This is a genomic window from Bacteroides propionicifaciens DSM 19291 = JCM 14649 (assembly GCF_000375405.1).
Taxonomy (GTDB): domain Bacteria; phylum Bacteroidota; class Bacteroidia; order Bacteroidales; family Bacteroidaceae; genus Bacteroides_E; species Bacteroides_E propionicifaciens.
The window spans coordinates 1-57,671 of sequence record NZ_AQWS01000018.1 but is presented as its reverse complement, the minus strand read 5'-3'; the positions used below and the strand labels follow the sequence as shown (position 1 = coordinate 57,671).

36 protein-coding genes, 1 tRNA gene and 2 pseudogenes (1 of these 39 running past the window's edge) are annotated in these 57,671 nt (G+C 42.0%); 14 read left to right on the top strand and 25 right to left on the bottom strand.

Features of this window, described 5'->3' with window-relative positions; genetic code table 11:
* Positions 1-1,707, bottom strand: partial view of a dynamin family protein gene (locus tag B091_RS0107070; RefSeq protein ID WP_018109313.1) — the 5' portion only. It extends 273 nt beyond the left edge of the window; only the first 1,707 of its 1,980 coding nucleotides appear in the window; its start codon is at positions 1,705-1,707; the stop codon falls past the left edge of the window.
* A gap of 110 nt (positions 1,708-1,817) precedes the next feature.
* Positions 1,818-2,027, bottom strand: coding sequence for a helix-turn-helix domain-containing protein (locus B091_RS0107065; protein WP_018109312.1), 210 nt, complete (start codon positions 2,025-2,027; stop codon positions 1,818-1,820).
* 224 nt (positions 2,028-2,251) lie between these two features.
* On the opposite strand from B091_RS0107065, the gene B091_RS0107060 reads away from it, so the two are divergent.
* The 3 genes from B091_RS0107060 (at position 2,252) to B091_RS0107050 (ending at position 12,023) form a co-directional block, all read left to right on the top strand.
* A complete protein-coding gene (locus tag B091_RS0107060; RefSeq protein WP_018109311.1) occupies positions 2,252-3,649 on the top strand; it encodes a DUF3945 domain-containing protein in 1,398 nt (465 codons plus the stop codon).
* A gap of 21 nt (positions 3,650-3,670) precedes the next feature.
* Complete coding sequence (locus tag B091_RS0107055; protein WP_018109310.1) at positions 3,671-5,752, top strand: type IA DNA topoisomerase; 2,082 nt, start codon at positions 3,671-3,673, stop codon at positions 5,750-5,752.
* 97 nt (positions 5,753-5,849) lie between these two features.
* The gene (locus B091_RS0107050) at positions 5,850-12,023 is read left to right on the top strand and encodes an N-6 DNA methylase (RefSeq protein WP_018109309.1); all 6,174 of its coding nucleotides are present in this window, start codon (positions 5,850-5,852) and stop codon (positions 12,021-12,023) included.
* A gap of 41 nt (positions 12,024-12,064) precedes the next feature.
* Here the strand turns inward: B091_RS0107050 and B091_RS0107045 are convergent, their stop codons facing one another.
* Positions 12,065-13,018 (bottom strand): Abi family protein, encoded by a 954-nt coding sequence (locus B091_RS0107045; protein ID WP_025069526.1) that lies wholly within the window; start codon positions 13,016-13,018, stop codon positions 12,065-12,067.
* A gap of 415 nt (positions 13,019-13,433) precedes the next feature.
* Here B091_RS0107045 and B091_RS0107040 point away from each other — a divergent pair, with 415 nt between their 5' ends.
* Positions 13,434-14,966, top strand: coding sequence for an IS5 family transposase (locus B091_RS0107040; RefSeq protein ID WP_025069527.1), 1,533 nt, complete (start codon positions 13,434-13,436; stop codon positions 14,964-14,966).
* Between the two features lie 25 nt (positions 14,967-14,991).
* On the opposite strand, the gene B091_RS0107035 is transcribed toward B091_RS0107040, so the two are convergent.
* The 4 genes from B091_RS0107035 to B091_RS0107020 are packed head-to-tail and all read right to left on the bottom strand — an operon-like array spanning position 14,992 to position 18,069.
* Positions 14,992-15,300 (bottom strand): helix-turn-helix domain-containing protein, encoded by a 309-nt coding sequence (locus B091_RS0107035; RefSeq protein WP_018109306.1) that lies wholly within the window; start codon positions 15,298-15,300, stop codon positions 14,992-14,994.
* Positions 15,288-17,354 (bottom strand): bifunctional DNA primase/helicase, encoded by a 2,067-nt coding sequence (locus B091_RS0107030; protein ID WP_018109305.1) that lies wholly within the window; start codon positions 17,352-17,354, stop codon positions 15,288-15,290. Before B091_RS0107030 ends, B091_RS0107035 begins: the two co-directional genes overlap by 13 nt.
* On the bottom strand, positions 17,351-17,731 hold the full coding sequence (locus B091_RS0107025) for a hypothetical protein (RefSeq protein WP_018109304.1): 381 nt from the start codon (positions 17,729-17,731) through the stop codon (positions 17,351-17,353). Before B091_RS0107025 ends, B091_RS0107030 begins: the two co-directional genes overlap by 4 nt.
* Positions 17,722-18,069, bottom strand: a complete 348-nt coding sequence (locus tag B091_RS0107020; RefSeq protein WP_018109303.1) for a helix-turn-helix domain-containing protein — start codon at positions 18,067-18,069, stop codon at positions 17,722-17,724. Before B091_RS0107020 ends, B091_RS0107025 begins: the two co-directional genes overlap by 10 nt.
* Positions 18,070-18,836: 767 nt before the next feature.
* Here B091_RS0107020 and B091_RS12985 point away from each other — a divergent pair.
* Positions 18,837-19,064: pseudogene (locus B091_RS12985) on the top strand (Arm DNA-binding domain-containing protein); the annotation flags it as partial.
* Between the two features lie 174 nt (positions 19,065-19,238).
* Here B091_RS12985 and B091_RS12605 read toward each other — a convergent pair.
* The 13 genes and pseudogenes from B091_RS12605 to recQ form a co-directional block, all read right to left on the bottom strand.
* Positions 19,239-20,672, bottom strand: a pseudogene (locus B091_RS12605) (toprim domain-containing protein); the annotation flags it as partial.
* Positions 20,635-20,994, bottom strand: coding sequence for a helix-turn-helix domain-containing protein (locus tag B091_RS0107010; RefSeq protein WP_025069528.1), 360 nt, complete (start codon positions 20,992-20,994; stop codon positions 20,635-20,637). The pseudogene B091_RS12605 and the gene B091_RS0107010, both read right to left, overlap by 38 nt.
* A gap of 120 nt (positions 20,995-21,114) precedes the next feature.
* Positions 21,115-21,483 (bottom strand): hypothetical protein, encoded by a 369-nt coding sequence (locus B091_RS0107005; RefSeq protein ID WP_034525100.1) that lies wholly within the window; start codon positions 21,481-21,483, stop codon positions 21,115-21,117.
* Positions 21,484-21,526: 43 nt separating this feature from the next.
* Positions 21,527-21,754 (bottom strand): hypothetical protein, encoded by a 228-nt coding sequence (locus B091_RS0107000; protein ID WP_025069529.1) that lies wholly within the window; start codon positions 21,752-21,754, stop codon positions 21,527-21,529.
* Positions 21,755-21,851: 97 nt separating this feature from the next.
* Entirely contained in the window at positions 21,852-23,897 is a 2,046-nt protein-coding gene (gene brxL, locus B091_RS0106995) for a BREX system Lon protease-like protein BrxL (RefSeq protein ID WP_018109298.1), read from the bottom strand.
* A 32-nt stretch (positions 23,898-23,929) separates the two neighbouring features.
* The gene (pglZ, locus tag B091_RS0106990; RefSeq protein ID WP_025069531.1) at positions 23,930-26,467 is read right to left on the bottom strand and encodes a BREX-1 system phosphatase PglZ type A; all 2,538 of its coding nucleotides are present in this window, start codon (positions 26,465-26,467) and stop codon (positions 23,930-23,932) included.
* Positions 26,468-26,519: 52 nt separating this feature from the next.
* On the bottom strand, positions 26,520-30,056 hold the full coding sequence (gene pglX, locus B091_RS0106985) for a BREX-1 system adenine-specific DNA-methyltransferase PglX (protein ID WP_018109296.1): 3,537 nt from the start codon (positions 30,054-30,056) through the stop codon (positions 26,520-26,522).
* Between the two features lie 8 nt (positions 30,057-30,064).
* Positions 30,065-33,673, bottom strand: coding sequence for a BREX system P-loop protein BrxC (gene brxC, locus B091_RS0106980; protein WP_018109295.1), 3,609 nt, complete (start codon positions 33,671-33,673; stop codon positions 30,065-30,067).
* Positions 33,674-33,675: 2 nt separating this feature from the next.
* Positions 33,676-34,287 (bottom strand): BREX protein BrxB domain-containing protein, encoded by a 612-nt coding sequence (locus B091_RS0106975; protein WP_018109294.1) that lies wholly within the window; start codon positions 34,285-34,287, stop codon positions 33,676-33,678.
* On the bottom strand, positions 34,284-34,913 hold the full coding sequence (locus tag B091_RS0106970; protein ID WP_018109293.1) for a BrxA family protein: 630 nt from the start codon (positions 34,911-34,913) through the stop codon (positions 34,284-34,286). Before B091_RS0106970 ends, B091_RS0106975 begins: the two co-directional genes overlap by 4 nt.
* A complete protein-coding gene (locus B091_RS0106965) occupies positions 34,910-35,128 on the bottom strand; it encodes a helix-turn-helix domain-containing protein (RefSeq protein ID WP_018109292.1) in 219 nt (72 codons plus the stop codon). Before B091_RS0106965 ends, B091_RS0106970 begins: the two co-directional genes overlap by 4 nt.
* A gap of 608 nt (positions 35,129-35,736) precedes the next feature.
* Positions 35,737-35,809: transfer RNA gene (locus tag B091_RS0106960), tRNA-Met, on the bottom strand.
* A 99-nt stretch (positions 35,810-35,908) separates the two neighbouring features.
* Complete coding sequence (gene recQ, locus B091_RS0106955; protein WP_025069532.1) at positions 35,909-37,708, bottom strand: DNA helicase RecQ; 1,800 nt, start codon at positions 37,706-37,708, stop codon at positions 35,909-35,911.
* A 249-nt stretch (positions 37,709-37,957) separates the two neighbouring features.
* On the opposite strand from recQ, the gene B091_RS0106950 reads away from it, so the two are divergent.
* The 9 genes from B091_RS0106950 to groL all read left to right on the top strand — a co-directional run bounded on the left by B091_RS0106950 (position 37,958) and on the right by groL (position 47,783).
* Entirely contained in the window at positions 37,958-38,404 is a 447-nt protein-coding gene (locus B091_RS0106950; RefSeq protein ID WP_025069533.1) for a helix-turn-helix domain-containing protein, read from the top strand.
* A 101-nt stretch (positions 38,405-38,505) separates the two neighbouring features.
* A complete protein-coding gene (locus tag B091_RS0106945; RefSeq protein ID WP_018109289.1) occupies positions 38,506-40,554 on the top strand; it encodes a dipeptidyl-peptidase 3 family protein in 2,049 nt (682 codons plus the stop codon).
* Positions 40,555-40,557: 3 nt separating this feature from the next.
* On the top strand, positions 40,558-41,223 hold the full coding sequence (locus B091_RS0106940; protein WP_018109288.1) for a DNA alkylation repair protein: 666 nt from the start codon (positions 40,558-40,560) through the stop codon (positions 41,221-41,223).
* Positions 41,224-41,299: 76 nt separating this feature from the next.
* Complete coding sequence (locus B091_RS0106935; protein ID WP_018109287.1) at positions 41,300-41,761, top strand: Fur family transcriptional regulator; 462 nt, start codon at positions 41,300-41,302, stop codon at positions 41,759-41,761.
* A 21-nt stretch (positions 41,762-41,782) separates the two neighbouring features.
* Complete coding sequence (locus B091_RS0106930; RefSeq protein WP_018109286.1) at positions 41,783-43,051, top strand: adenylosuccinate synthase; 1,269 nt, start codon at positions 41,783-41,785, stop codon at positions 43,049-43,051.
* Between the two features lie 289 nt (positions 43,052-43,340).
* Complete coding sequence (locus B091_RS0106925) at positions 43,341-44,021, top strand: zinc metallopeptidase (protein ID WP_018109285.1); 681 nt, start codon at positions 43,341-43,343, stop codon at positions 44,019-44,021.
* Positions 44,022-44,288: 267 nt separating this feature from the next.
* Positions 44,289-45,653 (top strand): histidine--tRNA ligase, encoded by a 1,365-nt coding sequence (hisS, locus tag B091_RS0106920; RefSeq protein ID WP_018109284.1) that lies wholly within the window; start codon positions 44,289-44,291, stop codon positions 45,651-45,653.
* A gap of 184 nt (positions 45,654-45,837) precedes the next feature.
* Positions 45,838-46,110, top strand: a complete 273-nt coding sequence (locus B091_RS0106915; protein ID WP_018109283.1) for a co-chaperone GroES — start codon at positions 45,838-45,840, stop codon at positions 46,108-46,110.
* 38 nt (positions 46,111-46,148) lie between these two features.
* Positions 46,149-47,783 carry a chaperonin GroEL gene (gene groL / locus B091_RS0106910; protein WP_018109282.1) on the top strand — a complete coding sequence of 545 codons (1,635 nt, stop codon included), beginning with the start codon at positions 46,149-46,151 and terminating at the stop codon, positions 47,781-47,783.
* 118 nt (positions 47,784-47,901) lie between these two features.
* Here groL and hemG read toward each other — a convergent pair whose 3' ends face one another.
* The 5 genes from hemG to B091_RS0106885 all read right to left on the bottom strand — a co-directional run bounded on the left by hemG (position 47,902) and on the right by B091_RS0106885 (position 56,979).
* A complete protein-coding gene (gene hemG / locus B091_RS0106905) occupies positions 47,902-49,275 on the bottom strand; it encodes a protoporphyrinogen oxidase (protein WP_018109281.1) in 1,374 nt (457 codons plus the stop codon).
* A gap of 2 nt (positions 49,276-49,277) precedes the next feature.
* Positions 49,278-50,645, bottom strand: coding sequence for an oxygen-independent coproporphyrinogen III oxidase (gene hemN, locus B091_RS0106900; protein WP_026166339.1), 1,368 nt, complete (start codon positions 50,643-50,645; stop codon positions 49,278-49,280).
* Positions 50,642-51,883, bottom strand: a complete 1,242-nt coding sequence (locus B091_RS0106895; protein ID WP_018109279.1) for an MFS transporter — start codon at positions 51,881-51,883, stop codon at positions 50,642-50,644. The genes hemN and B091_RS0106895 overlap by 4 nt, the downstream gene beginning before the upstream one ends.
* A 21-nt stretch (positions 51,884-51,904) precedes the next feature.
* On the bottom strand, positions 51,905-54,040 hold the full coding sequence (locus B091_RS0106890) for a TonB-dependent receptor (protein WP_018109278.1): 2,136 nt from the start codon (positions 54,038-54,040) through the stop codon (positions 51,905-51,907).
* 188 nt (positions 54,041-54,228) lie between these two features.
* Positions 54,229-56,979 carry an alpha/beta hydrolase family protein gene (locus B091_RS0106885; protein ID WP_238319447.1) on the bottom strand — a complete coding sequence of 917 codons (2,751 nt, stop codon included), beginning with the start codon at positions 56,977-56,979 and terminating at the stop codon, positions 54,229-54,231.
* Positions 56,980-57,671: the final 692 nt, after the last annotated feature.

Here is a 57,671-nt window from a genome sequence, read left to right as displayed (position 1 = left end):
TGGATAAGTTGTTTTGTATTTATCATCAGAAGACATACCACCTTTTTTTACTAACTCTTCTTTAGGACGACTATAGTCCGTAACCGATTTTTGACTTGCTTTCTCTGCACAATCTTCTAATGAAGAGAAGTCTATAGATTTTAATGTTAGATCTTCTTTGTTGAAGCCATTGCAATACTCAATAAACTCTTTTTCAATATTTGCAAAGAGTTGTTTTTCTGTATTCGTAACATCCTCAATAATCTGTAAGTAAGCAGAACGAACGCAGCTTATGGTAGTTTCCTTATCTAGAGCGGCGATTTTGGAATCGATAAACGCGAACTTTTCCCATGCACTTTCGATTGACACTTTTCGCTGAAGCTTTCCGACTATTATTTGATAGCCTGTTTTGTTTTTTTGAATCTCTGTTCTTTGTTTCTCGATTTCGTTTTTTCCGCCTTCTAGAATTTTAATCTGATTCTGAAGGTCCTTGGTAAAACCCACGAGGTCTTCCTCGATAAGACTCAAAATACGCTCTTTAAGATTCTCTTTTTCTGTCTTAACAAAACCATTAAGCAAAGATTTCAGATGAATAAAGTTTGCCCACTCATTCATCTTTGCTAGAAAATTGTCATTAGTTAGTTCCAATCCATCGGCTTTAAGGGCCTTTTTTAATGGAGTGTACAGATTAGTCATCGCGTCCAGTTCGTCCTTATTCCAACCATCAAGATCTCCTTCTTCCAGTTCATCCATGCTTTGTGCATCTTTGACATCTGCTTGGAATCTGTGCAAAAGACTATCTACATAAAGAATTCTTTCAGAAGGAATGTTAAAAGGGATGGCATACAAAGATTTTGCTTTATTTAAAATTTCATTTTTGTAAGTGCGGAATGTACCTTCTGATGCATGTGTTAAGACGAAGAATAAGCGTTTTTTTGCATCATTCGTAAGTTGCTGAATAGTCTCTTTGGCAAAACGCTTAGTTGTTTCATCCTCAATGTTATCAACTCCACTCTGTAGAAGAATGATAGCATCTACAAATTTATTTCCATTATCATCTACCTTAGAAAAAAGTACCTTGGTTTCATCCTGAATACCACCGATTGCACCAATCCCAGGAGTGTCGACAATTCTCCATCCATGGAATTCTTCTGCCATTGGAGTCTTGATGCGAACTTCTTTAGCTATGTCTTTTTTACTATGAGATTGAATATATTTTTTCCAAACTTCTGTATTAACTACAGGGCAATCTGTTCTGGCTTCTATTCCCTCTTTCTTCTTCAAGATTTCAGATACATTATCTCCACCAGATATAAGTCTATTGATATCATTAATTGGGAGGTCATTATACTCCTTAGGGATAGCAACAAGCTTCTTTAGAATATTGTTAATATCCTTTGTATATGTTACAGTATGACCATCTGCATAAACAACGGTCATCTCCAAACTTTCTCCGTGTTCTATATATGTTATTGCACTTGTAGTCTGAAAATGTCCAGTAGGCAAAATCTCTTGTCCTACTAATGCGTTGATAAAAGTAGATTTACCAGAACTCATCTTGCCGACAACAGCAAGTGTAAAGTTTCCGTACAAGAAAGGCTTCGCAAGACGGTTGATTGTGTTGCAATGCCATTGGTTTTTAATGTCGCATTTTTGGATGGCTTCATTATACTTGTCTACAGCTTCTTTAATAAGACGCTGCATTTTCATAAATTCATTTTCTGCCATATAATAGTATTTGACGTTACGAAATTAATATTAGGATAGGACAAAAAGTGTCCAATATTTAGATACATATATTGTAACAATATAGCATAATTAGTATATTAATGTACAACTCATTCTGTATTACTTATCAATAAATCTTTAACATCAACTTCAAGTGCATCTGCAATCGCATTTAGTGTTATGAGATCTGGTTGGACTCGTTGATTGAGATATTTCGATACCGTAGTATTACTCTTGCCTATCTTCTTGCTTAACCAAATGCCCGTTTTATCCTTTTGGGCTAAAACGACTTTGATTCGATTATATTTTCTATTCTCCATACTTCAAACATTTAAACCTACATGCAAAATTAAACAATAATAATTATATCTGTGCATGTTGAGGACAAAAAAAACTTTTCCTACATCACTTACTTGGCGTTAGGTCGTCAAAACTCCCAATATTTCCCGCCATATCCTGCATTATCTCAACCTCGTAAGATGCCTGTTTTATTCCTTTAATTTTGTTGATATACAATTATTTAATTTGTAAAACACAAGCAATTATGGAATCGAACAGCAATGACAACTATGTATTGGTCTTGGAAGACCGCACAGCAGTGAAGAACGAACAGGAGGCTGGTAAGCTCTCCGTCGTTTCCGGGATTGACGAGAAGGGCAATCTCAAAACCACCGAAGCCGAAGCGACAAATCAGGCTTCATTCTTGAAGTTCAACAGCAAGGACGGACTGCTGAAGAACTTCATGGACAACTTTCTCAAACAGTTCAATGACCCGACCCGCTTCGGGCTGTACAAGGTCTTGTCTAACAACGTGGAGCAAGGCGTGGACAATCTTCGCACCATGCTTCAAAGCCGTGAGAAGCCCGAAAGCAAGCAACAACTGGCAGAGATGGGCGTACCCTTTGAGGACTATCTGCCCCGACAGAAGAATGCCACCGCCATCGACCCCGAAAAGGTGGATTGGAAGATGCTCGACAGCCTCGGACTGTCCCGTGAGCGATTGGAACAGTGCGGAGAACTGGAGAAACTGCTCAACTGGCAGAAGAGTAACCTCGTGACGATTGCCGTACCCGTTGGTGACACCACCATCTACACCGAAGCACGTCTTGCTTTCCGCACGGACGAGAACGGAAACATCGGCTTGGCAGTCCACTCCATGCGCAAAGAGCCACAACTGGACTATCCCTATATGGGTTACAAGTTCTCTCCCGAAGAGAAGGAGACACTCCTTGCCACGGGCAACCTTGGCAAGACCATTGAGGTAACACCCAAGAACGGTGAGCCTTTTGCCGCCTATGTTTCCATTGACCCGCAGACCAACGAACTTATTGCCCTGCGTTCCGACCGAGTGAACATCCCCAAGGAAATCAAGGGCGTTACGCTTTCCGACCAGCAGTATAAGGACCTTGTGGAAGGCAAAGCCGTGAAAGTTGAGGGCATGACCGCCAAGAGCGGCAAGTCCTTCAATGCCACCCTGCAGGTCAATGCCGAACGAAAGGGCATTGAGTTCATCTTTGACAACAATCGTGGTTTCAAGGAACGCCGGCAGCAGACACAGCGGCAGGGCGTACCCCGCAAACTCTGTGGCTTGGAACTTTCCGAGAAACAACGCGAGGCACTCGACGGTGGCAAGACGCTCTACTTGAAGAACATGGTGGACAAGCAAGGGCAATCCTTCAATGCCTACGTACGCATGGACAAGGAGCAGAACCGTCCATTCTTTTATAGGTATAATCCCGACAAGAGTCAGAAGAACGGCAAGGTGGAAGCCGTGGCGGAGGAACACAAGACACAGGTAGCGGTCAATAACCACGGCAAGACCAACGAAGCCACGAAGAACGTGAAGGAGCCACTGAAGACAGGGCAGACACAGCCCACAGCTGCCCAAAAGCAGAAACAGGACGAGAACAAGCAGAAAAAATCCCGTGGACGCAAAATGTAACCCTTAATCCTTTTACCGACTATGACAACTTGTATTATCGCCGAGAAGCCCTCGGTAGCCAGAGACATTGCCCGCATCGTTGGGGCAAACAGCAAACAGGAAGGACGCTTGGAAGGAAACGGCTATCTTGTCACTTGGGCGATGGGACACCTCATCACCCTTGCCATGCCCGAAGCCTACGGTTTTTCCGCCTACAAAGCCGAAGATCTGCCCATCCGTCCCAATCCTTTCCGGCTTATCGTCCGCCAAGTGCGCAAGGATAAGGAATTTATGTCAGATCCTTCGGCACTCAAACAACTCAAGGTGATACGTTCCTGCTTTGACAAGGCAGACCGTATCATCGTAGCCACCGATGCAGGACGGGAGGGTGAACTCATCTTCCGCTATATCTACCAATATCTAAATTGTCGAAAGCCTTTTGACCGCCTTTGGATTTCATCGCTTACCGATAAGGCTATCCGTGAGGGCTTGGCAAATCTCAACCCCGGAAGCCATTACGACAATCTCTATTACTCCGCCAAGTCAAGGAGCGAAGCCGACTGGCTTGTGGGCATCAATGCCAGTCGTGCCCTGTCCATTGCCCGCAGGGGAGGCTATTCCTTGGGACGGGTACAGACCCCAACCCTTGCTATGGTCTGCCGTCGGTACATAGAGAACCGTGATTTTTCTTCCGTGCCTTATTGGAAACTCTCCGCTCTCATGGAGAAAGAGGGCGTGCCGCTGAAAGCCATTGGCAACACTGACTATGAGAATGAAGCATCGGCACAGACAGCCTTCGCTACGCTTCGCAGTCAGAACCGGCTTAAAGCAGAGTCGGTCGCAAGACAGGTGGGGCATACCGCACCACCACTCTTGTACGACCTTACTGCCCTGCAGAAGGAAGCCAACAGACACCACGGCTTTTCAGCGGACAAGACCCTCTCGATAGCCCAGAGCCTCTATGAGAAGAAAATCACGACCTATCCCCGCACAGGCAGCCGATACATCAGCGAGGATGTCTTTGAGGAAGTACCCGCCCTGCTCTGCAAGATAGGTAAAACGCTATCCAATCCGCTTAACCGCCATTCGGTGGACAACGCAAAGATAACCGACCACCACGCCATCATTCCCACGGGCGAAACACCGTCGGGCTTATCGGCAGACGAGGTGACTGTCTATCAGATGGTAGTAACCCGCTTTGTCGAAGCCTTTTCTCCCGATTCCGAGGAAGAACGTATGCAGGTGCGGTTCACAGACGGCACCAACGCCTTTACTTGGAAAGCGTGCCGACAAATCTCCCCGGGCTGGAAAGCCGTGCAGAAAGACAAGGCTACTGCTTCAGAGAAGAAAGAGGACGGAGACGAGCAGGTTTTGTCTTCGTTGCCCAACTTGGCAGAGGGAGAACACCTGCCTGTCCTCGATGCAGAGATCACTGAGCATAAGACCAAGCCTAAACCGCTCTATACGGAGGCAACCTTACTCTCGGCTATGGAGAACGCAGGGAAAGAGGTCGAAGATGCAGAAAGCAAGAAGGCTATGGCAGAGTGCGGTATCGGCACACCTGCCACCCGTGCTAACATCATCGAAACCCTTATCCTCCGTGACTATATCCGCAGGGACAGGAAATCTATCATCCCCACAGAGAAAGGCTTGGCAGTCTATGAGATTGTCAAGGACAAGCGAATCGCCAATGCGGAGATGACGGGAAGTTGGGAACTGACGCTTGCCGCCATAGAAGCAGGACAGATGCCGCCCGAAAAGTTCGCGCAAGGCATCAACTCCTACGTCGGCACCATCTGCGAGGAACTGCTTTCGCTTGCTCCCGAACAGAAGTCCTATCCCACCTACCGCTGTCCCAAGTGTGGCAATGAGAGCGTGGGCATTTATGCCAAGGTTGCTAAATGCAGACACGAGGGCTGCGATTTCCATGTCTTCCGTGAGGTCTGCGGCACGCTCCTCACAGAGGACAATATCCGGGACTTGCTGACCACGGGACGAACGACCATCCTCAAAGGCTTGACGAGCAAGGCAGGCAAGAAGTTCAACGCCAGTCTGGTGCTGAATGAAGACTACACCACTTCCTTTGAATTTGAAAACAGGAAAGGAAAACCAAGAGGGAGATAATCCCGACAGAAATAAAGAGGAACGGAATTGGTCGGGAGATAATATACTTTATATCTTCCGACCTTTTTTCCTCCTCCTTAATTAAAAAGAAAACATTATGGCATACAATAAGAAAGCAGTCTTGGCAGCCAACACGGAAGCCATCCGTGTGGTGCTGCGTCTGGAAAAGGAACGCCGCGAAGCCACCGAGGAGGAGAGAGCCGCACTGCGTGGCTATCAGGGCTTCGGTGGCTTGAAATGCGTACTGAACCGATGTGACAGCCCCGACGACCTCCGCTATTGGAGCCAGTCGGAGCAACAGATCTTCGAGCCGACCCAAAAGCTCAAACAGATGATATACCGTGAAGCCGTCGATGCCAATACCGCCAAACGCTATTGGGAGAGCATCAAGGCAAGCGTGCTCACGTCCTTCTATACCGATACCCGCATCGTCGCCGCCATATCCGATGCACTCACTTTTGTAGATGTACCCATACGTCGCTGCTTAGACCCTTCGGCAGGTATGGGAGCCTTTGCCGAGACATTTGCAAAGAAGGCAAGTACGGTCGATGCAATGGAGAAAGACCTGCTTACCGCCCGTATCTCACAAGCCCTGCATCCTTACGGGCAAGGCAACATCTTTGTCCGCCAAGATTCCTTTGAAGCCATCGGGGAGTTGGAGGATAAGGACAAGTACGACCTTGTAACCAGCAACATCCCCTTTGGCGATTTCATGGTCTATGACCGTGAGTACAGCAAGGGCAAGGACATTCTCAGACGGGAATCCACACGCGCCATTCATAACTATTTCTTCGTGAAGGGGCTGGACACGCTCAAGGAGGGCGGACTCCTCGCATTCATCACCTCGCAGGGCGTTTTGGACAGTCCCAAGAACGAAGCCATCCGCCGTTATCTGATGCAGAACAGCCGTCTTGTCTCCGTCATCCGCCTGCCGTCGGGTATGTTCTCCGAAAACGCAGGGACGGAAGTGGGCAGCGACCTCATTGTTCTTCAAAAACAGACGGGAAAGGAAATCGGTGAAGGCACCGAGCAGCAGTTTGTAGAAACCGCCTCCGTTTCCAAAGGCGATGGCTTCTCCATTGCCTTTAACCACAACTCGCTCTTTGAGGGCGAATGGAAAGACGTCGCCCACCGCACCATCGCCACGGAGCGCACGATGGGTACAGATCCATACGGCAAGCCTGCGTGGGAGTACAGCTTTGATGGGAACATGGACGATATGGCAGAGAGTCTTCGGATTCAACTCTCGCAAGATGTAGGAAAACACTTTGACCGCAAGCTCTACGAGACGGGCGTGCCAATGACGGAGGAGGAACGGCAGCAGGAAGCCGGGAAGCAGCTGCACAAGTTGGAGGTAACGGTTGATTTGCCCGAAGAAAAGCCAACGGAGGATAAGGAAACCGAGAATGCTTACAATCTGATGCCCGACAGCATCAGGAAGCAACTGCCCAAACTGTACAGCACGAAAAAGGGGCTGATAGGCGATAAGGTCGCCTACGCACGCTATTTCTTTCCGATGGGAGCTTACACGGCATATCTCTTGGAGTACGACCCGAAGATTCGTATCGGTTTCGGTGCCGTGACGATGGGCTATGGTTGGGAGCTGGGCAATATGTCGCTCGATGAGATGGAGGAAGTCAAGATACATGGGCTGGGCATTGAACGCGACCTGTACTTCACACCCAAGAAACTGCACGAGATTGCAGAACTGGAAGAAATCGTAAGGGGACAATATACCAAGGAACCGATTATCGGGGAAACCAAGGAAAAAGCCGAGCCGACAGTTCAGGCTCACCCAATGGAGGAGAATGTTTCCACGGAAGAGGTCAAGGAGGAAGTTCAAGTTGAAAAGGTCAGTGAACTGGTCAAGGATAAGACTGATGGGCAAACTGAGCAAGTAGCCGACCAAGTTCCCTATGAACCCGCCCCCGAAGGAGTGCCCACATTGACCCTTCACCGTCAGTATGAACAGGAAACGAAGGAAATCCGCACGGACGTGGAAGCCCCGCGGGAGATGAACGGACAGACGGTCTATTTCGATGATGACCACCATCCGATCATCAACGAGAACGAAACGGAAGCAAAGGGGATGCTCTTTGCCCCCGAGGAATACAGCCTGTGGACACAGGAAGTGTCAAGGGTGAACAAAGAAATTTCCGAGAACAAGACCGCTCAGCAAAAGACAACTTCGCCTCTGGCTCACAAAACTCCCGTCCGACGCACCCGCACGCCTCGTAAAAACACTTCTCCATCTCCGAGAGAGCCGTCGCTCTTCGATTTTATGGACGAAGCCGAGCAACGTACCCCACAGCCCATAGCGGAGGTAAAAAAGGAGTTTGATGCCTCACCCCGTCCCTTTCTCTCATCACCCGATGCCCATTTGAGGGACGGCTCCATCGTCGTGCAAAAGGGACAGGTCGGTTTTCTCTCCGACTTGAAACGACACCCCACCTTCAATCCGATGGACTTGCCCTATGCGCAAATCTCACGACTGAAAGCATACATAGAAATAAGGGAGAGCTACCACCGCCTATATGACTATGAGGCAAACAACCGGACAGAGGATAAGGAGGAACGTGAGAAGCTCAACCGCCTTTATGACAATTATGTGTTTCGCTGGGGCTATTTCAACCAGAAGGCAAACACCGATGTGATAAAAATGGATGCCACGGGCATGGAAATGCTGTTCTTGGAACGCTCCGAGAACGGCAGGTACATCAAGGCGGACATCTTTGACCATCCAACGGCATTTTCCACCACGGAACTGACCGTTGCCGCAGACCCGATGGAGGCACTGGGTGCATCGCTCAACAAGTATGGTACGGTGGAACTTGACTACATGAGTTCGCTTTTACCTGATATGGAAGAAAACGACATTATTTCTTCCTTGGAAGGTCGTATATATTTCAATCCCGAAGAGAATACTTACGAGGTAGCGGACAAGTTCATTTCGGGCAATGTAATAGAGAAGGCGGAGCGTATCGAGTCATGGCTCTTGGACCATCCCGACCACGAAGAGGCAAAACAGAGCCTTGCTGCCTTGCGTGCAGCCACGCCAACACCCATTCCCTTTGCAGACCTTGACTTCAATCTCGGTGAACGCTGGATACCTGCTAAAGTCTATGGCAGGTTCGCTTCGGAGTTTTTTGGGACGGATATTGGCGTATCCTACCATTCCAATATGGACGAGTACAGCATTGTCTGCGATCGAAAGAATGCCAATATCTGGCACAAGTATGCCGTACAGGGTGAGTTCCGCCGCTATGACGGCATCAATCTCTTGAAGCATGCCCTGCATAACACCATTCCCGACATCAACAAGAGTAAGGAGGTGACGGACAAGGTTACGGGAGAGACGAAAACTATCAAAGTAAGGGACGGACATGCTATCCAGATGGCAAATGCCAAGATTGAGGAAATCAGACAGGGCTTTGTCGATTGGCTCGGGCGCACACCTGATACCTTCAAGCAGCAGCTCTCCGACAGATACAACCGCCTTTTCAACTGTTTTGTGCGACCCAACTTTGACGGTACGCACCAGACGTTTCCCGATCTTGACCTCAGACGATTAGGCATTGCCGACCTCTACAAGAGTCAGAAGGATGCCGTATGGATGCTCAAAACCAACGGTGGCGGTATATGCGACCACGAGGTGGGAGCGGGTAAGACGCTCATCATGTGTACAGCTGCCTACGAGATGAAGCGATTGGGACTGGCAAACAAGCCGATGATTATCGGACTGAAGGCAAACGTCTTCGATATTGCCGACACTTTTAGGAAAGCTTATCCCAATGCTAAGGTACTCTATCCGGGTAAGAACGATTTTAATAAACAGAACCGCCAACGTATTTTTAACGATATCAAGAACAACGACTGGGACTGTATCATACTTACGCACGAACAGTTCGGCATGATACCGCAGGCATTAGAGATACAGGAAGCGATTATGCAAAAGGAACTGGACTCCGTGGAAGAAAATCTCGAAGTGCTGCGACAACAAGGAAGAGACATATCCCGTGGTATGCTCAAAGGATTGGAGAAGCGCAAGCAGACACTTGAAGCGAAGTTGCAGAGCATACAGGACAGCATCGCCGAAAGAAAGGACGATGCCGTGGATTTCAAGATGATGGGCATTGACCACCTCTTTGTCGATGAAAGCCACCAATTCAAGAACCTGATGTTCAACACCCGCCATGACAGGGTGTCGGGCTTGGGCAATCCCGACGGCTCACAGCGTGCTTTGAACATGCTCTTTGCCATCCGCACCATACAGGAGCGGTCGGGCAAGGACTTGGGGGCAACCTTCCTTTCGGGCACAACTATTTCCAACAGCTTGACCGAACTTTATCTGCTTTTCAAGTACCTCCGTCCGCAGGCGTTGGAGAGGCAGGGTATCAACAGCTTTGACGCATGGGCGGCGGTCTTTGCCAAGAAGTCTACCGACTATGAGTTCTCCATCACCAATGAGATTATCCAGAAGGAGCGTTTCAGAACGTTCATTAAGGTACCTGAGCTTGCCTCGTTCTACGCGGAGATATGCGATTTCCGTACGGCAAAGGACATCGGTATCGACCGCCCCGAGAAGAACGAGATACTGCACAACATACCGCCAACGCCGGAGCAGGAAGAGTTCATCGGCAAGCTGATGGAGTTCGCCAAGACGGGTAACGCCACGCTCTTGGGACGTGCGCCGCTCAGCGAGAGCGAGGAAAAAGCAAAGATGCTTATCGCCACAGACTACGCCCGCAAGATGAGCTTAGATTTACGCATGATAGATTTGGAGGGGTATTCGGATCATATCGACAATAAGGCGAGCCATTGTGCGAAGTTGCTCAACGACTATTACAGGAAATTCGATGCACAGAAAGGAACGCAGTTCGTGTTCTCTGACTTGGGTACTTACAAGCCCGGAGAATGGAACGTGTACAGCGAGATAAAGCGTAAGTTGGTGGAGGACTACCATATCCCGTCCTACGAGATACGCTTTATTCAGGAGTGCAAGAACGAAAAGGCAAAGAAGGCGATGGTGGATGCCATGAACCTTGGCGACATCCGTATTATCTTCGGCTCCACGTCCATGTTGGGAACAGGAGTCAATGCCCAGCAACGTGCCGTAGCCGTCCATCATTTGGATTGTCCTTGGCGTCCTTCGGATTTGGAGCAACGCGATGGGCGTGCCATTCGTAAGGGCAATATAATCGCCAAGGAGTTTGCGGATAATAAGGTCGATGTCATCATCTATGCCGTGGAGCGGTCGCTGGACAGCTACAAGTTCAATTTGCTTCACAACAAGCAGCTTTTCATCAACCAGCTGAAGACCAACACGCTGGGCAGCCGTACCATCGACGAGGGTTCGATGGACGAGGACAGCGGTATGAACTTCTCTGAATACGTGGCAGTACTTTCGGGTAATACCGACCTCTTGGAAAAGGCAAGGCTGGACAAGAAAATCGCCACCTTGGAATCCGAGCGCAAGAACTTCCTACGCGAGCGTGATGCCGCGACAGGAAAGTTGGCGGAGATTGACAGCTCCGTGTCCTTCCATTCTGATAAGATTAAGGAGGCTAAGGCGGACTTGGCTTGCTTTGAGCAGCGTGTGGAGCGTGACAAGGAGGGACTGCCCGTCAATAAACTGACGATAAAGGGTGTGGAGGACTCCACGGACATTAAGGTCATTGCCGCCCGCTTGCATGAGATTGACGAGAAGGCACGCACCAAGGGCGAGTACAACAAAATCGGTGAGATTTACGGCTTTTCCGTCATGGTCAAGACGGAGAGCAGCTCAAAGGACCTGTTCGATTGCTCGGTGAACCGCTTCTTTGTCAAGGGACAGGAGAGCATCTACTATACCTATAATAATGGTAAGTTGGCGACAGATCCGAAACTTGCCTGTGAGAACTTCGTTAATGCCTTGGAGCGTATCCCGAAGGTGATAGAGTCGCATGAGAAGGAAATGGCAAAGGTTGTGGCCAACAAGGACGTTTACACCAACATTGCCAATAGTTCTTGGAAGAAAGAGGACGAACTGCGTGCGCTCAAAGGGGAGGCAGCAGAATTGGACAGAAAGATTGCCCTTACATTGAACGAACCAAATGAAGAAAAAGAAAATTCAAACGAAAATGACCAACCCGAGTATTTAGGGCAAAATAGTAGTAATATCCAAAATGCTGAAAAGGAAGAGGAGGGGATAATTTATTCAAGTTCTATGAATAATAATAGAAACAAACAAGAAGAAAGTAAGGGATATATTGTAAGATCCAGACTAAGATAAATAACGATGGTGTGTCATAATTGATACACCATCGTATTGTATTATTTCCACAAAGTGTATTCTCTCCATTTTTCAGGAAAGCCCATATCTTTCAGAACTACCAATTTGGGAGATTTTTCCAATAGGGTGAGCAAACTCTTTCTAAATGAACTGTCAGGACTGATTATTTGTTGCAAATACAAAATTACAGATAAGTAAGCAAACAACTTATTATCCCTTATCGTTGTAACTTCTTGCTTTGACAAGAAAGGATAATTCGTTCTATAAGGAAACTTCAATCCTATTGTAAAGCGGCGATTCCATACACGGCTATGATGGGCACAAGTATTGCGTAAAGACGATAAACCGTGCATCCAATTCTTCAGAATATCGACATTGTATAGTCCCAAATCTCTGCATATGGTTTTACTTGAAGGATTATTCTTGTCCAAAGCAAAAAACAGCTTACTCAATGTCCCCATAGAAACAACCTCTAAGGTCATCCACGCTGGCGGAAAAGCAGGGTCGCTATATTTTTGATAATAATGAGTTATAAATTCCTCATTACTACGCTTGACCTCTTTCATTAAATCCCCTACAACAGGTTTATCATCTATAATCTCGTTGCGTGTCAATGCGATAAACTTATCGTGCTGAAAGTATAGCTTATGATTGAGAAACCAAAAGGCATCATTCTCATCAACGGAATAAGTTAAGGCGATTCTTGTCCTTAATGCCACCTCGATTTTTTCAATGGCATTGAAGATTAGAGAGCGTAAACGCCTGTCAAAACAATAAAGGTCTATCACATCTTGAAAAGAAATGTCCTTTCTCAGGAATTCGTGATTAGCACCTTCCTCATTATTTTGGAAAGGGTATGTATATGCTCGTAATCTATAATAACTTATGTTATAAAGATATTGGGAAGCAAGTTTTTTGTCTCCAATATTAAGTCCTCGATCGTATAGCCTTTTAACCTGCTCAGATGTGTCTATGGGCTTCTTTTCGTACCTCATAACCATATATAAACTCGAAGACCTCCCCGGGTGCGCTGTTCTGATGAGAAGCGTGGGAGGTCATATTGATTGCAAAATTACTGTTTTTTTTTTGAATACGCAAGGAAAATGCCAGAAAAATCATTGTAAGCAGTGAATTTTCCATTAAAAGTAGCATCAAATATAGAAATGATAAATAATTTTTGTTCGCAACGCTATCTTTATCGGTTCAATAGTACCAAACAATATATGGAAAGAAGTGAGCGAGTACTGTTATCTTTGTGTACAATAAATCCACAACCAACTTTTTACTTGCAAAGGTAATTAGTGTTTGCTGATTAATTAATAACTTGTTGATATTTAAGTGTATATAACATTATTTCTTCTTTTGTTTAACAAAAAATGAGTACCTTTGGGTGTTAAAACTGACAAGCAGATGAGATTTAAGCCAATATACAAGCAGTTGACCATCGACGGTTTCAGGTCCTCCCTTGATGGGTTGGACAAGAACAACCGTTGGGTTTGGCTGGGCGACCATCTCCCGTGGGAAGAGTACGAGAAGCAGTACGGTAAGACACTCAACAACCAGACGGTAGGAGCTAGTGCCAAGCCTGCCCGCATGGTGATAGGTGCCCTGATCGTTAAGCATATCACCCGTCTGTCCGACCAGGACACCATCGAGATGATCCAGGAGAATCCCTACATGCAGTATCTCTGCGGACTTGGGGAGTTCACTGACCAGCCGATATTTGAGTCCTCCCTTTTCGTTGACCTGCGCAAGCGCATCAGCGACGATGACATCAACAAGATGACCGAGGCTCTTTTGAAGCGTGAGCAACAGATGAAGGAAGAGATGCGTAAGCACAAGGAGGACGAAGCCAGGGATCGCGGTGAAGAACCGCCAGCCGCTCCCATCGTAGACGAGAATGCAGCAGCCTTCACAGACAGCAAAGGACGTGAGCACAAAGGTGTACTGAAGATTGACGCGACATGTGCTGATGCCGAGGTTCGTTATCCAGTAGATGTGGATATTATTGATGACGGATGCCGTGTCATTGACCGCTTCATCCGGCGTATCTGCAAGGCGGCAGGCATCTCCGTTCCCTATACTTATTATGGTAAGGCGAGGAACGCCTACAGATACCTGGTGAAGATGAAGAAGAGGGGCGGCAAGCTGGTGAAGGACACCATCGAGCAGATGCTCTGTTGCCTGCACAGGAACATCCTCACGCTGATAGACCTCACCGCAGGTGGGTTCCGTTACCGCCTTGACTGCCTGCGCAAAGACCAGCGTAGGATTCTGGATGCCACGATGAAGATGTACTTCCAGCAGGAGCAGATGTTCCGCACAGGCGAGCATAGCTGCAAAGACAGGATAGTGAGCATCTTCCAGCCCCATGTACGCCCCATTGTCCGGGGAAAGGCTTCTGCAAATGTGGAGTTCGGCGCCAAGATCGGTGTCAGCATCGTAGAGGGCTATAACTTCATCGACCACCACAGCTGGGATGCCTACAACGAGGGTGCTGACCTCCAACTCCAAATCGACAAATACCAGGAGCGATTCGGCTGTCTTCCTGCCACCATCCTTGCAGACAAAATCTATATGAACAAGGCAAACAGAGCCGTACTCAAAGATCTGGAAATCAGAAACTACTGCAAACCACTTGGACGGCCTCCCAAGGAACCGCCCAATCCTGAGAGGCAGGCCCTGATGGCCAAGGCCGTGGGACAGAGGAATGAGATCGAATGCTCGTTCGGTACAGGCAAGAGAGTATATCAAGCCAACGACATTAGAGCCAAGCTCCCCGAAACCGCAGAATGCTGGACTGGGATGTGCTACTTCGCCAAGAATGTGATGAAGTTCTTCAGGGGGCTTTGTCATACCTTGTACGATTTATTGAGATTTTTAACCTTGGTGGCCTTCTGGAGGGTCGGGCTGAGACCTGTCCGTCTGGTGGCCGTCAATTAATCAGTGAACACTAATTAGAAATCAATTACCAACCATCTCGTTTCCGCACCATTTCATCTATTTCTTCCCGAAGGAAAAGTAACCTGCCATTGGCTTTAAGATAAGGGATTTTCCCAGCCCAAACCCAGTTGTAAATGGTTTTTTGCTCCACTTTCAAAATTTTGGATACATCTATGATGTCCAGATATTCGGGTTTCAAGGGTGGACGGACATTTGTATCGACGGATTGCTCTTGCAGGACAAGCAGGCGGTCGAGTTTGTCCTCGACGCTCATCAGCTTGTCGAACAGGCGTTTCTGCCAAGTATCTTCTGTATTGTAGTCTATGTACGGCATAGTTCTCCTTTTTGATAGTTACCATTGGTATCCTGTGCCAAGATACGCTGTTCTTTCATGTAGGCGATGTATTTCTTCGCGGTCCTGTCCTTGATTTCCATCTCCCGCATCAGAACCTCACAAAGCTCTTGGTAAGTGAGCTTGGAAGAATTTCGGAAAGCCTCTCTGACAACACCAATAAGTTCATCGGTCTTGCGCTTTTCCTTGTCCTCCTTGGATTTCTCACCGCGATAGACGTGCATATCCTCAGCCTTATCCCAGCCGAAAAGCATCATCGGTACGTCCAACGGACTTCCGTCACGGACTTTCAATGCCTTTACAACCGAGTATTCGGGATTGTCATCTTTCTCTATGGAGAGAATACCTGCTGCCTTGCGCTGAAGCTCCGAACCGATGTGCCCACGGAGTTTGATGCCATTCGGTACGAAGTGTAGCACGCAGATAATGCAGGTATTATAAATCCCTGCCAAGCGGTAAAGTTCATCCACAATGGCTATGCTCTCCGTTTCATCATTGGCGGAACGTATCAGGTCGGCTATGCCGTCAATTACCACGAGGTGGATACCTCCATGCTTGTGATGGAACAAGTCCATACTCTCGCGGATCAGCTTCAGCCTGTCCTTGCGGGACAGAGAGGCGAGGTACAGGGAATGGTAAAAGTCCGGTACTGCCGTCAATGAAGCCCGGCGCAGCGTCTTGCCCAAATTCTTGTGGAGCTGTGCCTCGGACTGCTCCGTGTCATAGTGCAGGACTGCCAAACCTTTGGGGTTGGCGGTAATCTCCAATCCCAAGGTTCTTTCTATTGGCAGCCGTTCTTCTCCCAATGCTCCGGCAAGAATCGCACCCACATAGTTACTCTTGCCCGTGCCCTCACCTCCGGTGATACAGAACAGGTTATCCTGCGTGCCGAGTGGCACACTGTTTACCGCCACTACTGACTTGGAAATATCCGGCGGGTTTTCATAATCAATTTCACAAGAGCGAAGCATCATCATGGTTTGGCTGTATAGGTCTGTAAACATCTTGGCAAGCAGTTCTTTCAGTTCTTTCGCTCCATTACCCAAGGCAAAGAAATCAGAAATGTCTTTTTCAGAATTCGTGCCACTTAGCGGAAGTGAAAGGTTCAGCACCTTGAACTCCGCTAGATGTTCTGCTTGCCTGTGACTCTCACGTACACCTGTCTCGTCGGCATCATACAGAAGTATGATGTGCCGGAAGCGAAGCTGAAGGCTCTCAATGATGCTTGTCGGTATCTGTGCCGTTTCACTGTTGAAGCAGATGGCATTGAACCCGTGTGCATACAACGAGAGCACATCCTTTTCTCCGCCTGTAATGAAGAGCATGTCTCCTTTGGTGGGAATCTGCTCCATACCGAAGCAATAAGTGACAGGCATCCGTCCGCCATAGAGAAAGCGGATTTTTGGACTGTGGGGGCGGTATATCTTGACATAGCCGTTTCCGATATAGGCAAACATAGGTTCCGTAGGTGAACCATAAAGTTCAAACTTCTTGCCTTCAGCAGATACACTTTCATAGCGTTTAAGACTCCGTACACGAAAGCGTCGGAGTGTATCCTCATGGATGCCATAATGCGCCCAATAGTTCAGCAGCCCATTGTCGAATGGCTGTATCTCGAAACTATATGGGCGTTCTTCGGTACTTTTAGCAATATCAGCCTTAGAGTTGGAAACAATCGGACTTTTATGGGTTGGTGCTGCACACTTGCCCTTGCTACACCTCTCATCGTCATACAAGGAATACAGTCCAAGTTCTTGGACGATGATTTTCAAGACTTCTGGAAAATCGGTTTTCAGATTTAAGCCTCGCAGGGTTGCCACAAACCAGAAACAGTCTCCCGAATAGGTGGTATCCCCATGATCATAGAACTTATAGGAAGAAGTTTTCCTATCATAGTAGATATGGCATGAAGCCCGCCTGTCGTCATAGAATGGGCTGCGGAAGTTTCGGTGAATGTTCACTTCAAAGCCAAGGAAATGTGAAAACACATTCAAACCTCCTTGTGTAAGTAAAAGAATCTGTTCCTTATCTATCATAGTTGTCGGTTTTTAGGATTAAGGCATGAACTCATGATGAGATTGTCCTTGAAACGGTTGAGCCGACCAAGAACCTCATCATTCCTCATGCCGGAGACACGGAGGCGGTTGCATTTCGTGGCTATCACGATAGACTTGAAGAAGTAGCGCACGTCGCCACTCTCCGTGTAGCGATAACGCACCAACTGTTTCTTACGCCAGCGGTAAAGGGTGGACTCTGAAACATTCAGAGTCCCGATAAGGTCTTTCGTAGTCATCTCCAGCTCATCATCTATATCCTGAATAAGACGGGAGGTACGCTCGACATACTGCTCAATTCGGTTGAGCCTGTCTATCAAATCCTGATAGGCCTGGCTTTCTACTGCGATTATTTCCATCTTTTCAACTTGGTGTTTTTAATTGCTATGTCCATCCCTAACTTCGCTAGATATTGCATGAGTGAGTTATAGGTATCTTGCGTATATACTTCAACGTACACCTCAGCGATAGGTCTGGGCGAGTCTTCTCCGTTGCTTGCGAGAAATGCAAACATCTCATATACATCTATCTCCAAAGCGGAGGCATAGCTCTCTATTTGGAGAAAAGTCATTGTAATCTGACCAGACTCCCATCGGGATATTGTACTTTCATCAACTCCCAACTTTTCAGCCAGATACGCTTGTTTCAGACATTTGTTCAGTCTCTCATTTCTAAGAAATTCCAGTAACCTTTTCATAGATATAAAGTTATAGAGACATCTCGGCACGAGCAACCCGTCACACGCAAGTTTATGTACCCTCTGCAAGTAGTCATGCTTCAGATGCAATTATTTGTTTGGTGGCGGATGCAAAGGGCATCTATATATAAATTGACGATCTATCGTGAATCATATTGGGAAGTATTAAAATTTCAATCGTCTGCCACATAGACAAAATCCCTCCAGTGCAAGGTGCAAGACCCTTTATATATAAGGGCTTGCACCTTGCACTGGAAAGTGTAGCAGTAAAATCTCTAAATATTTATGGCACAAAGATTTGGAGGTTGGTACAATTTTATATACCTTTGTACCCAAGAAAAGAGAGCGGTCGTGCTTTCAAAAGGTGGTCAGAATGGTAGTCATTAAGCAGTCAAAGTACTGCTACAAAAATGCTACACAGATGATTTATCAAAATACATAGAAGATTTATATACAACGAGATACGAGAGTTTGGTTCACAAACCTCTCTCTCCGCTGGAAGGCAAAGCCAAGAGCAGCCAAAAAGTAGACAAACCCTACAAGTTCAATGACTTGTAGGGTTTTTTGCTTCTATACAGTCCAGTGAAAAAGACAGGAAAATGCCAAAAAGGGACATACTTTGCGCTCTAAATCGTACCCCTTTTGGAATTTTTTAAAAAGGGGTACGAATTGTCCAAAATTGGCAGTCTGTTGTCTGGATTTGGCAGCATTGCACAATACTCAAATTGAGATAGTTAAACTAAGTTTGTAACATTAAAATTTGAGTTATGAGAAGTACATTTAGAGTGCTCTTTTTTCTGAAAAGAGATAAGACAAAAGCAAATGGCCATACCCCTATTTTCTGTCGAATAACTATCGACAAGCAAGAAGCACGGTTTGGCATTAAAAAAGATGTTGATCCTGCAATTTGGGAAGTGAAGGCAGGGAGAGCAGTTGGACGAACAAGCGAGGTCGTTGAAATCAATTCTATCATTGACAAAACCAAATCCGCTTTATTTAATGTATATAATGAACTTTTGCTGAGTGATGCGAACGTTACTGCAGAAAAAGTGAAGAATTACTTTCTTGGCGGAACAACAAACGCTCACAATCTACTTGAACAATTTACCCGTCACAATGAAGATGTTGAGCGACTCATTGGCATTAGTAAGTCGAAAGCGACTTATCAGAAGTATGAAGTGCAGTCGTTCTTTTCGAGACATTCCTGTAAGGGAAAACGCCCGCAGTTCTTCCGGCTTTTCGTTCAATTTGGCACGTTTCAAGAGATTGGAAACATTCTTAAAGAGTTGCACTTCGGATTGTTCTGTATCATAAAGCAGAACGGCTTTACTGTCAGAGTTGTTACGGACATTCATGCCCAAGGTGTCAATGGTGCGATTATCTTTGACTATCGAACCTGCAATCAGGGCAGCAACATAATTACTTTTCCCTGTTCCCTCTCCACCAGTGATACAAAGAATATTTCCTTGCGTACCAAGTGGCACATCTCCGGCGGAAATAACTTCTTCGGCTTTTGCGGGAGGATTGTTGAAATCAATTTCACAGGATTTTAGCATGGTCATTGTTTCGTTATATAAATTGTCAAGAAAGTCGATGAATAGTTGTCGGAACTCCTTTCGGTTATTTCCTTTGCTGAAATAATCGGTTATATCTTTGTCTTTTTTCTCTCCTGAAATTGGCAATAAAAGCCGTTTTACACCATATTCCACCAATGCTTTTTCATGTCTGATTGCGGCTTCTATTCCTGTTTTGTCTGCATCATAAAGCAGTACAATATGCTTAAAGCGGAAAGTGAGTTTATAGATTATTCCTGTCGGAATAGTGGAAGTCTCGCTGTTGAAGCAAATTGCATGGAAGCCGTGAGCAGCTAATGTCATCACATCTTTTTCTCCGCCGGTAATGAACAGCGTATCTCCTTTGGCAGGTAATTGTTCCAGTCCAAAGCAATAGTTATCTCCTATATTACCACCATATAGGAAGCGAACTTCCGAAAACGGTCGGTAGATTTTCACATACCGTTTACCCATATATCCGAAAATCGGTTCGCTTTCGGAAGAAGTATAGTAAAATGGTTTTCCTTCTTTATTCTCACTTCTAAACTCTTTCAGAGATACGGCTTTGTATTGTTTCAATACTTCGGGAGTGATACCTGACTGCATCCAAAAATCCAGTTCTTTTTGAGAGAATTTCTGTTGTATGACATTGTAAGGTTTGTTTTTAGGTGGTTCAGGAGGAGTCGGATTACTCTTTTGCGGGATAGAATGTGGTATATGACTTCTATAATCTGAACTGTCTAACCCTAAAGACAAATCACTATTTATAGTTTTCAGTATTTCCACGAAATCAGTACCATTGCCACAATCCAATCCTTTTAGCTTACCAACATAGAAAAAGCAATCGCCGCTATAATCATCGTTGCCGAAGTCTTTGATTTTGTAAACTCCATTGCGACGATCAAAATACACATTACACGATGCCTTGCGGTCTTCATACAAAGGATTGAGAAAATTACGTCCGGTTTTCCACTGCACAGACGAAATGTAGTGTTTGAATACGTCCAAACCGTTATTTGTCCGTCTTAATAATTCGTCTTTGTTGAGCATGGAGTTGATGATTTTTTATTAGGTCATTCATACATTCATCGGTACTGCGGATTCTCTTTTCGGAGAGCATTCGTTTAATTTCCGCAATAGTGTAATATGATTTGCCGGAAATAATGGAATAAGAAATCAGCCGCTTACTGCGTAAGCGTTGGAGTGTGCGTTCGCTGATTTTCAGAAAAGTGCATACTTCGTAACTATCCACCCACATTTCATCAGGGTTGGCAGTGTCATCATCTTGATGATCGACAACGAACTTTGCTATTGCGTTGATTTTAGATACCAGCTCTTTGTATGCTTGGCTGTCTATTGTTATGACTTCCATAATTGCAACTTGTTGATTCGCTGCAAAGGTCTGGAAAAGAATCATATAAAAACAGAGGGAGTAGTTAACTACTCCCCGAAAACGGAATTGCATTTCGCTGTTATTCAAAGAAATACAAAATCATTCTTGTTCATTTTCTTTCAGACGCTTGGTTTTCCTCGCTCGTTCCAAAACGCCTTTAAGAAAATTCAATGACTTAGTCAAATTGCAAGGCTTTCGATTATAGACTTCTGCTTGTTTATCATATATGTTCCCAAAACTGAAGTTAAAAACATATTCGAAAGCTTTTGCCAGTTGTATTAAAGAAGCCGGATTGCCATTTCTGTCTTTAACTTCTTTAGACAGGAAAATGCTCACTACTAATTCGGCTATGCCAATAATACCCAATCCTTTTGCTTTCGGCGTTATATAAAGATTAAACTTAAAAGCACTTTCTTCTGTTTTGGGAAAGCTTTCAGGATATTGTATTTTTAGTTTCAGTAAATCCATTTCAGCATTTAGAAAGCTTAAGGCCTTTTGAATGTAGTTGGATTTAACCACACCCCCCCCCAGACTCGAGTAGTGGCGATATTTTCAATGAATCTAACTCAATGCGGGAGTGATTCAATAGACGAAACACTTTCGAGTAATCTTCTTCAGAACTACTAATCTCTGTAAATTCTTTAATAAATGCATCATAAGCAACTTGAATCTCTTGCATAGACACTTGCGAAGGTTCAGACAATAGTCTAAAAAACTTCTGGTTCAATAATCCATTCATAGGCATATTTTTTTAAGTGTTACAAAATATAATATAGACCGAAGTCCTTAATATGCATCTAATAATATGGTATTGTAAAAAACAAGTTCTTTTTTGTCTACTCCTTATTATAAGCAATTATAAACTCTTTACATTTTCGCTTTTCTTGGCGCGATGCTGCGACAGAATAAGGATTGTATTTTTCAAAAATATCTAATCCTCTACCCAATGTAATCGTCCAGCCAGTATCTGTTCTGATACAACGATCGTGAAAATCCCTAAACTTATACTCAAAGGTTATTCCATATCCGGCAAGATCATCTTTAATATCATCCAAGCGGTCAATTAAATCCGGGAGTTTTTCATCTTCCTCGTTGGTTATTAATGTTAATTTCAAGTCATCAACTGGCCTGGTATCTACAAGCATGGTTGCAAATTCTACAAAGTTTCGAATCTGCCATGGTGCACGGATATAGGGATCTTCAATCGTAATTTCATTTGCTTTTTCGAGATATGCTGCAAAGAGCTTTTCATAAGAAGCTCCCGTTTGTCCCATGCGAAAAGACAAACTCTTCTCTTGAAGGACAGCGATGCGATTACGCTTTGTTTTTTCTGTATCAGAAGGTTCTAATTGAGATCTGGGTTCCTCTCCTTTGTTCATTGGTATTACATCAGCATCATCTAAGGTGTTGCTTACAGGAATAGCTGAAGGAGTTATACCATTGCTAATATTTTCCAAGGTTTCTACAAATACCTCGTTCCCATTTTTCAAGTTGAGATATTTGAAAGAAGCTGGTTCTGCTCTAAACGTTTCATCAATAATATATAATTGATCTTTTACACGCTTTCTACTTTCCGCCGCAAAATCGACCAACTCGAATGCCTCTTCACTCGTTATATTCCCATCGGGATATAGAATTTTAAGCATTCCGGAGAATGTTTTGCGGATAGCCAAATGATCACGCTCCGATAGCGACGGATCAAATTTTGCATAATCCTTCAATAGACTGGTTAAATCCTTGTTACGAAGTTCATGCAATACGGCAGCAATATAGTCCGTGATTAAACCATAACCGGTAGAGAAACTCTCTTTCTTCAACATACGAATCTCCCATCCCGGATTATAAAGGTGGATTCTATCTAAAAAAGCACCCTTGATAAAAGAAGTTGGTATCGACTCAAACAAATGCGAGTTTTTCAACATATAAGGTACGGTATGTTTTGTATTTCCTACAAAAGTCATTGATGCAGATGCCTCGTGGGTCGCTTTTCCTCTATTGAATGATTTATTTGCCAAATAGTTTTGCATGGTATCAATCAATACGGCATCTACGTTTCGTCCTTTTTGTTGTTCAAACTCGTCCCAAGCCACCACGTCCCAATAGCCAACCAACCCCAATATCTCCCTGTTTCCTTGCATTTTTACAAATAGTCGGGCACTTGTTACATCGCCGCCACTTATAAGCACTCCATAAGGCGATAGCTCTTGAAAAACATGAGACTTCCCAGTTCCTTTCGGTCCGAGCTCCATAAAATTGAAGTTGCTTTCGACATGAGGAAGTAAACGAGCAAGTGAAATAAATTTCTCCCGACGATTCAACATTTCAGGATTTAATCCGATCGTATGAATCATAAAATCAAGCCATTCGTCTGTCGTAAAATTCTTACGTTGTTCAATATATTCTTGCAAGTCTATATTTGAAATTTGAATTGGCTTCAGTGTTTGTATCTCCCAGCGAACTTTTATATCTTCCCCGTGAATATAACCAAGAGTGACTATGCACCATACGCCATTACCGGAAAGTAATTTGGGATTTGAGTTTACATATTGCGTGCCGATAGGCACATTCGTTAATCCAAGATTGGCAAACGAGGCTTGGTACTCATCCGATTTTTCATTGAGAACTGCCGTCACCTTATCGATAATGCGGTACCTCCCGGCTTCTCGAATATTCCCTTTTACAGATTCAGCATCTGCTCGATGAACGTAATTGTTTTGAATCACTTCTTTGACCTTTTCAAGCCCTATCTCAATGGCCTCTTCGTCATCATTGGCGCAGTATTGACCCAGTAGATATTCCAATACATAGGTCGGCACAGGAAGACCACCCTTCACAAGAAATGCTAAATCTTTGCGAACCACCTTTCCGGAGAAAGAATTCATTATTTTTTGCTGTAATGTCATATTTCCGTGAATTAAAAATCTTGTTCAATCATCGTATTATTTTTTACCGTTTCCCGTATGATGGGATTGAGCATATCTTCTTCATCGTAGATGCGAAGTTGCAACATAGTCGAAGTTGTCGATTTGTTGAGTATCAACGTAATATCATATACCCGGTTATTCAAATTGATGGAATCTGTGCTGTTTAATGTTACTCTTTTACTTTCAGTCACCAAATCATCTCCATTATACACACCACAAATAATTGTTCGTTCTTTTACATTCATCGACACCGCTTCCGATTGAATCAGTTGAAACTTCAATCTACTGGATACCATCGAAAGATTAGGGTTCATCAGAGCAACATTAACCTTCTCCGTCTTATCTACCTTGCGCAATTTAGAGTGAATAACAGGGATGATCATCTCTTGAAGCGTTGCGCCTCCATGAGCGAAATTATACCCACCCGGAGCTGCCAACCGATTTGTTCCGAGCGGAACGGCTATTTGAACGGCTTCTTTGGATGACATACCCGATGCCGATTGTAACGGGAATTTCGCAATCCCATCGATTGCTTGTTGGCTATTGGTCAGATAATATCGTGTTTTCTTCTCTATGCAATCGTCTTTTATCGAATGCTTATCCTTCTCTTCAAAATGAATATCATTATAGATAAACCCATGGTCAGCAGTCAGCATCACATAGTTTACATTCCACGAAGCATGGAGGCGATTTATCAGAACCGCTAATTGTTGGATCGCTTTCCGACAGTCAGCTATAACCTCAAATGGACTCTGCGAATGGCTCGCTTCATCAATCGTATTATGAAAAATATAGACCAATGGGCGTTTGAACAATGTCCTGTTTGATTGTAGGTCCGCATTCATTACCTCCTCATAATTCACGCAAATAGCATTTTCTTTATAGTTTGCCAAATGAGCTGTACGTTCCGGAATACCCGGTAACAGCTTACCATCTACCAGCAAATCATTTCCCTGCCATTCCAACGTACGGTGCGGCAACAAGGCGGGTTTGCAATACTTGGTTTCGGTAGGCAACATTGCCCGATAGGCTGAGAGCGTAGCAACATGCTTCTCCTTCGCCAACTCTTCCATCAATTCGGCAGCCACTTCGTAGCGTAGTGCATCCGACACAATCACCACCTGTTTGTAGGAAGCATCGTATTCATTGGCATAGAAATCTTCCTGACGTTTTAGTGATAGACTGTTGAAACCATCTTCCTGTTCCGTTATGCAACTCATCCATTCCAAATTGAAGATATTGACAATCTTGGCATATTCTTGGTCGAGTTGCTGCTTTGCCTTATAGAGTGCCTGATCGATGGGGATTTCTTTTGTTATCAACTCATGGTAAGCCTCCAAGGCTCGGCGATAGCACATATCTATCGAATAGAACTCATTCAAATACTTTTGAATGTATGCCTCCGGTGAGTTAAGTTTCAACGTCCCAATGATGCGTGCTTTTTCGTAATAGAGAGCCATCTGTTCTACAAAGCGAAATACAATCTGAATGACCGATTGTTCCGGGAGTTTTAAGCTTAATTCCCGTATATGCTCATTCACTTTCATCGGTTCGGCAATCAGCTCCGCTTTTATCATTCCTTCGATGATAGGCCAGCAGAGTGTTTCGGTCATATAAAAATAAGGAGCATCTATTCCGTACACCTTAATGATCTCTTCCTCTTTGATACCTGCTGCCAGGGTGATCATCGCTTGATTGAATCTATCTGACAATAAACGATCTTGTGTGCCTTTTTCGTAAATTTTGTTTAGCTGAATGAGCTTGCCTGAGTTGGTTACCTTGTATTGCTTATAGTTGTCTGCTGAAGAGCTGTCAAGTAGCTGTGTCATAGAGTTGTATTTCAAACTTTCGGCAACCTCTTTCATTTTTGTCTCAGAATTTCGATCGTACGAGAACCCAAAGAGAGCGGTCAGCTTATTGTCAATGGCTTTCTTAGCATCTAAATTCTTTTCTATGCGGCGAAAGAGGTCGATATGTTTTTTCTCTTCGCTGTTCGCTCCCGAAATAATCATTCGAACAATAATAGCATCCCATTCCAAGAGCTTCTTCTCGCCCAAATAGGAGGAGATGAACGCACGACATGCCAAATCTTCTGTAAAGGTATCGGCAGTAATTTGCCCGCTCAATATTGTGTTGATTTTTGAGGTCATCAACTCAGTTACATTGCGCTGAACAAACGAATTAAACTTTGGAGGCAAACCAAATTGCTGCATAAAGGAGGCGTAATCATCCTCTTTGTACTCCATATTCGCCATCAGCATATCTAAGAGCGGAAACTCTAATTGTGCGGCTTCGCTATGCGGGTAAGTGTTTTTAGGAAAAAGCAGCACTATTTTTTTATCTTTCCAATCATTCTCTATTGCATACTTGGTAGCAAACCACGTCCCATCAAAAACCTGATAAAGATATCCCTCTTTCCACTCCACCTCTTTTAGTTCTGTTTCGATGATATTCATTCGGTCGAAAACAAACAGTATATGAAGCTGCGGGTTTCTAACGAAGTAGTTGTATATTCTGTTTTGTACCATATCATTTATTCATTTATCTCCCAATCTCTTCCAAGATAGTCTTTCCCGTCGTTTACTTTATTTTTGCCAACACATCACCAAACTTCGCATAATTCACCACCACGCCATCATCGAGATCGAAAGCGATAGCTTGCTCGGCTACTACCTGCAGGCGTTCGTGGTATTCCACACATTCGGTATGAGCTTTGCGCAGGGCATCGAGCTTACGACTCTCACCTACCGATAGCTGGGCTGCGCGGCTTTCGAGGTCGGCAATTTTATTGTTCAGGTATTCAATATAAGGCAATAGGTATTTAGAGCGCACACGTTCTGCGGTATAGGCATCCATGCGGTGCATATAGCTAATTACCTTGAAGGCACCTTTTTTTGATGACCACAACCAATAGATAGGGCGGTTCTGATACATTTTCTTATGATTTTTCCAATACTCCTTATCGAGGTATTTCTCGATGGTGCTACCTAAGCATTGCTCCACAAAGTTTAAGTTTTCGGCAAGTGAATCATTGCCAAAGGCGATACGCACAAAATCGACAATACGATTCTGTAAGTTATCCTCGAAGGGGCACTCGTAGGGCAATACTGGAATGATACCATCATCATCTATGGTGAGCTTTTCGTCTCCGTAAGGATAGGTTACTATCTCCTCTTCTTTGGCATTAGGGTGGGCAATATATAATCCTGGCTTGTCGAGGCGATAACGTCCCATCCAGCAGCCGATGGCGTAAGAGATGAGTTGCTTGATTACTACATCGGCTTGGAACTGCAATGCTCCGTCTACTATCTTCACTTCGCCTTGTTGAAGAATAGTAATCTCTTCTAACGGAACATCGGGGGTAAGTTCGTCTTGCAAGCCGTAGATGTCGATAAATTGACGGTTGAGCTCTTCTTCGTTGGCGTGGAGCTGGTGGAACATAGTTGTCCACTTGGTTTTGTATTCTTGATAGAGTAATTCTAAGGAATAATAATTCATGGCAGGTTCATCGTTGATACTTGCTTGAATATTACCTAATCCTTCTTGGGATAGTGCAATAAGTTCATTGGTTTGGAAGTCCCAAGAGGTTTCGTGGGCGTCCCAGTCGAGGCGGGAGAAAGAAATAGATATATCAACAATGTTTTCAATATTTCCGACATTATCAAATAATATCGGAATTTTACTTAAACTTCCTGTTTGAGCAGCCAATGTAGGATTATACACAGCCATCGAATATGTGGACACCTTTGAGTTTAATAACCCTAAATAGTAATTATTCTGAGTTTTTGGTACTATTATTGACGTTGCATCTCCTACTAAAATTCCTTGTTGTATATATCGAGCAGTTATTCCATTAGAAGTAATTCTGTTATATCCAACACACTTTCTGAAATATAAATCTTCGTTGGGGATTATTGCTTTTCCGGTTGTTTTTATCGTATAACCATTGTTTCTCCAAAACAAAACACTATCTATATTCCCATACCAACGACGAGCATTTCCTCCACTCGTAAATCTAAACCATGTAAACGATGATTGCTTTAATTTCTCTAAATTTATTGTTTTTTCGATACAAGAATTAGATACTTCATGCCAAAAATGTATATATTTTACAACATCACCACATTGAATAGTTCTTCTTGGATGAGCAACGTCTCCTAATGTCTTTTTTTTAAGAGTTTCACAGAACGAAGATGAAACCCAATACCCAATCGGACTTCCCGGAATCTTGTTAAAGTTCTGTTGAGATACCTTCGTATAGCAATTCTCTCCTGCCAAAAACATCTCCTCTTTCGCTCTACAACTCTTTCCATCAATCAGTCGGTGGTATGTACCCCCTTGTTCTTGAGGCATATCCTTTGTAAACACAAAAGCCGTATTCTGCACCACCTCACCCGAAAGTTCATCGAATGTACGTGGTCCAAGGTGTAGCATATTGTCGAGATGATAATTAGTCAAGAATGTATGGCGTAGTTTCTCGAAAGACGAGAGAAACATCCAGCTCTGCATATTGATTTGTGCCTGCTTGCCATTCTTCTCCAATCGCTCCATACCCAAATACATAAAGACAGAGAACAAATCCGCTTTCCCCTCCTCATAATTCTTCTTCACATACTTACCTAACACCTCGTTCATATTTCCTCCCCCCATATAGGGTGGATTCATCACAATTGCCGCATACCTCTCCGTCAATGCCAATATCAGCTGTATATTTGGCAACATTTCTTCCACCTCTTCGGGCACAAAGCGTTCGTTCGCCCAATACTCCACCGCCTGCTTTAGGGCATAGCGCGTGGTGTCTGCTATATCAAACTTCATAATAGATCCCAATGAGTCGGCATCTTTCATCAGTTCGAAAGCTGTTTGCAGTTCTTCAACGATGGTTGGGGTTTCGCATCCATTAAAGAAGTGTGAGAGGGCAGTAGATAGGCTTCCGTTCTTGGCTTCGCTCCATGGCTTCGGCATGGTGAGTACCACAGGCAATAGCTTGGCATCCACATAGCTTCTATCTTTTTGGCACGCTTTCAATAACAAAGCAAAGATGGCCAGTTGCTGGGCGCGCTTGTCGAGGTCGATGCCTGTTAGGTTGTGGCGGAAAATATTTTCAATGGCTTCGCCGCGGGTATATCCTTCGGCAATGTAGAGGTCGTAAAGAATATCGAAACACTCGTTGAGGATGTGTCCCGAGCCACAAGCCAAGTCGGCAATGCGGAGTTCTGTCAGCTCATTATATCGGTATTTGCTTTCTTTGGGTGTAGGAGTGTCGGGATCTACCAAGTATTTCCATCTCTCCTTCATTGCCGTAGCGTGTGGATTGTTGTCGAGATAGATACGTCCCACGCTGTTTTCCACCATATACTTCACTATCCAGTTGGGGGTAAATATCTGTGTGGCGGCGGGTATCTCGTCTGCACTAAACTTCCCCTTCTTGGCAAACACCTCGTCTTTGCGTTCGGAGATGTAGAATTGATAGAGCCAACCAATAAGTTCGGGAGACCGGAAATCATCATCGGTGATAAACTCTGTATGGTTGAGCATATCCAAGAACCCGCCTTCCGCCAAAATATTGTTGGGCAACAATAATTCTGTATAGTCAGCGATAGCACCAAAACATTTCTCAATGATAGGATTTTGATGGCACCAAGCCGTGATTAATAAAGCGAACTGTTCGGTGGTTTTCGTATCGTCGTCCAATAGCTCCATCAGATGCTTGCGCTCCTCTTCGGTCATTTGGGGGATGCGCCCTCCCCGTGCTTCGTCAACAATGCGTGGGGTACGTGCTTCGTCGGCAAAGTCGAGAATAGGTTCTGCCAATCCGTTCTTTTGCAAGATGCGAATAGCCACCAGGCGGTTAAACCAAGTGTAGGCAGCCTCTTCGTATACTACGTTCATCCCTTTGTCTTGAATGCGGATATAGAGCGACATCCACTGGTGGAAAAATGTCTCCGTTTGAATCTGTCCCTTCCAAAGCGAACCGCCCTGTATCAAGGTAGGACGCATATTCTCTGCCACATCTCCTTTTTTTGTAAAACCCAGAGAAGCCATTTTCATTGCCACGCCCTCTTTTAATTTGTTGCGTGCTTCAATGGCAAATCTTTTTATTTGATTGGTATCCATGTTGTATCTTATTTAATAATCATTACCGAATGCCCCTCTTTTATCTGCTTCATTAATTGCTCCTTCAATTTAGCCAGATAGGCATCGACGTCGCTTTCTACATGCAGCGGTTTTATAGTGCGGGTTTGCAAACTGATATTTTTCACATGAGGCTCAGCCACTCTATTATCGTCGCCCTTGCCTGTATTAAGCGGATAAGGTTTTACAGGCTTTATCGCTCTCTGAATACGCTCTGCCTGTTCTGCGTAAAAGCTATCCGTATTGAGGTTGTTTTGCAGGGCAAGAATATTTTGAGGGGACGTTTTAACTTGGATGGTTGCCTCTTTATTTGAAAGAACCGACTTATCTACATTTTCTGCTTCGCAGCCACGTTCCAATAGTTCATAAGCATTGTTATACGCTTTAGTGATCTTCTCGCGCAGCTCTTTTTTCACCTCTCCCAATGCGGTGGTTAAGTTGGTGCGCATTTTCATATAATCACGGATACGGATAGGCCACGCTGCCGTTTCTATCTTACTAATCTCTACCACTTCTGGTTGCAATTGATCCGGCACAAAACGGAAATTATCGCTGTTTTCACGCACAAAATCACGAATGGATTTGTAGTTTGGTAGCTGATCGTTGATAAATTGGTTTACCTCTTTGCAGGTATCCATCATTGCGTGCGCTTTTTCTCGGTCGTTGATTACGGCGTTGAAGAATTTTTCAGGATCACGCTCTGTCATCCACTCATCAAAAAGTGCTGTCATCTCTCGAATAGGAGCGATAAATGGATATTGGGCGTGATTGTTTACTAAACGATTGTAGGCATCTCTACGCTTGGTGAGGCTACGTTCATTTCCATCTTCTCGACACATTCGGAAAAGTTGTGCACTGTCGTTTGTGGAAAAGACTTCCGTAACCCCGAATATATCTTTCCAACTCTCCATAAACCGATTGAGTATATCTTGTGAGATGGCAGTAGCCTCTCGAAGTGTGAATTTATTCGACTCACCTGCAATTTTATTCGCTACCGTCGCCAGTTCGACATTGGGGTTGTTGGCGTAGGAGTAATCCCTTCGGTGTCGGCGTACCAATTCGTTGATGACATATAAGGTGCAGATATTATCCCAACCGAAAGGAGCTTTGGCAAACTTGGCAAGCACTTCCGATACATTTACTTCGCCAAATTGCTTGCTTAAATAGTTTTCTACACGCTTTTCGGCAGTAGTCATTTCGGCACCCAGACCATCGTAATCACCCGGATTGACCGGGCGCAGTATAGCCTTACGCAATCCATCTGTTGTGCGAGGTATTTCCGGGTTGTCCACCAATACAGCATCGGTATAGATTGAAGATAAGTGTTTTTGTATGGCTGCCTCATAACGCTGCGTACCATATTTGGCTGAAAGTTCCGAATTGTCTATTACCGCCATACCGCTAATAACGGGACAACTATCTAATATCTTTTGAAACTCAGGAATAATATGAGAAGAGAGCACCTCCGCTGCACGTTTTTGAAACTCTTTGCGTGTGTTGGCGTTATCTTCATTCATAACGGGGGTCGCCATGTAGCGTTGCACCTGACAGAACCAATAGAAGTTATTGAATAAACGCTTGTTGGCTTGAAACTGTGGAGCGATATAAAAGATTAGTCGATTTTGTGCGCCATTTTGCAAGGCTAATTGGTCGGCATTATCCCAATCCGCATCCATCGCAAATTCAATTTGAACATCCGGATTGTTGGTAGTTAGAAAAAAACGTTGTTTTATAGTAACTCCGACAGAGAAAGAACGAGTTTTATACTGCTCTTTGTTTCGTAGATTTGAGAAATGTTTGAAAAAAATATCTTTGAGCTGTTCTGCTTGGGTGTTGGTGTCTACTTGCTGGGTCTTGATCAGCGTAGCTACGCGCATCTCCTCTTCCGAATAGAATTGATAGGTTTCGGGAGCACCCTGTTTGCTTTGTTCGCGTCGGATAATATTGTTGTCGCAAAGATAGTCGATCACTTTCTCTACATCGTTTTTAATATTCAAACGAGGAGTATCCACATCGTTTACCAATAGGCTAGTAATATTATCGAGCGTGGCGGGAAATACCAACTGGTCAGTTTGCGAAATATTACAAATCATAAAGAGCACATTTGCCACCCGTACAGCTAATTTGGGATTGGTCGAATAGGCACGTGCCATCTGGACGGCATTGTTCACCGCACGCTGGCCACGTGCTTGCAAGCCCTCTTCAAACATATTGTTGTACAGCTCATCGAAGGATATAAACTTACCCAAGTCAGCGTCCATGTTTGCCTTGGCAGTCGAGTGAATCACTTTGATAATGCTACGCTCATTCCCTTTTACCTCTTTCGCCACATAGCCTAAGTTCAAAAATGAGTTGAATACTTGCATAATCAGTTTGAACTGATAAGGTACAAACGGATAGTAAGCGATAAAGTCTTCTTTGGATTCATATCCCTTGTAGGTAGCGGGTAGTTTGAATTGTAAGTCGAACGAAGCTTTTGTTTGATTGTACAAATCGCCCAGATCGTCTATTACCTCCTCCTTTTTATCCAAGATACGTTTTTGGGTAATAACTTCGGGTTGTGTACCTTTGAGTGATACCTTTACTTCAAAACGTCCTTTAATTTTTCCCTCTTTATCTTTTTCTTCAACAATGTGGCAGTCGTCCATAATTTCGGAAAGATCCTGCTGTGCGGTACAAGCCACCCATACTTTATTGCCGCAGGACTCGGAAAGCTTCGTGATAATTTCCTGTAGATTCAGGTAGCGGTCTCTCTCTTTGTTAATAAACTGACTCACTTCGTCGGCTAAAAGGATGAGACGGTAATCATCGCCTTTGTCTTTCAGATAAGCAGCCAGTTCTCCTCCGAAACGCTCGATACTCATATTCGTATCGCGCTTAATGATTCGTTCACGGATACTCTCTTTATCTAAAGAAGGAGCTAACTCGGCAGCAATATCAAGAACCATAGATAGTTCATTGTCTATCATATCGGCAGCCATGCCAGGGTCATTCCAATCACCTCCCTCTTCGGCAATGCGTTGCTTGAAAGCCTCGAATACACCTTTCTCCGCCAATGGCTTCTCTAAGTGTTGAGCCATGGTAATGTTGAATTTATTGAATCCACGTTTACCATTAAATTCATTCCAAAAAACATGAAGAAAAGCCTTCTTTTTGTCGGTAGAATTATCGTAGGATGTTTCCAAATTGAAGATACAGGTGTCGATGGTTGCTCGTTTCAGCCAGTTCGCTATTGATTCTATATCCCGATAGTCAAATTGTAGATTATGCGTATCATCTAAAGGATCAATATCTTTTACCGCTTCGGTAAATCGGCTTAATGCAACTTCTTGTGTGTTGGGTGTGATGCAATAATCCAGATATTTCAAAAAGTGAGATTTCCCCGAACCATAATATCCATCGATCCAAATCCCGACGTGGTCATAGGGACGATTATTTTTAATGGCATCTAATATGCGGAAAAGTCCATTCATGATTTCGTCCGTAAAGACATATTCTTGTATTTCTACCCATTTTGTCTCTTCGTCGAACTTGGTTGCCGATACGGCAGGGTTTACTGCACGTTCAATAGGTTTGCTGTATATCTCTTTTAATTTCATGGCTATTCGTTTATTAATAAAGTGGCGCGATAGGTATTATTGTCCGGCAAAATACCGAACAGACGGAATGAATTATGATCCCGATGTCCGGGATAAAAGACTATGATTTTGTATTTATTGGTATCGTTGAAATCTTCGTAAAGAGCCAAAAACTCATTTACACGAAGATAAGGGTACATAGATCCAACTCCATTGAGAAATACATAAGGACGTTTGTAATCGTCTCGAATGGATATGTGCTCTGTGATTCGTTGGTGTATATAGTGTAAAAACTCCTGTCCATGTGCGTTGCGCATTAATGTTTCTGATACATTCTGAGCATTCGTCGGGTCGTTTTGTTCTTTTTCTAATAAATAATCCAACATAGAGGGATGACGCAAGAAACGCTTCTGGCTCAAAAAACGACAGAACTCTTCAAACAAGTTCAAAGTTAATACATCCACATAGTTGATAGGGCGTATCAGGTTTGCCTTAAACTCTTGTATCTGGCGACGAATGTCGTATTCTTGGTCGGCGGGGTACTGGTAAATAAAAAAATTGTAGAACAAATCTCCATTTTCGGCATCCTGAAACCCCGGACTGTTTAGTTTATCATCTAACTCTTTTATCGTCATAGCGTTGACTTCTTTATTGTTTCTATCTGATAAGGAAGCAATAGCGCTGCTTCTAAGAACCATTGTTCTTCTAATCGAATGTAGTAATCGAAATTGCTACAAGACAATGATTGTAGTTGGTTGTCGGTATCTAACATCCCAATTTTACGCAAAATGGTAAGGTAGGCACTCGCCACTTTCCTCTTTGTCATCTCTGACCATGAATCAACAAAGGCATCGTTGGCAGAGATTTCATTGAACTCCATCATAAGATCTTCTGTAAAAATTGCTTTGGAGATTGAGTTCCACCTCTTTATCGTAACATTCGTATGAAAATCAAACAATATCTTATATGTTTTGAGCAGGACAAAAAACAAAGCTGCGTACTGATTCTCTTCCGCCATCGCTTGATAATCTACCCAAAAAGAGGGAGAAACAGCATTGTAACGGCGCTTTACTTCTGCTATGCATCTCTTTCGAGATTTTTCAGAATTGATTTGCAGGAGTTCATTGTATAAGGATTCCTGTTTGAGAAGTTTATCTCGCTCCTCAGATTGGAGTAGAGGTAGTAGGATGTTTGTCTCTTCAAACAAGAAACCACCGCCTGTAATTGCAGCAGTATATGGACTTTTCTTATTTATACTCATTTTGATTCTCCCTCTGTCATTCTGCTATTTAGCAGATCTTTTATGTCAACATCCAATAATTGGGCAATCCGAGTTAATGTAGATAAATCGGGTTGTGAAGTGTTTGTGCACCATTTAGATACGGTAGCCGGGTTTTTCCCAAGAGATTCTGCCAGCCATTTGCTGGTTTTCTTTCTTTCTACAAGGACTACTTTGATTCTGTTTATATCTTCCATTGCTCTAAATTATATTGCGTTAAACGCAAATATAATTGATTTATTATAATTAAATGGTATTTTATCGTAGTTTATTTACTCCAACTGGTAATAATCTTCAGATCATCAAACTGTATTCTTCGTAGTCAAACACTATTCCCTCTTTTTAGTGCAAGGTGCAAGTATCTATATATAGATAAGCTTGCACCTTGCACTAACATTAAAAGATTGTAATCCAGCATAGTTGCTTATTGCAAAATATATTGTATCTTTGAACCCGAGTATTGTGGAGACAATGGGAAGCAAACCCAAGACAAGAGTTCCATTTTGCAGTGCGCTCTTATCCGTACCCCACAAGCAAAAAATAAGATATAATACATTGAACTTAAATAGGTTGGAGTATCAGGTTCATCGACCTCTCTCTCCGCTGACTAAAGGTTACCGACCATATAACCTTTTCTAAATATAAGATGCAGGGACTAAGAAAATAATTTTCTTAGTCCCTTTTTTATATCACTCACGTATGAGACAACCTGTAGTGTTATACAGTATGATCCATGATCCCCCCGCACTTATGAGCGAATAGTATAATAAAAAAGGGAAGTATATTACTATACTTCCCTTACTAGTTGCGGAGACCCGACTCGAACGGATGACCTTTGGGTTATGAGCCCAACGAGCTACCAACTGCTCCACTCCGCGATCATTTCTGATTACAAATGTAGGCTATTGTTTTATCAATATCAAATACTTCTTGTAAATACTTCTTGAAGTAATATTATTTAACATTGAGAGCCGTGTTTAAACATTTAAATACTCTTTTATGCAGTTTGTGAATTGTTTGCCATACTTCTCTTGCTTGTATTCACCAATTCCACTAATTGTACCGAACTGCTCAACTGTAACAGGTTTGGACGAGGCAATTAGGTGAAGGATCTTATCAGACATTATGATGTAGGCGGGGACTTCCTCCTTGTGTGCTAACTCCTTGCGAAGAGCTCTTAGGTTTTCGAATAACTCTAGGTCTTCAGCTTTAGTGTCGAATAGAGAAGCCTCTTTTTTCTTTCTTTTGGTTAAAGCCTCTTCTTTGTCGTCCCTAATAATGGTAACAAGTTCAGCAACTCGTTTACCGAACAGCACTTTTCTTCCTGAATCGGTAATTTTAAGTTTATTTCCCTCGTTATAGGCAATCTCAATGTATCCAAACTGCAACATTTGTAATAAGTAGTTATTCCAATCTCGTGGTGGAATTTCTCGACCTATTCCAAAGGTCTTGATCAGGTGGTATCCAGGTTCTACGACATCTTGGTTTTGCGAACCTCTAAGGATATCTACCAGTAGCCGCAGTGTGATCGATTCATTAGTTCTAGCAATAGCACTAAGGGCCATCTGCGTGATTCTAGAGCCATCAAAGCGTTCAGGCGGATTTTTGCAAATATCGCAATTACCACAATCTTGATGTGACTCCTCTCCAAAATAACTCAATAAAATCCTACGTCGACAGATATATGATTCGGCATATTCTTGCATACGGTCGAGTTTGTCGAGGTTGATTTGTTGTTGTTTGCTATCGTTAGCAAATTTGGTGAGCATGATTATATCAGCAACGCTATAAAATAAGACGGTATCACTTGGTACCCCATCTCTACCTGCACGTCCAATTTCTTGATAATAGCTTTCTATGCTTTTGGGCAAATTATAGTGGATTACCCATCTCACATTCGATTTATCTATTCCCATTCCAAAGGCGATTGTAGCACAAACTACCTGAACTCGGTCGTTGATAAAATCGTCTTGTGCTCCTTCTCTTATGTGTTGAGGTAAGCCTGCATGATATACAGCTGTCGAAACTCCCTTTTTTTCTAGAAAACGGGCAATGGTTTCGGTATTCTTTCTGCTTAGACAGTAGATGATTCCAGCTTCGTTTTTATGTGACTCTATAAACTCCAGAATAAACTTGTGCTTGTCTTTCTGTAGGTACCCTTTTTCAACCCTTAGGCTTAAATTTGGTCTATCAAAGCTTGAAATAAAGACTTTTGGATCCTTAAGCTTAAGCTGAGAGATTATGTCCTGTCGGGTGATTTTATCGGCAGTAGCGGTAAGTGCTACTATTGGCACTTTTGGGAAGTAATGACCTAAAACGCCCATTTGTGTGTATTCTGGACGAAAATCATGTCCCCATTGCGAAATACAGTGTGCTTCGTCAACTGCAAAAAGTGCGATATCAATCTCTTTGAGCAGATAATCTATTTCCGATAAAAGTTTTTCGGGAGATACGTATAGAAGTTTAATTGTGCCTTGAATGCACTTTTGTTTGACAAGCTCATTTTCACTATCTGTGTTTCCACTGTTGAGTGCCCCTGCAGAGATTCCGTTGGCAAGGAGTGCGTCAACCTGGTCTTTCATGAGCGAAATAAGAGGAGAAATTACGATTGTAATGCCATCCATCAAAAGAGCTGGAAGCTGATAACAGATTGATTTTCCACCACCTGTTGGCATTAAAACCAATGTATCTTTGTGATTTAGAATGTTTTCTATGATTTCTTTTTGCAAAGGACGAAAACCTTCATAACCAAATTTTGTTTTAAGAGTATGGAGCATGTTTTTTGAATGCATTTGTGCGTATTTATACCGTTTGATATAAAAAATATTTTAATCTTGAAAGGTAAACTTATGAAATAATGTAAGTTTCGTTTGATTTAACTGTTAAATTTTATTATTATTGGGCTTCATTATGTCCAAAGTTAAATATTCATTTGTTATAACTATAATCCAATGGGTTGAAACTATCATAATTTAATGATTATTTGTGTTGGTATAAATGCAAAAAACCTAAACTTAGATATTATTATGACTAACTCAGTAGACAAAAAGAACAAGCGTAAACCTTACAACATCAAAGATCGTAAGGATAAAGATGCTGCGTATCGTACTCTAATCCGGCCAGAATTGGCTGATGAATTATATGACAAGATTTTAACAAAGATTGTCGTTCAGAAAAAGTATCGTGATCCTAATTATTCAGCGAAAGAATTGGCCAATGATTTGGATACCAATACTCGTTACCTATCCGCAGTAGTAAATTCACGCTTTGGAATGAATTACTCTAACTTATTGAATGAGTATAGAGTAAAAGAGGCACTACACTTATTAAAAGATAAGCGTTATGCAGATTTGACAATTGAGCAGATTAGTGCGAAAGTCGGTTTCGCGAATCGACAATCTTTCTATGCTGCTTTTTATAAAAACAAGGGGGAAACTCCAAATGATTATCGAAAGCGACATGAACAGAAGTAAATCACTAAATCAGACCAGCACTAAGAAGAAATAACAGGATGATATTTTTACCATCCAATTATTTCTTCTTATTTTTATGTGCACTTCCAAAATAAATAAACATGAAAAAAGTAACAATTTTAAAAGCGGTAGCTGCAAGTCTCTTAGTGTCTTGTAGTTCTCCTAAGAAACCCGCTGAATCTACACAGAATAATAATTTTTATAACGTGGAACAGTTTGCTGATTTACAAATATTAAGGTACAAAGTACCCGGATTCGAAGATCTTTCTACTGACCAAAAGAAATTGGTCTATTATTTGAGCCAAGCAGCTCTTACAGGTAGAGATATCTTATTCGATCAAAATGGAAAATACAACCTTCGAATTCGTAGAGCTCTTGAAGCTATTTACACCAACCCGAAGGAAGATCAAAATAGTGAAGAGTTCAAAAAACTGTCAACGTACTTAAAGCGTGTTTGGTTTTCGAACGGAATTCACCACCATTACGGGATGGATAAATTCCTACCTGAGTTTAGCCCAGAATACTTCAAAGAAGCTTTGCTACGTGTTGATGCTTCTGAGCTGCCATTAGCAAGTGGAGAGTCTGTTGATGTGCTTTATGCTACGTTGCAGCCCGTAATGTTTGATACTCAGGTATTGCCTAAGCGAGTGAATCAAGCACATGGTGAGGATTTAATTTTAACTTCTGCTTGTAATTACTATCAAGGTGTAACTCAGGCTGAAGCTGAAGCCTTCTACGATAAGTTGAAAGATCCAAACGATGCGGCACCTATCTCTTATGGCCTAAATAGCCGTTTGGTAAAAGAAAATGGTGTAGTGCAAGAGAAAGTTTGGAAAATTGATGGTCTTTATGGAGATGCAATTGCTCTAACTGTTTATTGGCTAGAAAAAGCAGCTACTGTTGCCGAAAATGCTACCCAAAAGGCAGTTATCGAAAAGCTAATAAAGTTCTATACCACAGGAGATCTAAAAGATTTCAATGACTACTCTATCGAGTGGGTACAAGATCTTGATTCTCGTGTTGACTTTGTAAACGGTTTTACCGAGACTTACGGCGATCCTTTAGGGCTTAAAGCTAGCTGGGAGTCGTTGGTAAACTTTAAGGATATTGATGCTACTCGTCGTACCGAGCTTATAAGCCAGAATGCACAGTGGTTTGAGAACAACTCACCAGTTGATCCTCAATTTAAGAAAAAAGAGGTAAAAGGAGTTTCAGCAAAAGTAATTAATGCTGCAATCTTGGGTGGTGATTTATATCCTGCAACAGCAATTGGAATTAACTTGCCTAATGCAAACTGGATTCGTAATAACTATGGCTCTAAATCGGTAACTATCGGTAATATAACGGATGCTTATAATAAAGCCTCTCATGGTAGTGGTTTTGATGAAGAATTTGTTTATTCTCCTGTTGAACTTGACCTAATTAATAGCTATGCCGACTTGACTGACGAATTACATACCGATATTCACGAATGTCTTGGTCACGGTTCGGGAATTATTCTTCCAGGAAAAGAAGATGCCTTGAAGGCTTATGGAGCCACAATCGAGGAGACTCGTGCTGACTTATTTGGTTTATACTACTTGGCAGACGAAAAGTTGGTTGAGCTTGGATTGACACCAAATATGGATGCTTACAAGGCTGCATACTATAATTATATGATGAATGGTCTTATGACTCAACTCGTACGTATCGAATTGGGCAATAATGTTGAAGAGTCGCATATGCGAAACCGTCAACTTATAGCACAGTGGGCTTACCAAAAAGGTAAAGCAGACAATGTTGTAGAGTTAGTAAATAAAGACGGAAAAACCTATGTTGTGGTTAATGATTACCCGAAACTTAGAGCACTCTTTGGTGAGCTTCTATCGGAGATACAGCGTATCCGTTCAACTGGAGATTTAGATGCAGCGCGTGCTATTGTCGAGGCTTATGCTATCAATGTTGATCCTGCACTGCATAAAGAGGTGTTGACACGTTATGCTACACTTAATCTAGCTCCCTATAAAGGTTTTGTTAACCCTGTGTATACTGCAGTTGAAGATGCTGACGGCAATATTGTTGATGTTCAGGTTACTTACGACGAATCGTATGCCGATCAAATGTTGCGTTATTCAACAGATTATTCATTCTTACCCTCGGTTAATAACTAGATAATGACTGTACAAGAACAAATCAAAGATATCAGATCACAACTCCGTTTATACATGAACGGAGTTGTTTCTGCTAGTATGCGTAAGAGCGGACTAGACTATAAATTAAATTTTGGTGTTGAGTTGCCTCGTATTAAAGAAATTGCAGCTACTTGTGAGCCATCAGTTGCCCTGGCCGAAAGCTTATGGGTAGAGCAAACTCGTGAGTTGAGAATTTTGGCAACTTTGCTTTATCCTCGTGAAGAATTCACGGTTGAAACAGCGAATCACTGGCTAAAAGAGGTAGGTAATATCGAGATTGCCAATTTGCTAGTGATGAATCAACTTCAGCATATTGAGGGTGTTTGTCCATTATCTTTTCAATGGATTGCCGATAAAGACGAGCTAATTCAAACCATCGGTTATGCAACTATTTCTCGCTTACTAAATAGGGGAGTAGAGATGGACGAAAGAGCCGCAAGTGAGTTTGTAAATCAGGCTGTTGTAGCTGCTGTATCGGGTGAGTTTAACCTGCGCAATGCTTCAATTATGGCACTCAAAAACTTTATGAAGCAGAGTCCTAATAACAAGTATACCATCTTAGCAGCCGTTGAACCCTATGCTGACTCTAGCGATGAATTAGCTAAAGTTTTATATGATATAATCCACAATGAAGCTTCGTACTTATAAAAGTACACTACGTATTCTTCATCGTTTGAATAAAAAAGAGTTACCTTTGTGATACTAAAATACCACCTATATAGATATGGATAAACAAGAAGTGAAAGATATAGTGAGGCAAATATTTACAGAATATTTAAACGTCAACGGGCATCGTAAAACGCCCGAACGCTATGCTATACTCGATGCCATATACTCTATAGATGGCCACTTTGATATAGATACACTTTATAGCTTGATGCGTAAAGAGCGCAAGTATAGTGTAAGTCGAGCTACTCTTTACAACACAATAGTGTTGCTTATCGATGCTCGATTAGTAATCAAACACCAGTTTGGTAACACCTCTCAATATGAGCGGAGTTACAATAGAGAAACGCACCATCATCAGATTTGCACTGAATGTGGTAAGATTACTGAATTTCAAAGTGAAAAGCTTCAGCATGCTATTGAAGAGTCTAAACAAGACGATTTTCAATTGTCTCATTACTCTCTCTATCTATACGGTATTTGCAAAGACTGCATAAAAAAGCAAAATCAAACATATTAAATAAACATTTAAAGAACTAAGATGAAAGTAGATGTTCTATTAGGGCTACAGTGGGGTGACGAAGGTAAAGGTAAAATTGTCGATGTCCTTACACCTGAGTATGATGTTATAGCTCGTTTTCAGGGTGGACCAAACGCTGGTCACACGTTGATATTCGGTGGTAAAAAATACGTTTTACGCTCTATCCCTTCTGGTATTTTCCAGGGAGATAAAGTTAATATTATTGGTAACGGTGTGGTTTTAGACCCTTCTTTATTTAGAGAAGAAGCTGAATCTCTAGCTGCTTCGGGACATAATCTGAAAGAAAGATTACTGATTTCGAAGAAAGCTCACCTAATCCTTCCTACTCACCGCATTCTTGATGCAGCTTATGAAGCAGCAAAAGGTGACGACAAAGTAGGTACTACAGGAAAAGGTATTGGCCCAACGTATACCGATAAAATCAGTCGTAATGGAGTTCGTGTTGGTGATCTTCTTCACAACTTTGATGAGAAATACAATAAGCTTAAAGCCGCTCACGAAGAAATTCTAAAGAGACTGGATTATGATTACGACTTGACAGAACTTGAAGCTCAATGGATGAGTGCTATTGAATATCTTAAAGAGTTTACACTAATCGATAGTGAAGAAGAGATCAATCGCTACTTGGCTTCTGAAAAGAGCGTGTTATGCGAAGGAGCACAAGGTACGATGCTAGATGTTGATTTTGGCTCTTATCCTTTTGTAACTTCTTCAAATACTATTTCTGCAGGAGCTTGTACTGGTTTAGGAGTTGCTCCTAACCGTATTGGTGAAGTCTTTGGTATTTTCAAAGCTTATTGTACTCGTGTAGGTGAAGGTCCTTTCCCAACTGAACTTTTCGACGAGGTTGGCGAAAGTATGTGTGAGCTTGGTCATGAATTTGGTGCAGTTACAGGTCGTAAACGCCGTTGCGGTTGGATCGACTTGGTTGCTCTTAAATATGCCATTATGGTTAATGGTGTAACTAAACTTATCATGATGAAGAGTGATGTACTCGATACTTTTGAAACTATCAAGGCTTGTGTGGCTTACGATGTTGATGGAGTAGAATATGATTACATGCCCTACGACATTACTGAAGGTGTTACGCCGATCTATGTAGACCTTCCAGGTTGGAAGACTGACATGACAAAGATGACTAGTGAAAATGAATTCCCTGAAGAATTCAATGCTTATGTATCTTTCTTAGAACAAGAGCTAGGGGTTAACATCTCTATTATTTCTGTTGGTCCTGATCGTGATCAAACTATTATTCGCGATGCAGAATAATTGAAATAGATAAAATATATATATATTAGAAGATAGGCTGTCAATTAATTGGCAGCCTTTTTTTATCTCCTTAGTTCTTACTGACATAAGAGTCTTCTTAATTAGTTTAAAACTTCTAATAAACTAAAATATTCAAAAACTAGCGGTTTAATAAGAGTCCACTTATCAGAAATTTCAACAGAATTTGACTATATTGTTGAGATAGAACTAAAAAAGTAATACTTTTGGCAAGCTATTTGCTAGTTCTGTAGATAGAATTATATTAATAAAAAATTAATCGATTAGTCCTATGGCTATATATTGGATTTTATTTGGTGGTATTGCGTTGCTTAGCTTTCTAGTTCAAATGAACTTGAAGCGTAAGTTTGAGAAATTCTCAAAAGTAAGTTTGGGTAACGGTATGACAGGCAAAGATATTGCAGTAAAGATGTTGTCTGATAATGGAATTCGTGACGTTCAAGTAATCTGTACACCAGGTCAACTTAGCGACCACTACAATCCAACAAACCATACTGTAAACTTGAGTGAAGATGTATTTTATGGTCAAAGTGTAATGGCTGCTGCTGTTGCTGCCCACGAGTGTGGACATGCGGTTCAACATGCACAAGCCTATGGACCTTTGAAGCTAAGAAGCAGCTTAGTGCCTGTAGTTTCATTTTCGTCTAAATGGATCACTTGGTTACTGATCATCGGAATCTTAACCATTCAAACTTTCCCGCAATTCCTTTTGGCTGGTATTGTTCTTTTTGCTACAACAACCCTGTTTAGCTTCATTACCTTGCCAGTAGAGATTGATGCTAGTCGTAGAGCGCTTGTATGGCTTAGAGGTGCTGGAATAACCAACAACTTCAATCAGCAAGATGCTAGTACTGCGCTTCGTGCAGCAGCTTATACCTATGTAGTAGCTGCGTTAAGCTCACTTGCAACTCTTATTTATTATGTTATGATTTTCATGGGGCGAAGAAATTAAGCTCGAAATAATCAACCTTATAAAAACATAGGGGGTAAAACTAGCAGAAGTTTTATCCCCTATATTTTTTAGTTACCTGGGCATTAAATGCAAATGACTTATTGGTTTTCATACTCCGAGTAGCTCGCCTCTATTGGGTGACCTACTCATTTTTTATCATGTAGTTATGGCATTTCTGCTTGTGTCTGGGGTAACTCTCTTAAGTCATAATGTGTAATTATCAATAATTTCGACTAAATTTGTAATTCTTAAACTTATAAAATTGATATGGCAGCAAAACCAAGTATACCAAAGGGAACTAGAGATTTCTCGCCTGTAGAGATGGCGAAACGTAATTATATTTTTGATACTATTCGTAATGTATATCATCTTTATGGTTTTCAGCAGATAGAGACTCCAGCAATGGAGAACCTTTCTACCTTGATGGGAAAATATGGAGAAGAAGGCGATAAGTTATTATTTAAAATACAAAACTCAGGCGACTATTTTTCAAAACTAACCGATGAAGAGCTTCTGAGTCGAGATGCTGCAAAATTGGCAGGAAAGTTTTGTGAAAAAGGACTTCGTTATGATTTGACAGTCCCTTTTGCTAGATACGTGGTGATGCATCGCAACGAAATAACTTTCCCTTTTAAGCGTTATCAAATTCAGCCTGTATGGCGTGCCGACCGTCCACAACGTGGTCGTTATCGTGAGTTCTATCAGTGTGATGCTGATGTGGTGGGCAGTGATTCACTATTCAACGAAATCGAATTCATTGAGATTATTGATACCGTATTTACTAAGCTGGGCATTCGTGTATGTACTAAGCTAAACAACCGAAAGATACTTTCTGGTATTGCCGAAGTTATCGGTGAGGCCGACAAGATTGTAGATATTACGGTTGCAATTGATAAGCTCGATAAAATTGGCCTTGAAAATGTCAATAAAGAACTTACCGAAAAAGGTGTAACTCAAGAGGCTATCGATAAGCTTCAACCTATTATCCAACTCTCTGGTACCAATTTAGAAAAGCTGGAAACGCTTAAACAAGTGTTGGTCGAGAGCGAAGTAGGTGTGAAAGGAATCCAAGAGTGCGAATTTATTCTAAACGCATTGGCTGATTTAGACCTAGTTAATGAAGTCGAACTTGACCTTACTTTAGCTAGAGGTCTAGACTATTATACGGGTGCTATTATTGAGGTAAAAGCCTTGGATGTTGAGATGGGTAGTATTACAGGTGGTGGTCGTTACGACAACCTTACGGGGGTATTTGGTCTGAAAGATGTTTCGGGTGTTGGTATTTCTTTTGGGGCAGATCGTATCTACGATGTGCTTAACCAGTTGGAGCTTTACCCTCAAGAAACCCTATTACGCACACAGCTTATATTTGTCAACTTTGGCGACAAAGAGGCTGCATATTGCATCAAATTATTGACCTCTATCCGAAAGGCGGGTATCCGTTCCGAAATTTATCCCGATGAGGCTAAAATGAAAAAACAGATGGCTTATGCCAACAATAACGATATTCCATTTGTTGCTATGGTGGGAGAAAACGAAATGAGTGAAGGTAAAATTACACTTAAAAATATGCTTACAGGAGATCAAAACACTGTAACCCTAGACGAGCTTATTGACTTAGTAAAGAAATAAGAATCTATCTAGATACTCATATAATGAAGAAGAGCAAGGTGTATTTGACATTTTGCTCTTTTTTATAGAGTCAATTTGTCAGTATTTGCTGCCAAAGAATCAGAGATTTTATCTTGGCATAGTTTTCGTATATTAAGATAGTATAAAGTATAAAATGTTAAACAATTAAATAACACGTTAGATTATGAATATTAAACCTTTAGCAGATCGAGTTTTAATACTTCCTGCACCTGCAGAAGAGAAAACAGTTGGTGGAATTATTATTCCTGATACAGCAAAAGAGAAACCTTTGAAAGGTGAAGTTGTGGCAGTTGGTCAGGGGACTAAAGATGAAGAAATGATTCTTAAAGTTGGCGACACCGTATTGTATGGTAAATATGGCGGTACTGCTCTAGAATTTGAAGGCAAAGAATACTTAGTTATGCGTCAGAGTGACGTAGTAGCTGTTCTTGGTTAATTAATTTATCTCATTCATAATTAAAAATATAAGAAACAATGGCAAAAGAAATATTATTCAATATTGATGCTCGTAATCAGCTCAAAGATGGTGTTGATGCATTAGCAAATGCAGTTAAAGTAACTTTAGGACCAAAAGGTCGTAATGTAATCATCGAAAAGAAATTTGGTGCACCTCATATCACTAAAGACGGTGTAACTGTTGCAAAAGAGATTGAACTTGAAGATCCATACCAAAATACAGGTGCTCAACTTGTAAAAGAGGTAGCTTCAAAAACTGGTGATGACGCTGGTGACGGTACCACTACAGCTACTGTTTTAGCACAAGCTATCGTAGCAGAAGGTGTTAAAAACGTTACTGCGGGTGCTAACCCTATGGAACTAAAATCTGGTATCGATAAAGCTGTAGCTAGAGTTGTAGAGTATATCAAATCTCAAGCAATTCAAGTCGATGACAACTACGATAGTGTAGAGCAAGTTGCTACAGTTTCGGCGAACAACGACGCACAAATTGGTAAACTTATTGCTGATGCTGTTCGTAAGGTTTCTAAAGATGGTGTAATCACAATCGAAGAAGCTAAGGGTACTGAAACTTCAATTGGCATTGTAGAAGGTATGCAGTTTGACCGTGGATATCTATCTCCTTACTTTGTGACAAACACAGAGAAAATGGAGGTTGAAATGGAAAATCCATACATCCTTGTCTACGACAAGAAAATTTCAAACCTAAAAGAGTTCTTACCTATCCTTGAACCAGCAGTTCAATCGGGTCGCCCTCTATTAGTAATTGCTGAAGATGTAGATAGCGAAGCACTAACAACCCTTGTTGTAAACCGTCTTCGTTCACAGCTTAAAATCTGTGCTGTTAAAGCGCCTGGTTTTGGCGATCGCCGCAAAGAGATGCTTGAAGACATTGCTATCCTAACAGGTGGTATTGTTATCAGCGAAGAAAAAGGTCTAAAACTTGAGCAAGCTACTCTTGAAATGCTTGGTTCTGCTGATAAAGTAACCATTTCAAAAGACAATACAACAATTGTAAACGGTAAGGGAGATAGTAAACTTATCACAGAACGTTGCGAGCAAATTAAATCTCAAATTGAAGCTTCAACTTCAGACTACGATAAAGAAAAACTTCAAGAACGTCTTGCTAAACTTTCTGGTGGTGTAGCTGTACTTTATGTAGGTGCTGCTTCAGAGGTTGAGATGAAAGAGAAGAAAGACCGTGTTGATGATGCACTTTGTGCTACTAGAGCAGCTATCGAAGAGGGAATTATCCCAGGAGGTGGTGTTGCTTACATCCGTGCTATCGAAGCTCTTGACTCACTTAAAGGTGATACAGCCGACGAAGATACAGGTATTGCTATCATCAAACGTGCTATCGAAGAGCCACTTCGCCAAATCGTTGCAAATGCTGGTAAAGAAGGTGCGGTAGTAGTTCAAAAAGTACGTGAAGGCAAAGGTAACTTTGGTTATAATGCACGTTACGATATTTACGAAGATCTTGTTAAAGCTGGTGTAGTTGATCCTGCTAAAGTTACTCGTGTGGCACTCGAAAATGCAGCTTCAATTGCTGGTATGTTCTTGACTACTGAGTGTGTTATTGTAGATAAAAAAGTAGATGAGCCAATGCCAATGGGTGGTAACCCAATGGGCGGTATGGGTGGTATGATGTAATCAAACATCAATTAAACCTATAAAGCGCTTAGCTTATATATGTAAAATAATCCTCCGATAGAAAAGTTAAACTTCTACCGGAGGATTATTATTTTAATAACTTGTGATCTAAGGATTATTATTTGCAAACTTTCGTTGCAAGTTCTACTCCTTGACGGATTCTATCGGACATACCGATACCCCCTATAATATTACCAGCCAGCGTAAGAGTTGGGTATTTATTCTCAATAAGTCGAATGGCTTCAAATCGATCACCCGAACTAAGCTCGTATTGAGGAATTGCTTTTTTGTGGCGGAATATCTTAATCATATCGGGCTTTATGTCGGTAGGGAATTTTAGCATTGAGTGGAAATTACGAATAACAAGCGCTTCTAATTCCTCATCACTTAGGGTGGTAAGTTCGTGATGTTTTACTCCACCAATAAAGAATGAGAAAAGTGCTCCTCCTTTGGGTGCTCTTCCTTCGAAACATGCCGATGGATAAAGAATACCCAGCACTTCTCGATTTTCCTTTGAAGGAACTAGTCCTCCGAAAGCATTAAACGATAAGCCCTTGGTGTCTTTAATACCCACACTGATTTGCACTACTGGTGCATACTCAAGGCAGGTGATTTTATCCATCAAATGTGAGTCAATAAACGGTAATAACTCTTGCAATGCATAAGCCCCCGTTGTGGTGATGACTTGTTTGGCTTGAAGCTTAAGCTCTTCTCCTTTGGTTGTGAAGCTGATGTCCCAAACATCACTCCCAGGGGTGATGCGAAGTTTATCTGCTCCAGTAAAGATGTTTTCTAGTCCAATCCTTTTGGCCATAGCTTTGGGGAGTTGCTCTAGTCCGTTAGTAGCAGAGAATACTTTTTTAGTAGCTAATTTATCGCGGTCGCTTTTAGGTATTTTAGCCTTAGCCATAGCTCCCTTAATAAATCCTCCATACTCTTGCTCTAAGTTGTATAGTTTAGGTAGGGCATAACGGGTAATTAACTTCTCGGGATTACCTGCATAGACACCCGAAAGAAAAGGATCGACAGCATAATCTAGAAAAGAGTTTCCCATGCGTCTACGCGTAAGCTGAGCCACGGATTCGTTAGGATTATTACCTTTTTTGCGAAAAGGTTCTCCTAGGAGTCTGAACTTGTCAAATAACGAGAAAAGGGGAGTAGTTACACCACCCAAAAGTGAGGATGGTATTTCGTGAAAGCGATTACCTTTCCAAATAAGTCGACGTTTAGATTCTTCTCGAGCAGTTTCTAAACTGCATAGAGGGGCTAAATCTTGGAACAGTTCAGCCACTTCAGGATAAGAAATAACCCCTGTATTAGGTCCTTTCTCGAAGATGAAACCATCTTCCTCAAAGGTTTGAATCTGTCCACCTACACGATTTTGTTTTTCTACGATTGCTACAGTTTTCCCCTGCTTGGTAATATAGAATCCTGCTGTAAGCCCAGTAAGCCCAGCTCCAACTATTAGAATATCGTATGTTTTCTGAGTCATAATTATACGGGTTTTGAGAAGCTTTTAGTACTGTTCTCCATTAGTGGATCTAGCGAAGCAGCAATATTACGAACAAAAAGCTTTCCTATTTCAGTCATTCTGATGTCGTTCGCAGAGTATTCGATGAGTCCGTCATCGGCGAACTCTTGTAATTCACTCTGGTTGTAGCGAATTGCATTTAGTACTTCTGCTTTATCCTTTTGGATGTAATCGGCTATCTTTTGCCAATTCACACTGTAGTTACACATGAGTGTTTCAATGACAGTGCGTATGATTTGTTGCTGGCCGGATAGTTTATATCCTTTTACGATGGGTAATTCTCCCTGCTCTACAGCTTGGATATACGACTTAATGTCTTTGATGTTTTGTGCATAAGCTGAGTTGAGTTGACTAATACCTGTTACCCCAAAAGCGTAAATCTGCCCGGTAGTTCGGCGGGTGCAATACCCTTGGAAGTTACGATGTAGCTCGTTGGTTTGAAGTGCTTGGTTAAGCTCATCATCTTCGCGGACAAAATGATCCATCCCTACGGCATAATAGCCAGCTTGCTTTAGAACCTCGCTAGCCTTTTCGAACATTAACTTCTTGTCTTCACTCGATGGTAGTCCTACTTTCTCTAGGATAAGTTGTCGTTTGCTTACCCAAGGCACATGTGCGTAAGAGAAAGTTACCAAACGGTCGGGCTTTAGTGCAGCTGCACGTGTTATGGTTTGAGCAAAACTATCCACTGTTTGGTGGGGAAGTCCGTAAATAAAGTCTAGATTGATTCGTGCTCCTGCCGATTTTAGTATGTCAAATATTTCTTCTACAGGCAGAAGTGAAGGTTTACGATTAGATGTTTTGAGCACCTGCTCGTTGAAATCTTGCACCCCAAGGCTAAATCTGTTGAAGTGTGCCTTTGTTAAGTCTTCCCAATAGGCACGATCTAAATACCCGGGATGGCATTCAATTGCTATCTCTGGATTCTCAATTGTTTCAAAGCCTTCGAGCAAATACTCGTTAAGCATCTTAAGTGTAGCGACGGGTAGTACGGTTGGCGTACCACCTCCATAATGAACTTGTGCTATCTTACGCTCGCTGCTTAGTAAGCTTTTGACCTGCTTAATTTCTTTTAGTAACGCATCGACATAGCGATCGATGTTCTCTTGGTTCATCATCGGAAACGAGTTGCACCCACAGTAATGACAAAGATGCCTACAGAAAGGAATATGGATGTAGAACGAAATGTGTGAGGGATTCGCCTCGTTCGATATCTCTACAGCTTGTAGATAGTCTTGAGATGAGAAGCTATCTTCGAAGTAATTAGCTGGTGGATAGCTTGTATATCGGGGTACGGGAGTATTGTATTTTGTAATGAGATCTTTAGTCATGCTTTTTTCTTTTTAAATGCAATCAGAATATAGATGAGAGTAAAGGTTGCAAAGCCTACCTCAACGCTAGCTAGTGTTCGGTAGCCATAGTGTTGGGCTACGTAGCCACTCAAAATAGCGATAAACATGGAGCTTAAATGTGTTATTACAGTCTGTATGGTAAAATCTGTTCCTTCCTTGCCTGGTCGAACATGGTCCATTGCTGTTGTATAAACAATGATGGTTGCCATTCCGTAGCTACACCATAGCATAATAATGCCCAGATAGAGTAGTAATGCAGAGTAGGGGATACTCATGATGATTAAAAAGTAGATGGTGGTCAGCAAAATCAAGCCTCCAAAGAGAAGACGAGATCGATATCGGCCGAGTTTTCTTACAATTATTCCACCAAAGAATGAGGCGATGAAGCCTAGAGCTGTTCCGATGATTCCAAAGATGAAACCTATCTGGTTTGTACTGAATCCTATATCAACTAAATAGGGTTTTAGCATGGCTAGTGTACCAATCAACCCCGAATAGTAGAGAAATAAGAACCCAATCTGTCGCCAAATATTCTGATCTTTCTGCTTGAAAAACAACCAGAGGTCTTTGAGCTTAGCTGTATCCTTCTTCTCTTTCTTCTTAAAGTGTAGGCTATTATTAAATAGCAGTGGTATTATGGCAAGTAAGACAAATAAGCCAACATAAGGAACTAAACTCGTCCACCCAATTTTTTGGAATAAGAGTAGGAGTAGCCCCGAACCAATCATCACACCACCAAAGCTTCCCATAGATTGTATACTATTGACCATGCTCTTATCTTTCTTGCTAAACGAAAGTACTGCTAAGGCATCCGTAGCAATATCTTGCGTAGCCGAAGCCGCAAACGAGATAAAGATTAGTAGTATGATAGTCGAGAAATCGACAGAGAAATCAAGAAAAGCCACCACAAAGATTGAAGCAGCATAGATAATCTCCGATCCCAGAATCCAACGTTTGTAATCGTCGGTTGTCTGGCATTTTTTGTCTACATAGGGCGACCAAAGGAATTTTAGTATCCAAGGTAGCTTGATGAGTTGCATTGCACCAATAGTCGAAAGCTCAAAGTTTTCTTGACGCATCATCACGGGGATAATGGTCGAGAAGAAACTTTTGGGGATTGACTGAGCTATATAAAGAAAGAAGAACGTCAGGAGGTTAAAGTTTTTAGCTCCTGGCGTTATCTCGTTGAAGAAATCGTCTGATTTAGAATTCGTCATAAAAACATGTACGTGACCTTGTTAAATTTTTATACGTAGGGTTCCACCAATCATAAAAGGCTTCCCTTTCTGAGCATATAAGCTGCTTGTTTGTACGCTATATGCAATATAGTCTTTATTCATCAGATTTTTAGTCCATAAAGAGATAGTTATGTTATTTCTTCTAACAGAAGCTGTAGCGTTCCATAAGCCGTAATAGCTTTGTGATTGCTTGTTGTTGTCGGCCCAATAAATCTTGCCTGTTCCAAGGTAAGTTACTCCTAGTTTTATCTCGTCAACCCCATTAAAAGGTTTGATAAAACGGTAGTCTGCATGAGCAGAAATTGTATGGTCGGGCACTAGTGGTAATCTGTTGCCACTATAACTTATTTTGTCGTTGTAGATATAGTCTTTATAATATGCTTTTGTATAACCGTAGTTGGCTTGAAGACTTAATGCTTCAATCGGATTGGCAGCGATACTAATCTCTACTCCCTTACTTGCCGAACGGCCGATATTAGTTAATCCTCTACCTGTTCCTGAAGCTAGTGGTTGATAGACCTGTTGGTGTCTCCAGTCAATGTAGAATAGAGATAGGTCTGCTGTTAAACGCTGGTCAAAGAAGCCAAGTTTTGTTCCAACTTCGTAGTTCCAACTGTATTCTGGATTGAAAGTGGTTTGGTCTTTCTTATCAAAAGAGGTGTTGAATCCGCCTGCCTTGTATCCACGTGTAATAGAGCCATAAAAGTTTTGCTCATTGGCAGTTGCATATTGCAAAGCAAGCTTAGGTGTTACTTGATTAAAGCTTAGTTTGTCGCTGAAACTATTATTCCCTGCTTCTACGTCATTCTTGAATAGGTGTTGAGTAAAGTCGTTCTTGGCATGCTCATAATCAAAACGCACCCCTGCTGTTAGAGATAAACCGTCCCAAATAATGTTGTTCAGCGTTGATTGATGGAACGCTGCAAAACCATAAGTGGGGAGATCAAAATCTTTATTATCCAAACTACTATCGGGAATCTTATTTACGTTTAGCTTTCTATCCGTATTTTGATAGAACGTAAAGATACCAAACAGCCATTGGTAATTATGTGGTGTAGTCGATTTGATATTTAGCTCCTCTGACAGCATGAGGTGACGATCTTTACGAGTCACAAAGAATAAATCATTGGGCGAAAAGTCTTGGTCAATCGCTTGAGAATCCCAAAGGTATTGAAGAGAGGTTTGGCTATTTATGCTATAACCTTTGCCTGTGTATTCAATATTAGCACCTGTTGTTGAGATGTTTCGTTTATAAGTGCTTTCTCTATTGTAGTTGACAGGATCGACTCTGTCTTCGTCGATATTATAAACACCAAAGGGATATCCGCCTTGGTTTAGGTAATCGTAGGAGGTGATAATTCGCATGGCCCATCTGGGATTGATTTCCCAGTCGAATCGTACTCGACCTAATGCTGCATCTGAGCCGTCAGCTTTTTTGTGTAGGGTTACATTTTCAAAGTTTCCGTCGAAATGGTTGTAATTTCCCGATACTGATAAGCCCATTCCCTTCTTGATTTTAAAATAGTGGGTTGCAGAGATATCGTATAAATTGTTCTTAGCACCTGTAAACTCGATGTCTGTTCCTTGATAATTGAGTGGTGATTTAGTATAGACATTAACAATACCGCCCATGGTATTTCTTCCGTAAAGTGTGCCTTGAGGACCACGTAATACATCAACGCGTTGGATTCCACTAAAATTGAAATCAAAGGCTGCACTTTCAAAATAAGGTACGCCATCAATATAGAGTCCAACCGATGGCGAGTTTATTTTCGATCCCACTCCACGGATGTAGAGAGGGGATGATACTTTTGCTCCGTAATCGGGCATATAGAGGTTAGGCACTAAGCCCGTAATTTCTTTAATGGAGTGTACCGCTTCTTCCTGAATGAGTTTATTGCTGATGCTAGATGACGATACGGGTGCCAAACGATAATCAGCAGTTTCTTTGAATCCTTGTACCACCACCTCCTGCAAGAAGAAAGGATTATTACGTCTGAGTGAATCGAGTTGATTATCTGTTAAACTGTTCTTCGGGCTTTCTGTTGCTTTGGTTGGAATAGAAGCTTGGGCCGTAAAACTCAGCCCAGAGATTAGTCCTGTTAGAAATAATGTTAAGGTAAGGCGTTTTGTCATTTTATTTTTAGTTCAAATTCATTGAATAGTTGCAAAGAAACAAATTGTGGGGCTTACTTGCAATCCTAATAAATGATGATTTTTAGGTTTTATAGAATATTATTCGTGCATATTTAGCAAATCGAGGTGGATTTAATCATAAATCCACCTCGATATTACAGTTTACATCAAAAGTATAGTCTGCTATTTTACTCCATTAAGTCGGTTGCCCAAGTTTTACCTTTCCTAACTGCAGGCAAACCTTTGATCATCCATTCAGGTGCAGGTTCACCTTTAAGGTAATGGTCAAAAAATTGTTGTAGACGAATAGTTAAGTCTTTTCGGTTTACTCGCTTAATTAGGTTGTGTGCTTCTTTATTGTATTGAAGCATCCAAACTGGTTTTTGCAATCTACGCATAGCCATGTAAAGTTCGATTCCCTGATACCATGGCACAGCTCCATCGTCGTCGTTGTGCATAATCAGTAGAGGTGTCTCGATTTTGTCGGCACGGAATAGCGGAGAGTTTAGTATATAAAGCTCTGGACAATCCCAAAGTGTACCACCAATTCGGCTTTGTCCTCTTTCGTATTGCACTTGGCGGCTGGTACCCGTTCCCCAACGGATTCCTCCGTAGGCGCTAGTCATGTTCGATACAGGAGCTCCTGAGCCTGCAGCCTTAAACATGTTGGTGCGTGTAACTAGATAGGCTACTTGGTATCCACCCCAGCTTTGGCCTTGGATAGCCATATTGTCTTTGTCAACCCATTTGTTTTTGGCTAAAGCCTCCGTTCCCGAAATAATACAGTTGTATGCTCCCTCTCCAGGCATTCCTGTGTAGTAATGAATGTCTGGTGTAAAGACAACATAACCTCTACTTACATAGAACGAAATATTAATAATTGACCAACTTGGTTGAGGCATATAATGTGAATTCAGATCGTCTGAATGTGTCTCGTAGAAGTAAACCATCACAGGGTACTTCTTATTAGGGTCGAAATCTTCTGGCTTATATACAATACCCTCTAGTGGTTCGCCATCGAAGGCATGCCATTTGAATAGCTCGGCAGTACCCCAGTTATATTCCTCTTTTTGTGGGTTAATGTGACTCAATTGTTTGCTTTTAGTCCAATTATTTTTGGCAAAATAGACATCGGGTGAGTCGGTGAAATTAGACTTCACGTAGAGGTAATCGTCTTTATCCTTAGCTTTTACTACCAAATTATACTGAGTGGGTAGCATCGGACAAAAAAGTTTAGGAGCGGCAGGTCTATCTATACGCAGTGTTCCAATGCCTGCATTTTTGTTTGTTTTATCAAACGCAGAAATGAGGATTTCGTCCTTGCTTTCAAGGAATCTCTTTTCAGAATCTGTCTTGAGATAACGGTAGCGTGTATTGTTTTTGCGACCTTCCCCATTAGTCAGTATTGTAGGTGCTTTATTCCCCTTTAAATCAAACTTCCAAATGTCGAATGCATCGTAAATGTAAACGGCTTGATCGTCTTCTTGCCATGTAGCAATGCCGTAAGGGTAGGGTTCTCCCGGAGTGTCTGTAGATTCGTCCCAAAAAACAACATCAAGACCTACTGTCAAATTCTTTTGCTCTTTAGTTTCAATATTAAATGAATGCCAATTCAAATCGTCTAAACTATACAATAGCATAAATTGGCCGCAAGCTGAGGTTTGAATATATCCATTCCACTCTTCAAGTAAAAGTTCGCGCTTACCTGTGGTGAAATCGACTTTATAGATATCTTTTCGGGGTGAGCCCATCCACTGACTCTCTATAATATGCTTAGCTGTGTTTGTAGCAATGGCATAATTCATATCTCCACGGTTTACTGCATCGATACTTTCGTAGCGTTCCGTAGTTAATGAAATGAGCTTATTAGGTGCATTTAAATTGACTACTGCGTCGTAAGTGTATTTTAAATCTCTACCTAGGTTAACCAATTGTCCTGGTTGCGTTACAGGGTCTTGGTAGTGCCAAAGGTCGAGTACTGCTGTCTCCTCCTTAATCGTTACGGTATCAGCAGGTAGTGTAAGTGGTGCTATAGAGGTAAATATCTTATCTCCATTATAACTAAAGTCTACATTGCTGTTTTCGTTAAAGAACCAATTAGAGGGTAAACTTCCCGAATAATCGGTTCCGATTAGTGTCTGACACGAGTCTTGTCCGAGTTTAAAATATCTTAGTTCAAATCTTCTGTCTGTTGGTATAACCGAGTCTTTCGAAGCAAGCAAAGCAAGTTGTGTTCCCTCTTCGTCGAACTTCATAGACTGATATTTATAATATCCCGATGAGATAATCTGCCTTTTCTTGTTAGCTAGGTCGAAAAATACAACCTGTTTCTCTTTTTGGAGTGTATCTTTTTTGTTAGGTACAACTGAAGCAACCAATCGATTACCATCTTTACTAAACGAGTAACTGTTTACGTAGTTAATAGTGTCTGTCCAAGTAGAGCCAAATTCACGAATCACTAAAGGTTCCTTAAACCAGATACTGTCTTTTTTAGACTTTGTTTTTGTTGTATCAACAGGTTGATAGGCATAAAAGCGATTCCCTTTAGTTCCTACAGCATACGATTTAACACCTCCAATGGTATCTACACGTTGAAAAGGTAGAGCTGCTACCAATAAAGTGTCTTTAGGAGCATCCTCCGATTTTTTCTTACTCTCTTTGTGTGCTTTAGTTTCTGAAAACTTAGGCTGCATTAGCCCTATGAAAAACTTTTCGTTAGGCGTAATGTCGTATTTACCAATTCGAGGTAGTGAGTTTGTTTTGTTCTTAGCAAGTTCGTTAATATAAAATGTTCCATCTCCCTCTTGAGGGGCAACAAGGTAAGTTCCATACTTCCCGTTATCGGTAATGCGAACTCTTTTTACGCTTTCCCAACTGTCGTACACACTGTGGTCGAGTGGTTTCTTCTGAGCGAAACTAACGCTTGATATAAGTAGCAAGCAGCTAGTTATTTTAATAAAGTGATTCAAAATAAATTTGGATTAATTGGTGATAATTTAATAAAGTACTTAACTCTACGAAGATATTAATTCTTTATTAGGAAGTTAAACTTTGGAAACGCTAATTCCCACCAAAAAGCTTTGATTAGGATATCATGTTTTATTATTTCCCTACTCGCTTTAGTGTTCCGACCTACTCGGAGCCCCCAAGGGAGTAGCTCATTTTATATTTCCACCGTAGTGGTTTGACTGCAACAGTGCAGTCAAAAAACAAACTCTATATAATAAGGAGTAGTAAAAGAGGGGCTAGTAACCCCATTAAAACTATGTAAAATTATTTCACTAGTTAACCCACGGGCTAATAGAGTTTTACGAAATAATGAACCAAAAGCCTTGTAAATATGTTCTATATTACTTGCATTTGGCAATCCTATGCTATACTTTTGCACTCGCTTTGTAAGAGACAAGGCCTCGAGGTTAAGGCCACGAGAAAATGACATACTGGCAGAAAAGAAGTTAGAGATTTTGTTTTTAAAGTTTTTGTAGATTAAGGATTTATCCTTACTTTTGAAAGCTAACCAAAAAGCAAAACGTTAGAGAAAAACTTTTTCAATTATTCTTCCAAATGATTTGGATAATAAAAAGAAAAGGTTTACTTTTGCANTCGCTTCTGAAAAGTCAGGAGGTTTAAA

Coding starts and splice junctions, on each gene's coding strand:
- B091_RS0106935 (WP_018109287.1), top strand. CDS start 41,300: ATGGATAAACAAGAAGTGAAAGATATAGTGAGGCAAATATTTACAGAA.
- B091_RS0106970 (WP_018109293.1), bottom strand. CDS start 34,913: ATGAGTATAAATAAGAAAAGTCCATATACTGCTGCAATTACAGGCGGT.
- B091_RS0107055 (WP_018109310.1), top strand. CDS start 3,671: ATGACAACTTGTATTATCGCCGAGAAGCCCTCGGTAGCCAGAGACATT.
- hemN (WP_026166339.1), bottom strand. CDS start 50,645: ATGACTAAAGATCTCATTACAAAATACAATACTCCCGTACCCCGATAT.
- B091_RS0107065 (WP_018109312.1), bottom strand. CDS start 2,027: ATGGAGAATAGAAAATATAATCGAATCAAAGTCGTTTTAGCCCAAAAG.
- B091_RS0106930 (WP_018109286.1), top strand. CDS start 41,783: ATGAAAGTAGATGTTCTATTAGGGCTACAGTGGGGTGACGAAGGTAAA.
- brxL (WP_018109298.1), bottom strand. CDS start 23,897: ATGAATTCTTTCTCCGGAAAGGTGGTTCGCAAAGATTTAGCATTTCTT.
- groL (WP_018109282.1), top strand. CDS start 46,149: ATGGCAAAAGAAATATTATTCAATATTGATGCTCGTAATCAGCTCAAA.
- hisS (WP_018109284.1), top strand. CDS start 44,289: ATGGCAGCAAAACCAAGTATACCAAAGGGAACTAGAGATTTCTCGCCT.
- B091_RS0107020 (WP_018109303.1), bottom strand. CDS start 18,069: ATGAAAAGGTTACTGGAATTTCTTAGAAATGAGAGACTGAACAAATGT.
- B091_RS0107045 (WP_025069526.1), bottom strand. CDS start 13,018: ATGAGGTACGAAAAGAAGCCCATAGACACATCTGAGCAGGTTAAAAGG.
- B091_RS0106940 (WP_018109288.1), top strand. CDS start 40,558: ATGACTGTACAAGAACAAATCAAAGATATCAGATCACAACTCCGTTTA.
- B091_RS0106950 (WP_025069533.1), top strand. CDS start 37,958: ATGACTAACTCAGTAGACAAAAAGAACAAGCGTAAACCTTACAACATC.
- brxC (WP_018109295.1), bottom strand. CDS start 33,673: ATGAAATTAAAAGAGATATACAGCAAACCTATTGAACGTGCAGTAAAC.
- B091_RS0107050 (WP_018109309.1), top strand. CDS start 5,850: ATGGCATACAATAAGAAAGCAGTCTTGGCAGCCAACACGGAAGCCATC.
- B091_RS0107030 (WP_018109305.1), bottom strand. CDS start 17,354: ATGATAGATAAGGAACAGATTCTTTTACTTACACAAGGAGGTTTGAAT.
- B091_RS0106925 (WP_018109285.1), top strand. CDS start 43,341: ATGGCTATATATTGGATTTTATTTGGTGGTATTGCGTTGCTTAGCTTT.
- B091_RS0106895 (WP_018109279.1), bottom strand. CDS start 51,883: ATGACGAATTCTAAATCAGACGATTTCTTCAACGAGATAACGCCAGGA.
- B091_RS0107035 (WP_018109306.1), bottom strand. CDS start 15,300: ATGCCGTACATAGACTACAATACAGAAGATACTTGGCAGAAACGCCTG.
- B091_RS0107005 (WP_034525100.1), bottom strand. CDS start 21,483: ATGGATTTACTGAAACTAAAAATACAATATCCTGAAAGCTTTCCCAAA.
- pglZ (WP_025069531.1), bottom strand. CDS start 26,467: ATGGTACAAAACAGAATATACAACTACTTCGTTAGAAACCCGCAGCTT.
- hemG (WP_018109281.1), bottom strand. CDS start 49,275: ATGACTCAGAAAACATACGATATTCTAATAGTTGGAGCTGGGCTTACT.
- B091_RS0107060 (WP_018109311.1), top strand. CDS start 2,252: ATGGAATCGAACAGCAATGACAACTATGTATTGGTCTTGGAAGACCGC.
- B091_RS0107040 (WP_025069527.1), top strand. CDS start 13,434: ATGAGATTTAAGCCAATATACAAGCAGTTGACCATCGACGGTTTCAGG.
- B091_RS0107010 (WP_025069528.1), bottom strand. CDS start 20,994: ATGGAAGTCATAACAATAGACAGCCAAGCATACAAAGAGCTGGTATCT.
- pglX (WP_018109296.1), bottom strand. CDS start 30,056: ATGGATACCAATCAAATAAAAAGATTTGCCATTGAAGCACGCAACAAA.
- B091_RS0106890 (WP_018109278.1), bottom strand. CDS start 54,040: ATGACAAAACGCCTTACCTTAACATTATTTCTAACAGGACTAATCTCT.
- B091_RS0107000 (WP_025069529.1), bottom strand. CDS start 21,754: ATGAATGGATTATTGAACCAGAAGTTTTTTAGACTATTGTCTGAACCT.
- B091_RS0107025 (WP_018109304.1), bottom strand. CDS start 17,731: ATGGAAATAATCGCAGTAGAAAGCCAGGCCTATCAGGATTTGATAGAC.
- recQ (WP_025069532.1), bottom strand. CDS start 37,708: ATGCTCCATACTCTTAAAACAAAATTTGGTTATGAAGGTTTTCGTCCT.
- B091_RS0106965 (WP_018109292.1), bottom strand. CDS start 35,128: ATGGAAGATATAAACAGAATCAAAGTAGTCCTTGTAGAAAGAAAGAAA.
- B091_RS0106975 (WP_018109294.1), bottom strand. CDS start 34,287: ATGACGATAAAAGAGTTAGATGATAAACTAAACAGTCCGGGGTTTCAG.
- B091_RS0106915 (WP_018109283.1), top strand. CDS start 45,838: ATGAATATTAAACCTTTAGCAGATCGAGTTTTAATACTTCCTGCACCT.
- B091_RS0106945 (WP_018109289.1), top strand. CDS start 38,506: ATGAAAAAAGTAACAATTTTAAAAGCGGTAGCTGCAAGTCTCTTAGTG.